This window comes from Streptomyces sp. HUAS MS02 (assembly GCF_055702265.1).
Window position 1 is genome coordinate 2,390,237 of record NZ_CM146747.1, and the last position, 57,671, is coordinate 2,447,907.

Consider the following 57,671-nt stretch of genomic DNA (forward strand, 5'->3'; position numbering starts at 1 on the left):
GCGGTGGCAGCGCAGCACGGTCATGCCGTTGTCCAGGGTGCCGCGCTCGGGCGCCGGGAACGCCCAGGGCCTGGCCTCGCCGGCCTGGGGCTGCGGGTGGAAGTCCATGGTCGCGAGCTCGGTCACTTCGCCGACTCCTCGGTCTCGTCGGTGGTTTCGGCGGCCTCGGCCGCGGCGGTCTCCTCTTCGGCGCCCTCGTCGCCCGCGACGGGCTCGTAGACGAGCACCGCGCGGTTGTCGGGCCGCAGGCGGGCCTTGGCGATCTCCTGGACCTCGTCGGCCGTCACCTCCAGGACCCGGTCGACGGCCGTCAGGGCGAGCTTCGGGTCGCCGAACAGGACCGCGTAGCGGCACAGTTCGTCGGCGCGGCCGGCGACCGTGCCGAGCCGGTCCAGCCACTCGCGCTCCAACTGGGCCTGGGCGCGCTCCATCTCCTCGGCCGTGGGGCCCTCGGCCGCGAACCTGGCCAGCTCCTCGTCGACGGCGGCCTCGATGACGGGCACCTCGACGTCGCCGGAGGTCTTCACGTCCATCCACGCCATGGACGGCGCACCGGCCAGCCGCAGCAGCCCGAAGCCGGCCGTCACGGCCGTACGGTCACGGCGTACCAGCCGGTTGTAGAGGCGGGAGGACTCGCCGCCGCCGAGGATGGTGAGGGCCAGGTCGGCCGCGTCGCACGCGCGCGTGCCGTCCTCCGGCAGCCGGTAGGCGGCCATCAACGCGCGCGCGGGCACGTTCTCCTCGACGACCTCGCGCCGCTGCTCGCCCATGACGTCGGGCAGCGCGCCGTCACGGGGCGCGGGCTTGCCGTCGTAGGACGGGATGGAGCCGAAGTACTTCTCGATCCACGCGAGCGTCTGCTCGGGGTCGATGTCGCCGACGACCGACAGGACCGCGTTGTTGGGCGCGTAGTAGGTCCGGAAGAACTGCTGGGCGTCCTCCAGGCTGGCCGCCTCCAGGTCCTCCATCGAACCGATCGGCGTGTGCCGGTAGGGGTGGCCCTCGGGGTAGGCCAGGCGGAAGATCTTCTCGAAGGCGGTGCCGTAGGGCACGTTGTCGTACCGCTGGCGGCGCTCGTTCTTGACGACGGCCCGCTGGTTGTCCAGGTTCTTCTGGTCGAGCGCGAGCAGCAGGCTGCCCATGCGGTCGGCCTCCAGCCACAGCGCGAGTTCCAGCTGGTGGGTGGGCATGGTCTCGAAGTAGTTGGTGCGCTCCCAGCTGGTGGTGCCGTTGAGCGAACCGCCCGCGCCCTGGACCAGCTCGAAGTGGCCGTTGTCCTTGACCTGGCCGGAGCCCTGGAACATCAGGTGCTCGAAGAGGTGGGCGAGGCCCGTGCGGCCCGCGACCTCGTGGCGCGACCCGACGTCGTACCAGAGGCACACCGCGGCGACCGGGGTCAGGTGGTCCTCGGAGAGCACCACGCGCAGGCCGTTGTCCAGGCGGTGCTCCCTCACTGTCAGGCCTTCGGAGCCGGCCTCGGCTGTGGCCGTGTGACCCATGGGCGGTACGTCCCTTCGATCGCTGTGCTGTGGTCGCGGAATCCGTGGTCTGTCCGTCGTGGAATCGTCGCGGAAACCGCTGTTCTCCTGCCGGTCGTGCCACTGTATGCAAGCGCGCGGACGCCTGGAGAAGTTCCCGGGGCCGGTACGCCGAGAGCGAGACGGGGGTTGCGGGCGACGGTCACTGGTTAAAGTCGGCGCACGCTGTTGACGCGGCGGCTCGGGAGGGCGTGCCCGGCGGTCGGCGCCGGGTCGTGTCGGGCTTGTCAGTGCGGCAGTCCACAATGGTGCGCGTCAGATCCCGTTCATCTCTCGGTGAGAGTGAGCTGGAGACGTGAGCGCCCCGTAGGTGAGCGACCAGAAAAAGAGGAGCCGGCAGCGATGGCCCGCCGCAGCACGAAGACCCCGCCGCCCGACGACGCGTTCGAGGAGAAGATCCTCGACATCGACGTCGTGGACGAGATGCAGGGCTCCTTCCTGGAGTACGCGTACTCGGTCATCTACTCCCGAGCCCTGCCCGACGCCCGCGACGGCCTGAAGCCGGTGCACCGCCGGATCGTCTACCAGATGAACGAGATGGGCCTGCGCCCCGACCGCGGCTATGTGAAGTGCGCCCGCGTCGTCGGCGAGGTCATGGGTAAGTTGCACCCGCACGGTGACTCCTCGATCTACGACGCCCTGGTGCGCCTCGCCCAGCCCTTCTCCATGCGGCTCCCCCTGGTCGACGGCCACGGGAACTTCGGCTCCCTGGGCAACGACGACCCGCCGGCCGCCATGCGGTACACCGAGTGCCGGATGGCCGACGCGACGAGCCTGATGACGGAGTCGATCGAGGAGAACACGGTCGACTTCGCGCCCAACTACGACGGCCAGGAGCAGGAGCCGGTGGCGCTGCCCGCCGCCTTCCCGAACCTGCTGGTCAACGGCGCGTCCGGGATCGCCGTCGGTATGGCCACCAACATGCCGCCGCACAACCTGGGCGAGGTCATCGCAGCCGCCCGCCACCTCATCCGGTACCCGAACGCCGACCTGGACACGCTGATGAAGCACGTCCCGGGCCCGGACCTGCCCACCGGCGGCCGGATCGTCGGTCTCTCCGGGATCAGGGACGCGTACGAGTCGGGCCGCGGCACCTTCAAGATCCGCGCCACGGTGGCGGTGGAGACCGTGACGGCCCGCCGCAAGGGCCTGGTCGTCACCGAACTGCCCTTCACGGTCGGCCCGGAGAAGGTGATCGCCAAGATCAAGGACCTGGTCGGCTCGAAGAAGCTGCAGGGCATCGCCGACGTCAAGGACCTCACCGACCGCGCACACGGCCTGCGTCTCGTCATCGAGATCAAGAACGGCTTCGTGCCGGAGGCCGTCCTGGAGCAGCTGTACAAGCTCACGCCGATGGAGGAGTCCTTCGGCATCAACAACGTGGCCCTGGTCGACGGCCAGCCCCTCACCCTGGGCCTCAAGGAGCTGCTGGAGGTCTACCTCGACCACCGTTTCGAGGTCGTGCGGCGCCGCTCGGAGTTCCGCCGCGGCAAGAAGCGCGACCGGCTGCACCTGGTCGAGGGCCTGCTCACCGCGCTGCTGGACATCGACGAGGTCATCCGGCTGATCCGCTCCAGCGACAACTCCGCGCAGGCCAAGGAGCGCCTGATGGAGCGCTTCTCCCTGTCGGACGTCCAGACGCAGTACATCCTCGACACGCCGCTGCGCCGCCTCACCCGCTTCGACCGCATCGAGCTGGAGTCCGAGAAGGACAAGCTCAACACCGAGATCGCCGAGCTGACCCGGATCCTGGAGTCGGACGCGGAGCTGCGCAAGCTGGTCTCCGGCGAACTGGCCGCGGTGGCGAAGAAGTTCGGCACCGAGCGCCGTACGGTCCTGCTGCAGTCCTCGGGCGCCTCGGTGGCCGCGGTTCCGCTCCAGGTCGCGGACGACCCGTGCCGGGTGCTGCTGTCGTCGACGGGGCTGCTGGCCCGTACGGCGGGCAGCGAGCCCTTCGCGGCGGACGCGGACGGCAAGCGCGTCAAGCACGACGTCATCGTCTCCGCGGTCCCCGCGACGGCCCGGGGCGAGGTGGGCGTGGTGACCTCCACCGGCCGCCTGCTGCGCCTGAACGTGGTGGACCTGCCGCAGCTGCCGGACACGGCGGCGGCCCCCAACCTCTCGGGGGGCGCCCCGATCGCGGAGTTCCTCTCCCTCCAGGACGGCGAGACGGTCATCTGTCTGATGACGCTCGACGAGTCCTCGCCCGGGCTGGCCATCGGCACCGAGCAGGGTGTCGTCAAGCGCGTGGTCCCCGACTACCCGTCCAACAAGGAGGAGCTTGAGGTCATCACCCTCAAGGAGGGTGACCGGATCGTCGGCGCGGTCGAACTGCGCACCGGCGAGGAGGACCTGGTCTTCATCACGGACGACGCCCAGTTGCTGCGCTACCAGGCCGCCCAGGTCCGCCCGCAGGGCCGCCCGGCCGGCGGTATGACGGGCATCAAGCTCACCGAGGGTGCGAAGGTCATCTCCTTCACGGCCGTCGACCCGGCCGTGGACGCGGTGGTGTTCACCGTCGCCGGTTCCCGGGGCACCCTGGACGACTCCGTCCAGACCACGGCCAAGCTGACCCCGTTCGACCAGTACCCCCGCAAGGGCCGCGCCACGGGCGGTGTCCGCTGCCAGCGGTTCCTCAAGGGCGAGGACTGCCTGTCCGTCGCCTGGGCGGGCCCGGCCCCGGCCCGTGCCGCGCAGAAGAACGGCACCCCGGCGGACCTCCCGGAGATGGACCCGCGCCGGGACGGCTCGGGTGTCTCCCTGGGCAAGACGGTGTCCTCGGTGGCGGGGCCGGTGTGACGCCGACGCCTCAGACGCCGTCGTAGGACGCGTCGGGTTCGTAGGAGGCCTCGGGATCGTCGGCCTCCGCCTCCCGGACGTAGCGAAGGACGCCCCACATGCCGTGCTCGTCGGCGTGCGGGGCGTCCTTCTCGCCTCTGCACGCCTCCAACTCCTTGGTCAGGGCCGAGGAGTCGATTCCGGCGCCGATGAGCACGAGCTGGCTGAGACGGCTCCGCTCACCGCTCGCCCACGGCTCGGGATAGAACCGCAGAAACCGCCCGACGGCGTGCACGGCGTAGCGGTTGCGCGGGTCGTGCGGCCCGAAGTCGACGTACCCCTTGATGCGGTAGAGCCCGTCGGTCCGTCCGTCCAGGAACTCCATGAGCCGCCGGGGATCGAGCGGCTCGTCGGAGACGAAGGAGACGCTGTCGTAGCCGGAGTGCAGGTGCCCGGTGTGGTCGGACCCGTCCTGGTGCTGCCCGTCGTGGTCGTGCCGGTGCAGGTCGTCGAAGGAGAGCTGGCCGATGCGCTCCTCGGAGGGCCTGCAGTCGAACAGGAACTCGGGATCGACGCGCCCGTAGGTGGCGGGCACGACCGCAGCACGTTCGCTGAGCGAACGGACGAGCGCCAGGGTCCCCTCCCCGTCCTCGGCCCGGTCGAGCTTGTTGACGACGACGAGGTCGGCGATGGCGAGATGGCGGTCGATCTCCGGATGCCGCTGCCGCGTCCGCGTGAACTCGGCCGCGTCGACGACCTCGACGAGCCCGCCGTACACCACGCGGGGGTTCTCGCTGGCCAGCACCATCCGCACGAGTTCCTGCGGCTCGGCGAGCCCGCTCGCCTCGATGACGATGACGTCGATCCCGGCGGAGGGACGAGCAAGCCGCTCCAGATAGACGTCCAGCTCACTGACATCGACGGCACAGCACAGACACCCGTTGCCCAGGGACACGGTGGAGTCCCCGAGCGCCCCGGCCACGGCCATCGCGTCGATCTCGATCGCGCCGAAGTCGTTGACCACGGCGCCGATACGGCTGCCTCCGCTGCGGTGGAGCAGGTGGTTCAGCAGGGTGGTCTTACCGGACCCGAGGAATCCGGCGAGGACGACCACGGGGATCTGCGGCGGAGGCTGTGACCTCGGCCCCTGAACCCGGCCCGACGACGGACTCAACACGCGCCCTCTCCCCCACCGTTGCCCTCATGGGTCGATCGAATGCCGCACCAGGATACGAGGGGGGCCGCGCACCCCGCCGAGCGAGCGATTGTCAGCGGCGCCCGTGGGGCACACGATGGGCATGGCGCCGGGTCGCGCGACCCACGCATCCTTCCGTGCGCCTCCTCTCCGCCTCCCGGTGGACGAGCACCTCTCGGCGACACTGGGAGACGGCAAGCGCCGCCCACCGCTCGCCGGTCCCCAACCTGTCGACCCACACCCGACGACCGGCGGACGGCCGCCTGAATCGGGGATTGACATGACCACACAGAATCATGGGGTGCGGGGACTCGGCCCTGCCGCGGCAGCGGGCCTCGCCTTCGCGGCGGGAGCGCTGAGCGCGTTCGTCGTGGAGCGGCGCCTCGGCACCCTGCTTCGGCGCCTGGAACGGCTGGAACGCGAGTCGGAACAGCGCGCGGCACTGATCGCCTACCAGCGGCACAACTTCGACCTGGTCATGAAGGCGGCCGCGGACCCGACCCTGCTACCCGTCCTGAACGCCTACGAGGAGGACCTGTCCACGGACCGACAACGGCAGTACCTCTTCGCCAACCTCCTTTACACCCACGTCCTCCAGGGCTACCGGGTGGGCGTCTTCAGCCGGGCCGAGCTGTACGGGCACCTCCGCGGCATCTTCCAGAGCACACTGATGCGCGACTACTGGGCCGCCACGCGCCACCACCGGTCGAGCCTGAAGGAGGGCTCGGAGGAGTCGGAGATCGGCAGGATGGTGGACACGCTGATCAACGACCTGGAGGAAGCGAGCACGGACGAGTGGTGGGTCGTGGGCGAACCTCCCGCCGAGTGAAGCCCTTCACCTCGCACGGCGCTCGCGTCACACAGCGCGACCCCCACCCCTGACTTCACTCCATCGCACCTTCGATGCATGCGCAACAACCGGGTTCTTGGGGCAGAGTTAACCCCGCTCGTATCACTACTAACGACCCAAGGATCGACCCGTTGAAAATCGTGCGCCGCATCGGTGCGTCGCCCCGCGAGAGGGGCAGTGCCGCGGGGCAGACGTGCCCAGACATCTTCGAACTGCAGGACGGTAACTTCGCAGTAATCGGGACAGATCGGACAGAGAAACTCGACCCCGAGCTACCTGCCGACGCCTCGCGCGCTGACTACGAGAGGATCGTGGTCATCAGCCGCGAGACTCTCATCCGGGCAAAGTCGGACATCCCCGACGCCTGATCCTGAACGGGGGCTCGCCTGCACTCCAGCGCGGGCCCCTCGGGCCGCCACCCCTCACGAACCCTTGCGGACGCCACGCGCCCCCCTTCGGCCCAGCCGGAGTTCGGCCGCGAGCAAGTCAGGTTAGGCTCACCTCTGTGAGTACGTGCACATCCGCGTCCCGACACCTCGACGAGCCTCTCGCGGGGACCGCCGCCACGGCGAGGACATGGCTGCTGCTGGAACAGCCGGGCCCCTGGGGCGTCAAGGCGCTCACCTCCAGCCATCTCGACCCCGTGCTCGGCCGCGCCCTCGAAGCCGCGGCGGAGGGCACCGGCGTACGCGTGGCGCTCATCCGGCGCCCCGGCCGCCACGCGGACCACCGCGAGGTCCGCGAGCGCCAGGTGTTCGTGGCCCACACCGCCCCCGGAAACGTCTGGCTGCACAGCGCCACGACGTCCGCCCCCGAGCGGCTGCTCGACCTCGATCTCGCCGCACTCGGCCGGGGAGACCACCACACCGTCGCGACGGTTCTGCGCGGCCGGCCCCACGCGGGCGACCCTCTCGCACTCGTCTGCACCAACGGCAAGCGCGACCGCTGCTGCGCGGTCCTCGGCCGACCGCTCGCCGCCGAACTGGCCGCCTCCGGGGTCGAGGGCACCTGGGAAGTCACTCATCTGGGTGGTCACCGCTTCTCCCCGACCCTGCTCGTACTGCCTTTCGGATACGTGTACGGCCGCGCCGAGGCCCCTCACGTCAAGGAGGTCCTCCAAGGCGTGCGGGAAGGCCGCGTCGTCACCCAGGGGTGCCGCGGCAGTTCCGCCTGGGAACGCCCCGGACAGGCCGCCGAGCTCGCGGTGCGCACGGAGGTCGGCGAGGAGGCCGCCGACGCCCTGACCGTGGTGCGCACGGACGGCACGGCTCCCCACTGGGACGTCGTGGTCGCCCACATCGACGGCCGCCGCTGGACCGTGACCGTCGCCCAGGGCACCGCCGAGCCGCCCCGCCAGGAGAGCTGCGGTTCCGCGCTGGGCTCCCCGGCGCGCATGGAGGTGCTGACCGTACGCGAGCTGACACCCGCGGGCGCCCTCCGCTAGCCGACCGGCGCGCGGGCCCGCCACAGCCCGCGGCACGGTCCATCCGCCGAACCGGGCCCCCTCGGCGAACCCGTCCAGGTCGCATCGCCGCGCAAACACCGGGCGGGTGAGATCCGCGCCACACCCCACTACGTCCGGCCCACCCCGTCCACGTACCGTCATGGGTATGAGCCCCACTCCACCCGCACGTCGTCTGCGCCTCGGTATGCCGCGGCGGGTGTTCTCGCAGGTCCTGCTGATGCAGGTGGCGATCGCCGCCGGTGTCGCCGTCCTCGCGACCGGGCTGTTCCTCGCACCGCTCAGCGACCAGCTGGACGACCAGGCGATGCGCCGGGCCCTCGCCATAGCCCAGACCACGGCGGCCCAGCCGCAGATCGCGGAGGACCTGGTCTCGACGAAACCGTCCGTGAACGGTCCCGTGCAGGTCGAGGCGGAGCGGATCCGCGAGGCCAGCGGCGCCGAGTACGTGGTCGTGATGGACCGCGACGGGGTGCGCTGGTCCCACCCCGACCCGGCGGAGATCGGCGGGCTGGTCTCCACCGACCCGCGCCGGGCCCTGGCCGGGAACGAGGTCATGGAGATCGACTCGGGGACCCTCGGGCGCTCGGCCCGGGGCAAGGTGCCGCTGCGCGACGCCGACGGGACGATCGTCGGCGCCGTCTCGGTGGGGATCGAGTACGACAGTGTGCGCGCCCGCCTGATCCACGCGATCCCCGGGCTCCTGGCGTACGCCGGCGGGGCCATGGCGGTCGGGGCGCTGGCTGCGTATCTGATCTCCCGGCGAGTTCACCGCCAGACCCGTGACCTGGCCTTCTCCGACATCGCGGGGCTGCTGGCGGAGCGCGAGGCGATGCTGCACGGCATCCGGGAGGGCGTGGTCGCGCTGGACCGCGCCGGGCATGTGCGCCTCCTCAACGACGAGGCTCGGCGGCTGCTCGGGATCGGTGACGAGGCGGTCGGCAGGTCGCTCGACGACGCGCTCGGCCCCGGCCGTACGACCGACGTGCTGGCGGGCCGGGTCACGGGCACCGATCTGCTGACCGTGCGCGGCCACCGCGTGCTGGTCGCCAACCGCATGCCCACGGACGACGGGGGCGCCGTCGCCACCCTGCGCGACCGCACCGAGTTGGAGCAGCTGGGCCGCGAACTCGACTCCACGCGCGGCCTGACGGACGCCCTGCGTGCCCAGGACCACGAACACGCCAACCGGATGCACACGCTGCTCGGCCTGCTCGAACTGGAGATGTACGACGAGGCGGTGGAGTTCGTCGGCGAGGTGGTCGGCGACCACCGTGCGACCGCCGAGCAGGTCACCGAGAAGATCCACGATCCGCTGCTGGCCGCGGTGCTGGTCGGCAAGGCGACCGTCGCGGCCGAGCGCGGGGTGGCCCTGTCGGTCGCGGGCGGCACGATGCTTCCGGACCGGCTGATCGACCCCCGAGGGCTGGTCACCGTCGTCGGCAACCTCGTCGACAACGCCCTGGACGCCGTCGCGGGCACACCGCACGCGCGCGTGGAGGTCGATCTGCGCGCCGAGGGCCGCACGGCGATCCTCCGGGTACGGGACACGGGTCCCGGGGTCCCGCCCGACAAACGGGAGTTGATCTTCGCGGACGGCTGGTCCACCAAGACCCGCCCGGCCCATCGCGAACGCGGCATCGGGCTCTCCCTGGTCCGCCGGCTCGCCGAGCGGCAGGGAGGCAGCGCCCGGGTCGGCGAGGCGGAGGGCGGGGGCGCCGAGTTCACCGTCGTCCTGCCGGACGCACTCGCCGAGCCGGGCCCGCAGCAGGAAACCGAAGCCTCCGTCACTGTCGCCGACAAGGAGTCGCGATGATCGAGGTCCTGATCGTGGACGACGACGTCAGGGTCGCCCGCGTCAACGCCGCCTACGTGGAGAAGGTCGCCGGATTCCACGTCGCCGGTGTGGCCCACAGCGCGGCGGAGGCGTTGCACCTGCTGGAGACGTCGCCGCACGTGGACCTGGTCCTCCTGGACCACTATCTGCCGGACGGCACGGGCCTCGTGGTCGTGCAGGAGATGCGCCGTCGGGGCCACGAGACCGACGTGATCATGGTGACGGCGGCCCGCGACGTCTCGACCGTCCAGGCCGCGATGCGCCAGGGCGCGCTGCAGTATCTGGTGAAACCGTTCGCGTTCGCCGGGCTGCGGGCGAAGCTGGAGGCGTACGCGGAGCTGCGGCGCACCCTGGACGGCGGCGGGGAGGCCGAGCAGGCCGAGGTCGACCGGATCTTCGGCGCGCTCTCGGCGGGCGGCGAACCGGACCTGCCCAAGGGGCACTCCCCCACCACCACCGAGCTCGTGCGCCGTGCCCTGATGGCCGCCGAGGGCGCGCTGTCCGCCCAGGAGATCGCCGAGCGGACGGGCCTGAGCCGGCAGACCGCCCAGCGCTATCTGAAGCTCCTGGAACGCACGGGCCGGGCCCGGCTGACCCTCAAGTACGGCGACGCCGGCCGCCCGGAACACCGCTACGAGTGGGCGACTCGCGCCTGAGGCACATACTCAGAACGAGCATGTGCCTCCGAGAGCCCTCCGGAGCGCTCACACCGCACCCGCGCCCGTGAGCGACCGCACCTCCGTCTCCGCGTGCTTCGCCTCGTCGGGCGGCTCGGCGGAGGTGACCGTGCCGAGCCAGCCGGCGAGGAAGCCCAGCGGGATGGAGACGATCCCGGGGTTCTGCAGGGGGAAGTACTGGAAGTCCAGACCGGGGAACAGCGAGTCGGCACTCCCGGAGACCACCGGCGACAGCAGCACGAGGACCACGGAGGGGACCAGTCCGCCGTAGACGGACCACTCCGCCCCCCGTGTGGTGAACCCCCGCCAGAACAGCGAGTACAGCAGGACGGGCAGGTTGGCGGAGGCGGCGACCGCGAAGGCCAGGCCGACGAGGAAGGCCACGTTGAGATCCTTGGCCAGCAGCCCCAGCCCGATCGCGACCACGCCGATACCGACGGCGGCCGTGCGCGCCACCGCGACCTCACTGCGCGGCTTCGAACGCCTGCGCCGCAGCGACGCGTACAGGTCATGGGCGACGGACGCCGACGACGCGAGCGTGATCCCGGCGACGACCGCGAGGATCGTGGCGAAGGCGATGGCCGCGACGATCGCGAACAGAACCGTTCCACCGGTGGAGTCGGCACCGCCGCCCAGGTCCAGGGCCAGCAGCGGAACCGCAGTGTTCCCGGCGGCGTTGGAGCCCCGCACGGCCTCCGGGCCGACGATGGCGGCCGCGCCGAAGCCCAGCACGATCGTCATCAGGTAGAAGCCGCCGATGAGACCGATCGACCAGACGACCGAGCGGCGTGCGGCTCGCGCGGTGGGCACCGTGTAGAAGCGCGACAGGATGTGCGGCAGCCCGGCGGTGCCCAGCACCAGGGCGAGCCCGAGGCTGATGAAGTCGAACCGCGCGGTCCAGTCCCCGCCGTACCGCAGCCCGGGTGCGAGGAACGCGTCACCGTGTCCACTGCGCTCGGCCGCCGTCCGCAGCAGCTGGTCGAAGTCGCCGTGGAACCGCACGAGTACGAGCACGGTCAGGGCGATCGCCCCGCCCATCAGCAGGACCGCTTTCACGATCTGGATCCAGGTGGTCGCCCGCATCCCTCCCAGCGAAACATAGACGACCATGAGCGCGCCGACCCCGATCACCGTCCAGGTCTGCGCCGCCTCGCCCTCTCCTCCCAGCAGCAGTGCGACGAGGGTGCCCGCGCCCACCATCTGCGCCACCAGGTACAGAACGGACACGGCCACCGAGGAGGTTCCCACGGCGATCCGCACCGGCCGCTCGTTCATCCGCGCCGCGACGACGTCGGCGAGTGTGAACCGCCCGCAGTTGCGCACCAGTTCGGCCACCAGGAACAGCACCACGAGCCAGGCCACCAGGAAGCCGACGGAGTAGAGCAGCCCGTCGTACCCGAAGAGCGCGATGAGCCCGGAGATACCGAGGAAGGAGGCGGCGGACATGTAGTCGCCCGCGATGGCAAAACCATTCTCCATGGGCGAGAAGAGCCGCCCGCCGGCGTAGAACTCCTCGGCGGAGCCATGCCGATGACGGCTCACCCACGTGGTGATCCCCAACGTGACCGCCACGAACGCGCTGAACAGCACCAGCGCCAGCGTCTGATGATCGGCGGTCACCGCGCACCCCCTCGGATACCGCGCGTCAACTCCTGGGTGTCCCAGCGCAGATCGAGCGCCGCCCGGTCCCGGCGCAGCCTCGCGTGGCGCGCGTAAGCCCAGGTGAACAGGAACGTCGTGAGGAACTGCCCGAGCCCCGCCAGCATCGCCACGTTCACCGCGCCCGCCACCGGACGTGCCATCAGCTCCGGGGCGGTGGTCGCCGCCACGACGTAGGCCACGTACCAGGTGAAGAAGAGGGCGACACCCGGGATCACGAACCTGCGGTAGCGGCTGCGGACCTCCTGGAAGGCCGCGCTCCGCTGGACCTCCAGATAGACGTCCGCCGCGCCCTCGCCGCGGCTCTCCCGCGCGTCGGCCGTGACCGGGGCCGGTCCGCCGGTGCCGTCCAACTCCCCCCAGCCGGAGGCCAGCGCGTCGTACCAGGGATCGTCGAACCGCACGTCCGCGCTGGCGAGGCCATGCCCCTCGTGCTGCTCAACCGGGCTCTCAGAACCACCCCCGCGTCGACGGGGACGGCCGGTGCTTGACTGCATGCCCAAGCATGGACAGAACGGAAAGACCCCTGACGTACCTCTTCCCGATTGTTCACCCCATCAGGTGAAACCCCGGCGGGCCTCCCGCACTTGCGACGCAGGAGGCCCACCGGGTTCACGTACGGGCCGAGGAAGCGCGCCCCCCGACGCGCCCGCCGGGTCGGAACGAGTGCCCCGGGTCCGGCGCGGCGCGGCGGCTACGCGTCGATGCGCGACCGGTCCAGCGTCGCCGCGGAGCTGGAGATGAACTCCTTGCGCGGTGCGACGTCGTTGCCCATCAGCAGGTCGAAGACCTGCTCCGCCGCCTCCAGGTCGGACAGGTTGATCCTCCGCAGCGTGCGGTGCCGCGGGTCCATCGTGGTCTCCGCCAGCTGGTCCGCGTCCATCTCGCCGAGACCCTTGTAGCGCTGGATGGAGTCCTTGTACCGGACGCCCTTGCTCTGGAACTCCAGCAGCTTGTCGCGCAGCTCACGGTCCGAGTACGTGTAGACGTACTTGTCCTGGCCCTTCTTGGGCTGGACCAGCTCGATCCGGTGCAGCGGGGGCACCGCCGCGAAGACGCGTCCCGCCTCGACCATCGGCCGCATGTACCGCTGGAAGAGCGTCAACAGCAGACACCGGATGTGCGACCCGTCGACATCGGCGTCGGTCATCATGATGATCTTGCCGTAGCGAGCGGCGTCGATGTCGAAGGTCCGCCCCGAGCCCGCCCCTATGACCTGGATGATCGCGCCGCACTCGGCGTTCTTGAGCATGTCGGTCACGGACGACTTCTGGACGTTGAGGATCTTGCCCCGGATCGGCAGCAGCGCCTGGAACTCGGAGTTCCGGGCGAGCTTGGCCGTACCGAGCGCCGAGTCACCCTCGACGATGAACAGCTCGCTGCGCTCCACGTCGTCGCTGCGGCAGTCGGCCAGCTTGGCCGGCAGCGAGGAGGACTCCAGCGCGGTCTTCCGACGCTGTGCGTCCTTGTGCTGACGTGCGGCGATGCGCGTCCGAGCGGCGGCGACGGCCTTCTCCATGACGACCCGCGCCTGGGCGGCGGCGTCCCGCTTGGCGGAGGTCAGGAACGCCTTGAGCTCCTTGGCGACCACCTGCGTCACGATGCGCCGGGCCGCCGAGGTACCGAGGACCTCCTTGGTCTGGCCCTCGAACTGCGGCTCGGCGAGCCGCACGGTGACGACGGCGGTGAGGCCTTCGAGGGCGTCGTCCTTGACGATGTCGTCCTCGGCCACGCGCAGCATCTTCTTGGCGCGCAGCACCTCGTTCATCGTGGCGGCCACGGCCTGCTCGAAGCCCGCGACATGGGTGCCGCCCTTGGGGGTGGCGATGATGTTCACGAACGACTTGAGGGTGGTGTCGTAGCCGGTGCCCCAGCGCATGGCGACATCGACGCCGAGCTCGCGGGTGACCTGCGTGGGCGTCATCTGACCGTGCTCGTCCAGGACGGGCACGGTCTCCTTGAAGGTGCCCTGCCCGGAGAAGCGGAGGACGTCGCAGACCGGCTTGTCGGAGGCCAGGTACTCGCAGAACTCGCTGATGCCGCCGTCGAAGCGGAACGACTCCTCGCCCTTGCTGCCGCCCTCGCCGAGGCCGAACTCGTCCCGGACGACGATCGTCAGACCGGGCACGAGGAAGGCGGTCTGACGGGCGCGCTGGTGGAGGTTCTCCAGGGAGAGCTTGGCGTCCTTGAGGAAGATCTGGCGATCGGCCCAGTAGCGCACGCGCGTGCCGGTGCGCGTCTTCGGGATCCGTTTGCCCTTGCGCAGACCTCCGGTCGCCTCGAACTTGGCGTCCGGTCCGTTGCCCGCGAAGGCGCCGGGCACGCCGCGCCGGAAGCTGATGGCGTGGGTGCCGCCGTTGCGGTCGACCTCGACGTCCAGGCGGGCGGAGAGCGCGTTCACCACGGAGGCGCCCACGCCGTGCAGACCTCCGGAGGCCGCGTACGAGCCGCCGCCGAACTTGCCGCCGGCGTGCAGCTTGGTCATGACGACCTCGACACCGGAAAGGCCGGTCTTGGGCTCGACGTCGACCGGGATGCCACGGCCGTTGTCCCGCACCTCCACGGAGGCGTCGTCGTGGAGGATCACTTCGATGTGGTCGCAGTAGCCCCCGAGGGCCTCGTCCACGGAGTTGTCGATGATCTCCCACAGGCAGTGCATCAGGCCTCGACTGTCGGTCGAGCCGATGTACATACCGGGGCGCTTCCGCACGGCCTCGAGCCCCTCGAGGACGAGCAGGTGCCGCGCGGTGTAGTTGGAACCGTCCCGGTCTGCTCCGGTCAGCAGCGCTGTGGACGGCACGGACGTATCGGCGGTCACGCGGTTCGCTCCTCGCTGAATTTCAGGTGAGGCCCTTTTGGGTAAGGGGCCGGGCTCTGTTGCCGGTCCGAGGGTACCGAGGCCTGGTAGAGCCGTTGTACCGCCACCCTCGTCCGAAACTCAGAGTAGTCCAGAGTCGCATACACGTTCGATCCCTCGATGGGGTGAAGTACATATCACGTTCCCTTCCAGGCATGAACCATTTAGGCTCCGGGCACGTCCTCATGAACAACCGGCAACCCAGCCGGGAGGACCGTACAACCGAAAGAACAACCGCCAGAACCACCGAAGAACGACTGACAGACAGCGCGAACCCGTACGACACGAAGACACGCACTACGGCTCATTCGCCGCCAACCGGCAGCAGACAGCCGGCCCGGAAAGATTTTTTCGAGTTAAAGCCGCGAGCGGGAACGTTTTCGGCCTGGTTGGATGTTGACCCTGGTACGACAGCTCGTCGAGCTAGAGAAGAGGCGACGTGACTACTGTTCTGACCCCCGCGACCCCGCTGACGGCCGCTGACCGATGCGACCGCTGCGGCGCCCAGGCCTATCTGCGCGTCGTCCTGCTGAGCGGTGGAGAGCTGCTGTTCTGCGCCCACCACGGCCGCAAGTTCGAGCCGGAGCTCAAGAAGATCGCCGCGGAGATACAGGACGAGACGGAGCGGCTCACGGCCGTTCCCGTGACCGCAGAAGAGGACGAGCGCTGACGCTTCGCACCTGACGACGAGCCGCCACCGGCTCGAGGCCGGTGACCGGGCGGCCACTCCCGTACCCACGGGGTGGCCGCCCGCTCTCGTCCCGCCCCCGCGGGGGCGCCTGGCCGCGTACGGCGCCTCAGCGCCGCCTCAGCGGCCTTCCGCCAGCACCCGGGCCACGTACGAGCCCCTGGTGTAGACGCCGGGATTCCCGGCGAGCCCGCAGCCGCTGCCCCACGACACGAGGCCGATCAGCTTCCCACGGGCGACCAGCGGCCCTCCACTGTCCCCCTGGCAGGCGTCCCGGCCGCCGTTCTGCTCCCCGGCGCACACCATGGAGTCGGACTGGTACCGGCCCTCCGCGCTGCCGGGATAGGCCCGCTCACAGACGGCGTCGGCCAGTACCTGCACCGAGGCGGCCCGCAGGCCCTGCGTGTAGTCCCCGGCGCCCGTGGTGTCCCCCCAGCCGTAGACCGCGGCCGGCGTGCCCGGCGCGTACGCCGCGTCCCCCGCGTCCGCCAGTGCGATGACGGAGCTCTCGGGCAGCGGTGCGGCGAGGGTGACCACCGCGAAGTCCCCCGCGTTCGTATAGGGGTCGTACTCGGGGTTGACCCAGGCGCCGCTCACCGGAATCTCCTCACCCTCGGCCGACTGCAGCTCGGCGCGACCGGAGATGATCCGCAGATCGGGGACGCGTTCCGGCGGTCCTCCCAGGACGCCCTCGCTGAGGCAGTGCGCGGCCGTCAGCACCGTCGTGGGACCCACCACGACACCGCCGCAGAACTGTCCGGCCCGCGTACCTCCGAACCGGTCACGGCTGGAGAGCGCCACCGTCCAGGGCGCCTGGGAGATCTCGACCGGATGACCGCCGATGACGACCTCGGCCGTCGCCGGTGGCGGTGACACCAGCGGTATGACGGCCGTGGTGGCCGCGACGGCCAGCAGTCGGGCGAACGATCGACGCATGCGCGCTCCTCACTCCGGGTCTTTGGGTGGCACACCCAGAGTGATCCACAGGACCGGCTTTCGCATGCCGCACACACGCCGAAGACCCGGCCCCTTCGAGGGAACCGGGCCTTCGGACCGACCGCGCGAGCCGGTGGCGCACGCCTAGTCGAGGTAGTCGCGCAGCACCTGCGAGCGGGACGGGTGACGCAGCTTCGACATCGTCTTGGACTCGATCTGGCGGATCCGCTCACGCGTCACGCCGTAGACCTTGCCGATCTCGTCGAGAGTCTTCGGCTGACCGTCGGTGAGGCCGAAGCGCATGGAGACGACGCCGGCCTCGCGCTCGGACAGGGTGTCCAGCACCGAGTGGAGCTGCTCCTGCAGAAGCGTGAAGCTGACCGCGTCGGCCGGGACGACGGCCTCGGAGTCCTCGATGAGGTCACCGAACTCGCTGTCGCCGTCCTCGCCCAGCGGGGTGTGCAGGGAGATGGGCTCGCGGCCGTACTTCTGGACCTCGATGACCTTCTCCGGGGTCATGTCGAGTTCCTTGGCCAGCTCCTCCGGGGTGGGCTCGCGACCCAGGTCCTGGAGCATCTGACGCTGCACACGCGCCAGCTTGTTGATGACCTCGACCATGTGCACCGGGATACGGATGGTGCGGGCCTGGTCGGCCATGGCGCGGGTGATCGCCTGACGGATCCACCAGGTGGCGTACGTGGAGAACTTGTAGCCCTTGGTGTAGTCGAACTTCTCGACCGCGCGGATCAGACCGAGGTTGCCCTCCTGGATCAGGTCCAGGAAGAGCATGCCGCGGCCGGTGTAGCGCTTGGCCAGGGAGACCACCAGACGGAGGTTGGCCTCCAGGAGGTGGTTCTTGGCGCGGCGGCCGTCCTCGGCGATGATCTCCAGCTCACGCTTGAGCTTGGGGGCGAGCTTGTCGGCGTTGGCCAGCTTGTCCTCGGCGAACAGACCGGCCTCGATGCGCTTGGCGAGCTCGACCTCCTGCTCGGCGTTGAGCAGGGGGACCTTGCCGATCTGCTTGAGGTAGTCCTTGACCGGGTCGGCGGTGGCACCGGCGGCTGCGACCTGCTGGGCGGGCGCGTCGTCCTCGTCCTCGTCGGACAGGACGAAGCCGGCGCTCTCGGTGCCTTCGGGCTCCTCGCCCGGCTTGCCGCCCGGGGTCTCTTCCAGGACCTCTTCGTCGATCAGCTCGACGTCGTCCTTCTTGGCGGTGGTCTTCTTGGCCGCCGTCTTCTTGGCGGCGACGGTCTTCTTGGCGGGGGCCGCCTTCTTGGCGACCGCCTTCTTGGCGGCGGCCTTCTTCGCGGGTGCGGCGTCCTCGGCGGAGACGTCGGCCGCGGGCACCGCGGGGGCGGCTGTCGCGGTGGCCTTCTTCGTGGTCACCGTCTTCGCCGCGACCGTCTTGGTGGCGGTGCGCTTGGCCGGACTCTTCGCAGCGACGCTCTTTCGGGTGCGCTTGGGCTCCGCGGCACTGACCATCAGCGTCACACCCTCTTCCTCGAGGATCTGGTTGAGGCTGCGCAGTACGTTCTTCCACTGAGTGGCCGGAATCTGGTCAGCTTCGAAGGCCCGACGCACATCGTCGCCGGCGATCTGCCCCTCAGCCTTTCCCCGCTCAATGAGCGCCATGACAGAGACGGACTCGGCGATCTCCGGCGGGAGCGTACGGGATGTGCTGGCCGACACGAACAACCTCTCGGAACGTTGGAAAACGGCTTCCGGCCCCGTCCACTGCGGACAGGAGCCGACCACCGGCTTGGGAGTGGGCCGACGGTGCGGGCGGGGGCCGGGAAGAGGCACAGCGCCGTGAACGGCGTCCGTATTCCCTCCGCGGCTGTCACCTCTTAGGTCATCGCGCTGTTCCCACTAGCGTTACGCCCAATCTGCGTGGCCCGAGTCACACCCCGTAAGCACTCAAAAGCGGTCAGACACTGCCAGAGGTAGTCGATCAAGGCCACAATCGGTTCTCTTCAGACAGGTACCCGAACGATTCCCGAATGAACTCCTCGATGTGGATCACCGTCCTCGGCGGGATCCAGCGCCGCATTCGGGAACACGCGTCACGCCGGGCCGCACCGCTCCCGGCCGACCCACCGACCGGCCACGACGAGACGAGGCGTCCCGGCACGACGGGCCGCGGCGTCGCGCCGCCGGACCCCGCCGAATCCCAGGGGGATCCGATGGGGCCCGGCGGCACGGTCCGCCGGTCGAACGACGCCACGGAGGGGGCCTGCACCCCGGCCGCGGCGCCCTTGTCCCGCTCCGGGCGCCGTCAGTGCTCGCGCGGCGCGGGCACCACACGCTCCACCTCGGGGTGGACGGTGAACAATTGACGCATGGCCGCCTCGGCCGCCGCCCCGTCGCCCGCGGCGAGCGCGTCGACGATGCGGCTGTGGTGCACCAGGGTCGACTCGGTCGGCCGGTCGCACCCGGTGGTCGGCCCGCCGGAGACCTGGAGAGCGGCGGACACGATCCCGGAGAGGTGCTCCAGCATGCGGTTGCCCGCGACCTGGATGAGCAGCGAGTGGAACTCGGCGTCCGCGCGCGAGAAGGTCAGCGGGTCGCCCTGGGCCATGGCATGGCCCATGAGCTCGACCATGTCACCGAGGCGCTGCTGGACGTCGTCACGGCCGTGCCCGGCGGCGAGGCGCGCGGCGAGCGGCTCGATCGTCCAGCGCAGTTCACTGAGCTCGCGCCGCTGGTCGTCACGCTGCGGACCGAAGGCCCGCCACTCGATGATGTCCGGGTCGAGCAGGTTCCAGTCGCTGACGGGGCGGACGCGCGTGCCGACGTTCGGCCGGGCGCTGACCAGGCCCTTGGCCTCCAGGACGCGCAGGGATTCACGGACGACGGTACGGGAGACCTCGAACCGCTGGCCGATCTCCTCGGGCACGAGCGGGCGATCCGCGCCCAGGTCCCCGGAGACGATCATCTGGCCGAGCTGCTGGACGAGTTGGCCGTGCAGTCCACGGCCGCGGCTCCCGGCGGCGCGTCGGCCCACGCGCCCCAGCTCGGGATCCGCGCCGTCCCAGGCGGGGAGGCCCACGCGGTCGACACCGGGGTGCTCGGCGTAGGGGTAGCGGTCGAGTTCGCCCGGTCCGGCGAGGCCGGAGTCGGCGGAGCGGGCGGCGGTCATCATGGTGTGCGCAAGGGTACTCACGCATCCTTTGTCGGCTGCGTTCTCAACTCCCTTGAGGTCTTTGGTGAAAAGCACACGAAAGGGTGATCGCTCACCCCGTCGCAATTGACGCCTTATCGGAAAGAAATGGGCGTTCTACGAGGAGTTGTGCGCATTGCGTCGGCGGAAGAGCACGGACGGTGAGCACGAAAGGATGACGACGATCATCCGCGGACCCGCGCACGCAGGTTGGTGAGGACGTAGGCGCCCAGCAACGCGGTCAGCGACAACAGCAGCGCCCCGCCCACGGGTTGGACGACGGCCCGCGCCACCGCCTCCAGATAGCGCTCACCCCCGAACGGCCACTGCACCAGCACGAGCTCGCGCAGCCGCATCGGAAACCCGATCGCACTGCGCACGGACGACCCCTCCAGCACCTTCTGCACCAGGGGTACGACGAGGAGGGGCACGGCGACCACGGCGGCGAGCCCCGCGGACGTGGAGCGGAAGACCCCCGCGGCGAGCACCCCCGCCCAGGCGCATCCCACGACGAGCCCGACCCAACTCGCGCCGAGCGGCATCCAGTCGGCGGGGACGGAGATGAGCTCCGGCCCGTAGACGAGGTAGAGCACTTCCAGGTCGCAGCCCACGGCGAGGACCGCCAGGAGAACTGCGGTGCCCGCCGCGACGAGGAGTTTCGCGACCAGCAGTCCGAGGCGGCGGGGCACGGTGCCACGGTCCGCGGCCAGGGCGGGGTGGCGGAACTCGTCACCGAAGGCGATGGCCCCGAGCAGCCCCGCGCCGATGGCGGCGGGCGGCAGCGGCAGCTCCCGCGGCCATGCGGCCAGCAGCCGTGGCTGCGGGGTGTGCCCGATCCTGGCCAGGATCACCGCCATGAGGGCGGAGGTGACGAGCACGGCCGCGGCGGTGACGTACGTGGTGCCGACGCCCCCCGCCCGCCGCAGCTCGTACCTCAGTGGACGCAGCGGGCTCGGCGCCGGCCGGACGGTGATGGGCGGCGGAAGCGCCGGCAGGGGCGGCGACGGCGGCAGCGGGCCCGTCTCGGACAGGTGGTCGGGGGAGAGCGACGCCGGGTCGGCATCGGAGTCGGACGGGTGGGCCGAGGAGAACTGTGCCGAGTCGACCTCGGACGTGTGGGCCTCGGACGGCTGCGCCGAGGGCGGCGGCACGGTGTCGGAGGCATCGGCATCGGTCGCGAGGGAGGTGCGGACGACTCCGGGCTCGGCGTCGCCCTCCGCCGCGCCGTAGGCCGACGCCGGGGCTCGCGGCTCGGTCACGGTCGGGGTCGCGAACGCGCTCGTCCGAGGCTCCTCGGCGACCGTCCGGTGCGCCGCGAACCACCGGGCCTCCTCCGAGTCGATCGCACCGTCTGCCCACTCCTGATCATCCTCGACCGCCACCGGTGGCATCGCCGGTACAGGACCCATGTCCCCCACCTCGTCCGCGAGTTGGTGCACGAGGATGCCGTGCCGGAACGCGGCCTCACCGACCTCGGCGCACGTACTGCCGTACACCGACAGCCGGTTGCCCCCTTCCGGCACGATCTCCACGGAACGCCGTGCGCTGCGGGCCTCCTTGGTGAGCAGAGCCTCGAGGCGGGCTGCGTACGGGGTGCGGACCGCGACCCTGGGCCGCAGCCGGGTCCGGGAGAAGTCGGCGACCTCCTGGTCGGCGATGAGCCTCCCCTGTTCGAGGGTGAGGACCCGGTCGGCGGTCCGTGCGGCCTCTTTGGGGTCGCCGGTGGTGAACAGGACCGTGCCGCCCTGCTCCGCGTGCGCCCGCATGATCCCGTGCAGCCACCGGCCTTCACGGACGGCCAGCCCGTCGGCCGGCTCGTCCAGCACGAGGGTGTGCGGGTCGGACAGCAACGCACAGGCCAGACCGAGGCGGCGGTCCATGCCCCGTGAGAGGGTGCCGAGCCGCGCCTCGCACAGACTGACCAGACCCACGACCTCCAGGACCTCGTCGGCCCGCCGCGCGGGCAGTCCCGCGGCCGCGCACAGCATGCGCAGATGCCCTCGGACCGTGCGGGCCGGGTGGCCAGGCAGATCGCCGAGGAGCACCCCCACCTCGCGCGAGGGGTGGGAGATGCGGTGCAGGGGGCGCCCCCTGAAGTAGGCGATGCCACGGCCCTGTTGGAGTTCGAGCATGAGTCTCAGCGCTGTCGACTTGCCCGCTCCGGAAGCCCCGAGGAGTGCGGTGACGCGACCGGAGTGCGCCTCGAAGGACACATCGTCGACGGCGGGCGGAAGCTCCTTGCGAGGATTGCTGGTCAATCCGATGGCCTGGATCACCCTAGGCAAGATAGCGCGGTATGTCCGTTTTTTCGGGCATCTTGCGGCTCACCGCACGGCCAAGACAGCCGAACGCGGCGGAGAGGACTCCGGTCGCGCGCTTGCTCAGACCTCGGGGCGCAGCATCGGCGGGTTGAGGAGGGTGGCGCCGCCGGCCCGGAAGAGCTGGGCGGGACGGCCGCCCTGCCGCGTGGTGGTACCGCCGGTGGGCACCAGGAACCCCGGCGTCCCCGTCACCTTGCGATGGAAGTTGCGCGGATCGAGGGCCACTCCCCACACCGCCTCGTAGACACGCCGCAGCTCACCGACCGTGAACTCCGGCGGGCAGAAGGCCGTGGCCAGCGAGGAGTACTCGATCTTGGAGCGGGCTCGCTCCACCCCGTCCGCGAGGATCTGCGCGTGATCGAAGGCCAAGGGCGCCACCGGCTCGCCGTCACGTCCGTTACCGCCCTGCTCCAACAGCTCCTCCACGGGTGCCCAGCGCGCACTGTTGGCGTCTCCACCCGGCCGGGGGGCGGGCAGGTCCGGGGCGAGGGCGAGATGGGCGACACTGACCACCCTCATCCTCGGGTCGCGCTTCGGGTCTCCGTAGGTCGCCAACTGCTCCAGGTGCGCGCCGTTGTCCTGCGCGGGCTCGGACGGTTCGTGGGCGGTCAGCCCGGTCTCCTCCGCGAGTTCCCTCGCCGCCGCCTGCGACAGATCCTCGTCCGGCCGGACGAAGCCACCGGGCAACGCCCACCGCCCCTGGAACGGCTGTTCGCCCCGCCGTACCGTCAGCGCGCAGAGCGCATGGCGACGGACGGTCAGCACGACCAGGTCCACGGTGACGGCGAAGGGCGGGTAGTCCGACGGGTCGTAGGGCATGCCGCGATCATAGTCGTCTGCCTGACGATAAACACTCCCTTCGCTGGCCGCTTCCCCACTTGATCCACTTCTGTCCGTCACTTGTCCGCGCTGATCGGCCGCCGACCCCGTGCACCGCGCTCCGCCGGCCGTTCCCGGCTCGTCACAGGAGGTCACACTCCCAACTGCAGCCCGTCCGCCGCCTCCTCGACCATCGCGAGCCCCAGCCTGCTGACGCGTACGGCGAAGGGTGCGCCCGCGACGCGCAGTCCCGTCATACCGATCTCTCCCAGGGGTGCGCTGCGCACCGGCCGCAGGGTCACCGTCCCCGCCGGAGCGTCGGGGCGGATTCCGACGAGGGTGGTGAGCAGCAGCACGCCTGCGGCCGCCGCCGTCGCGGCCGGTCTGCAGGCGGCAGGGTGGGGCAGCGGGGCACTCCCCGCCGTCCGCTGCTCCCCCGCGAACATCTCGGGCAGCCGACGGCCGAAGCTCTCCGCCGCCGCCAGCACCCCCCGCAGAAGCGCGCTCGCCTCCTTCTCGTACCCGGCGGCCGCGAGCCCCGCGACCGCGATCGCCGTCTCCTGCACGCGCACGGCACCGCTGCGATGGCCGAAGGGGTTGTACCCCGCCTCTTTCGCCCCCAGGCTCCGCAGTCCCCACCCCGAGTCCATGGCCGGCCCTCCGAGCAGCCGCGCGAGCTGTTCGGTCCGCACCTTGTCGAGAAGTCCCGGGGCCTGCTCCCCGGCACCGAGCAGCCCGGTGTCGAGGAGGTGGGCCGCAGCGGCTCCCAGGTGCGGCACGACCCGCCCGTCCGGGGTGCGGGCGGCCGCGGGTCTTCCACCGCCCCGGTCCTCGACCCAGAAATCCGTCGCGAACCGAGCCCGCAGGTCTGCGGCCCAGTCCCGCAGCTCAGCCCCGCCCGGCCGGCCGTAGGCGTCGAGGAGATCGGCGCCCAGCAGCGCGGCGCGGTGGCCGTGCGCCTGGGTCTCGCAACGCAGCGGTCCCCCGGGGCGCGGGTCGGGCAGATAGGCACCGCTTCCGACGGCCCTCCTCAGCCACCGCAGGCAGCGCTCGGCCGCCGGCAGCAGTTCCTCCGTCTCCTGCTCGGGGAGTCCCCATCTCCTGGCCTCCGCGAGGAGCACGGGGAACAGGAGGGTCGCCTCGGTGCCGGTGCAGCCCGGCGGCAGATGCGGGCCCGCGTCCCGCCGCGGGCCCGGGATCATGCCGGAGTGTGCCTCCCGGCCCACAAGTTGCGTGCGGGCGAGGGTGCGCAGTGTGCCTGCGGCGAGGCGGGTACCGAGCGGCAGGGTCATCCGGGCCGCGACCAGCGCGTCGGCCGGGGCCATGCCGCAGCGCCAGGGTGCGCCGGCCGCCAGGTGGGTGTCCGAGGGGTTCTTCGGGTCGCGCAGCAGCAGGGCTTCGAGGTCCTCCAGGCAGGTGTGCAGCAAGGGCTGCGCCGTCGGGTCGTCGCCCGCCGCCCCGGCCTGGGAAAGAGGGCTCGTGGCACCCCGGCCCACCGGCCTGATGGGGCCCGCGCCGTCCGGTCGTACCCGCAGCTCCACGCTCCGGGTGCCGCCGGGCGGCAGCTCCAGCTCCCAGCGCAGCAGACCGGCGGAGGCCAGGGCGTCGGCCGGCGGCGGATGCGCGGTCACCGTGGAGTGCCCGTGCGCGCTCGACCAGCGGAGGCCGGAGTCGTACACACTCGCCGGCAGTTCCGGGCCGGCTCTGCCGGAGGCGACGGCGCCCAGTTCAGCGAGATCCGTTCCCAGCGACACCTCGACGGGCAGGCGCAGTGGGCGGCGGGCCGTGCTGTGCAGGGTGATCCGCTCGGTGCCGTCCGCATGGCGCGTGCGCTCGACCATGACGTCCGGGTCCGGTCCGGCCTCGGCCGATATGCGCAGGGTCGCCATGAACCGGGCTCGGTCGGCGGAGAGCATCCGCGCCTGCACGGCGAGCGGTTCCCGTCCGGCCACCCTCACCTGGCAGCGGGAGAGCATGCGCCGTCCGGCACGGTAGAAGCCCTCCAGCCCTCGGCCGTTCAGCTGGCCCTGCTCCGACGAGATCGCGAGGCCCGGCAGGGCGACACAGATCAGGGTTGTGTGGGCCGGTGGCAACTCCGCGGGACGGTGGGGACCGGGGGGCGGCGTCTGCGGGGGCGACGGGCTTCCGGAGGCCGGGCGCGGCAGCCCGGTCCAGGCGCCGGCGCCGGGCACGGCGGGCGCCGGGCCGCTTCCGACCGCAGGACGCGAGCCTGCGACGCGGGGCAGCGGACTGCGTGTGTCCGTATGTGAAGCGCCGGTTCTCTCGCCACGGGCCCGGGCGGAGGTCTGGGCCGGCATGAGGAAGGACGGGACATCGTCGGCATCGGACATGGAGGGCAGGGGCATGGGGTGGCTTCTTCTGTCTTCGGCGCGCGTGGGGTGCGCTCGGCACCCGGTGGGGAGCCGGAGGGGGACGGGGTGCGACGGCGGCGGGGCCAGGCCGCGGGTACCGCCACTCAGGTGAACGGAGCGGCTCCGCTCCGGGTCACGCCCCCGGCCCGGGAAGCCGGGCGACCAGCGGGGCGGCGAGGTGGCCGCGGCATACCTGAAGGGCATCAGCGCGCTCAGGCACACTCCGAACCAGAACAGCACCACGCACCGCGCCCAGTGCCGGATCGGCGTGCTCACGTCTCCCCCTCCGTGGGCTGCCCACCACCACGGCGGGCCCGCGCACGAGCGTTTACTCCGTCGGCCGTGCTGCCCGGTCGACGACCTGCTGGTGCGTTGCCGGTGGCGGAGCGCGATCGGCGGGCTGGAGTGGCGCCGGGTGATCGTCGAACGGTGCGGCCGTCAGCGTTCCCTCCCGGATGCGACCTGCGTCGGCGTCGGGGGCCGGTCGCGGTGCAGGGTTCGGTCGAGGCCGACTGCGGGACCGGACGCTGCTCGGAAGGACCCTCCTCACCGTCGGCACCGGGACCGACGCTGGCACTGGCACTGGCACTGGCAGGGTCCGGTGTCAGGTCGCGGCCCCTGCGTTCGGCGCGCAGGCAGCGGCGAACGGACTCGGGATCGAGGCCTTCGTTGCAGGCCTGGTGCAAGAGACGGGCGAAGAGGTAGTCGGGGTCTGCGGCGAGGGCCATGGCCAAGGCCTCGCGGGCCTCCAGTTCGTCCCCCGACGACCAGGCGACCCAGCCCGCGAGCGTGAGCGGAGCGGCGGCGTGCTCGCCGTAGGGACCGACGCAGCGGCGGGCGAGGGCCCGCCAGAGCCGTAGAGCCGGGCCGGCTTCGTCGCCTTCCATCCATTCGGCGGCGCGGTCGCGGGTGGCGCGGTCCTGGAGTCCGAGGATCAGTGTGGCCGCGTCTTCGTGGCCGACGAGTTCGTCGTCGTGGAGGTCCGCGTCCAGCGTGCCGGGCACGGGCGGAGCGGCGGCCAGCCGCCCGATGGCGCGCTGTGCCACGGCGAGGGTCTCCTCGGCCACGTCCGCGCGGCTCTCCGCGTGCAGGATGCGAGGGAGGAGCGCGGACTGCGCGGTGTCGAGGGCGGCCTCCTGCTGGAGCGCGGCAGCGGTCTCCCAGGGCAGCAGCCTGGCCCGCATCTCCTTCAGCGTGCCGCGCACCTGGAGGCCCGCGTAGGTCGCGGCGGCGGCCAGCACGGAGGTACCCGGCAGCCCCATGGGCTCTCCGTCGGAAGAACAGCATCCGCTGCCGGGGCAGCAGTAGGACCAGAAGCGGCCGTCCGAGATGCACAGGGCCTCGACCACCGGGACGTCCAGGGCGCCGCAGGCCCTGCGCAGCAGTTGGGCGAGGGGCCGCAGGCGCTCCATGACGTCGCGTGGCGACTCACCGCTCGCCGGGTCCTGGCAGAGGAAGGCGACCATGCTCTCCGGCCTGGCTCCTCGACGCTCGCTTCCGGTCACCAGTCCATGGGCCAGTTGCTGGGCCACGGACGGCCAGTCGTCGGTCTGGGCCGGAATGCCCAGCCGTGCGCGTCCGCCGAAGCGTCCCCGTGCGTCCCGGTCGTGCAGAGCGACGAGGACGATGCTGTCCTCGGGCCGATATCCGAGGAGGTAGGGCAGGGCGTCGGCGAGTTCGGCCGGGGTGCGGAGGGTGACCTGCTGTCCGTCGGCGGGTCCGGTGGTCTGGCCGTGCCCCAGGTAGGCGGAGGGCTCGCCCCTGCGCCCGCATCCGTTCTGCCCGCCGATGCCACTGTTGCCGGAGGTCCCGGCCGCTTCGCTGTGATTCGTCATGCGGTGACCATCTCGCGGATCTTGAGATTCCGCTTTGCCCTGTGGATAAGTCCGACCATGATCACGTCAGAAGCTGTCCACAGTTCGCCCCGCTCGTTCGCGCGATGTCCGAGGCATCGGGTTGCATGGGGCCATGAGCGACGAAGACCTGCCCTCCACGGACCGCCAAGATCTGCGCACGGCCGCCGACACCGTGCTCGCCCGCCTCGTCGGCGCCCCCGCGGGCGCCGCGCGGCTGCGCGAGGACCAGTGGCACGCCATCGAGGCGCTCGTCGCGGAGCAGCGCAGAGCCCTGGTGGTGCAGCGCACGGGCTGGGGGAAGTCCGCGGTGTACTTCGTCGCGACCGCGCTTCTGCGCGAGCGGGGCGCGGGCCCCACCGTCATCGTCTCCCCGCTTCTCGCCCTCATGCGCAACCAGGTGGAGGCGGCCGCCCGTGCCGGCATCCACGCCCGGACCATCAACTCGTCGAACACGGAGGAGTGGGACACCATCCGCCAGGAGGTCACGGCGGGCGCGGTCGACGTGCTCTTGGTCAGCCCGGAGCGGCTCAACAACCCGGACTTCCGTGACCAGGTCCTGCCCGAGCTGGCAGCCGCGACCGGGCTGCTCGTGGTCGACGAGGCGCACTGCATCTCGGACTGGGGTCATGACTTCCGCCCCGACTACCGCCGACTGCGCACCATGCTGGCCGATCTGCCGCCAGGTGTCCCCGTGCTCGCCACGACCGCGACGGCCAACGCGCGCGTGACGGCAGACGTCGCGGAGCAGCTGGGCACAGGCGGCGGCACGGACGCCCTGGTCCTGCGCGGGCCGCTGGACCGCGAGAGCCTGAGCCTCGGCGTGCTCGAACTGCCGGACGCCGCCCACCGGATGGCCTGGCTCGCCGACCACCTGGACGAGTTGCCGGGCTCCGGGATCATCTACACGCTCACCGTGGCCGCCGCCGAGGAGGTCACCGCGTTCCTCCGCCAGTGTGGGCACATCGTGACGTCGTACACCGGCAAGACGGAGAACGCCGACCGGCAGCAGGCCGAGGAGGACCTGCTCGCCAACCGGGTCAAGGCGCTGGTCGCCACCTCCGCCCTGGGGATGGGCTTCGACAAGCCCGACCTCGGGTTCGTGGTGCACCTCGGCTCACCGTCCTCCCCCATCGCCTACTACCAGCAGGTGGGCCGCGCGGGCCGGGGCGTCGAGCACGCCGAGGTACTGCTGCTGCCCGGCAAGGAGGACCAGGCGATCTGGGAGTACTTCGCCTCGGTCGCCTTCCCTCCGGAGGAGCAGGTGCGGCGGACCCTGGACGTCCTGGCACACGCGGAGCGACCGCTCTCCCTGCCCGCTCTCGAACCTCTGGTGGAACTGCGTCGCTCCCGGTTGGAGACGATGCTGAAGGTCCTCGACGTGGACGGCGCGGTCCGCCGCGTCCAGGGCGGCTGGGTCTCCACCGGCGTCCCTTGGACCTACGACACCGAGCGCTACGCCTGGGTCGCCAAGCAGCGCGCGGCCGAGCAGCAGGCCATGCGTGACTACGTGACGACCACGGGCTGCCGGATGGAGTTCCTGCGGCGGCAGTTGGACGACGAGGAGGCCGCGCCGTGCGGGCGTTGCGACACCTGCGCGAAGCCCCGGTTCGCGGAGACCGTCTCCCCGGCCGCGCTGGACGCGGCGCGCGGGGAGTTGGGGCGGGCCGGGGTCGAGGTGGAGCCCCGCAAGATGTGGCCGACCGGGCTGCCGGCGGTCGGCGTCAATCTGAAAGGACGCATTCCGGCCGGTGAACAGGCCGCTCCGGGACGAGCGTTGGGGCGTCTGTCCGACATCGGCTGGGGCAACCGACTGCGGCCGATGCTCGCCCCCCAGGCGCCGGACGGGCCGGTGCCGGACGATGTGGCTAAGGCGGTGGTGGCCGTGCTGGCCGACTGGGCGAAGGGTCCCGGCGGCTGGGCCTCCGGCCAGGCAGACGCACAGCCCCGTCCGGTGGGTGTCGTCACCATGGCGTCCCGTACGCGGCCGCAGTTGATCGGTTCCCTCGGCGCGCGGATCGCCGAGATCGGCCGCCTGCCCCTGCTCGGCTCGGTGGCGTACACCGGCGCGGTCTCCCAGGTCACCCGGAGCAACAGCGCACAACGCCTCAAGGCGCTCGACGGGGCACTGACCGTGCCCCCTGAACTGGCCGCCGCTCTCGCGGAGGCGGACGGGCCCGTGCTGCTGGTCGACGACGCCACGGAGACCGGCTGGACACTCGCGGTCGCCACGCGCGTGCTCCGGCGCGCGGGCGCGAAGGGGGTGCTGCCGCTCGTTCTCGCCGTCCGGGGGTGACCGACCGTCAACCGCGCGTGAGCCCCGTGCCGCTTGGGCGTTGCGAACGCGTCCCATGCGCAGGGATATAAGCGGTGGATCACCACAAAACTGTCAGTGGCCCCAATTGCTCGTTGCCGCAACCAACTTCGCCAGGAAGAATTGAAGTCCGCTCCCCGCACGGCCCACTCGTGAATCGGTAGGGCTTCTGCTGCGGCGTGCGCTCCCCCAAGTCCGACCCCCGCCCCGCTGTGTGGGCGCGTAGCCGAAGGGAGGATCGTGACCTTCGGATTCGCTCCGTCCTCGGCGGCCTCCGTGTCGACCTCAGCCGACCTCTCCGCCACTTCCGCCAACCGGTTGCTCGAGCCCGCGGAATGGGCCGCCGCCGGGATTCCGCTGCTGCGCAATCCCCGGGAGGTCGTCAGCGGGCTGCACGCGCGGCATCAGCCCCGGCCCGCGACGGCGGTCATCGCCGTCCTGGATCCGGACGAGCGGTTGCTGGCGAGCGCCTCGTTCGTCCGGCGCCCGACCCCGGCCGACGGATGGATGTTCCGCAACGCCCTCCTCGCGCAGCTGCGCCGGGTCATTCCGCATGATCTGCGCCGGCGTACCCCGGTGCGTACGGCCGTGCTGCTCTACTGCCGTGACGGCGACGCGCGTTGGACGGAGGAGGACGGGGCGTGGATGTGGGGGCTGCGGGACGCCTGCACCCTGCACGGGCTGCGCTGCGGGGCGTACATCACGCTGACACGTGACGGCTGGCAGGTCCTCGGCGAGGGCCGGGGCGGCCGTCGGCCGCACGCGGACTCACCGGCCGAGCCCTTCGCCACGGCCGTCGCGCCGCCGCCCATGCCACGCACCGGCGGGGTCGCGTCGGAGGTACTGCGCCGAGCCGCGGCGCGCTGAGCCGCAGCCACTCCGGGCCGCTTCGGCACGCCAGGCCCGGACACCGCGCACGCCCGCCCACCCCCGCAAAGCCACGGGGGTGGGGCAGCCCCGCCCTCGCCGCACGGCACGGCAACAGCGCCGCCGCACCCACGTCACCGCACGATGCGCCACCGCGTAGTCGCACAGCTCAGCACCGCCCAGCCTCACAGCACGTCACGCACCGCACCGCACCGCACCGCACCGCACCGACGAGCAGAGCCGCTGCAGCGCGGGAACCGGCCGACGACGCCCGACGCAGCGCCCACCGGACACGCCGAAACACCCCGCAGGCACGCCGAAGCGCCCCGTCACGGGGTGTGGCCGCAATGCCGCCCGGATCGTTCGCGGGCATGCGCGGCTCCCCGGCGGGCCCTCGCGGGCCGACCGGGGCCGGGTCCGCAGTCGCTCAGACTCCGGCGCCCAGCACCGAGTTGATCGTCTGCGAGTCGCCGCACACGATCAGCAGGGCCCGGGCCCGGCCGAGGGCCTTGGGCAGCGCCTGGGCGGTGACGGCATCGGTTCCGCCGTTGACGGCGACCACGACGACGGGACGCGGCGCGGCCCGGTCGGTGGCCGAGGCATCGGCGTAGAAGACGTCGTCGCCCGCGTCGTGCTGCGCCCAGTAGGCGGCCTCGCCGAAGGAGAGCTCATGGTCGGCCCACGGGTGCGACTCGCCGGTGGTGATCACCAGCACGTCACCGGGGGCACGGCCCGACTCCAACAGCAGGTCGACGGCTTCCTCGGCGGCGTCCAGCGCGCCCTCGGCCGAGGCCGGGATCAGCTGGATCTGCGGGGTTGCGGCAGGGGCGGACGGCCCGGGCTTGGCCGCGGCGTGAGCCGCGCGCTGAGCCGGCACCGGCCGGGCAGGACCCGGACGACCAGGACGCGGCGGGGCCGCGGGACGGGGACCGGGTACGGGACGGGGGGTCGGCGCGACCCGGCCGCTGGCCGGAGTGGCACGCGGGCCCTGGGCACTCTCGTGAATCTGAGGCTCCTCGGGAATGAGAGGCATGAGCTGATATTTATCAAACGCCGGTGCGACTCGCGTCGGCGGGTGGCACATGAGCGCGAACGAATCCGTCAGAAATCGAAGCCGAGCTGACCCTCGATCTCCGGAACGCTTCCGTCCGCCCAGTTGCGGGCCTTCTTGAGGTGCCGCCACTGGGGCAGCGCATCAAGATACGCCCACGACAACCGGTGGTACGGGGTGGGGCCCCGCTCCGCCAGCGCGGCCTTGTGAACAGGCGACGGATACCCGGCGTTGGCCGCGAAACCGAAGTCTGCATGGTCGACACCCAGTTCGGCCATCATTTTGTCGCGCTGAACCTTGGCGATCACCGAGGCGGCCGCGACGGCGACACAGGACTGATCACCCTTGATCACTGTCCGAACCCGCCAGGGTGACCCCAGGTAGTCGTGCTTGCCGTCGAGGATGACCGCGTCGGGCCGCACCGGAAGGGCCTCCAGGGCCCGCACGGCGGCCAGCCGCAGCGCGGCCGTCATACCCAGGTCGTCGATCTCCTCCGGAGAGGCGTGACCGAGGGCGTGCGAGGTGACCCACTTCAGCAGTTCCCCGGCGAGCGACTCGCGTCGCTTGATCGTCAGGAGCTTGGAGTCGGTGAGGCCCTCGGGCGGTCGACGCAGTCCAGTGACCGCCGCGCAGACGGTGACGGGACCGGCCCAGGCTCCCCGCCCCACCTCGTCGACACCGGCGATGACCTTCGCTCCGGTCGTGGCACGCAGAGAGCGCTCGACGGTGTGGGTAGGTGGTTCGTACGGCATGGCGCCCTTAGCCTACGCCGCCCGCGTCCCCGCGCGACACCCAGGTTTCCCGGGGCAACCTGACCCCCCTGGGCGACCCCGCCCGAGCGCCTCACCGACAGAGCAACGGAACCATCAACTGGTCGATCATCTCCTCGATGTCCCGCTCGCTCCATTCGCTTCCGCACACCTTCGAGCGATACATCATCATGGCCGGAATCGCGTCGAAGACATAGCCGTTGGCCGCGTCGGAGCGCACCTCACCCCTCCTGATTCCACGCTCGACGACCTCGCGCAGCAGCTTGACCGTCGGCTCCACGACACCCTCGATGATCACACCATGAAAGCGTTCGGCCTGGATGGTGTCGCATTCGTGAATCACCGACCGCAGAGCGAACCCAGGACGCGAGAACATCGCCTCACGGGCCTGACGGCACAGCGCCAAGAGATCCTCGCGCACGTTCCCGAGGTCGGGCGCCTCCTCGAAACGCGGCAGCCCGGCCTGCAGGGCGTCGGCGACGAGGTCCTCCTTGGAGGGCCAGCGGCGATAGACCGCAGCCTTGCCCGTCTGGGCGCCCGCGGCGACCCCCTCCATGGTGAGGCCGCTCCAGCCGACCGTGCTGAGCTGCTCCAGCGCCGCGTCGAGGATGGCGCGCTCGAGCACGGCGCCGCGCCGGCGCGGGGAGACCGTCGGGGCGGGAGCGGCCGTCCAGCGCGAAGTGACCATCTGTGTTTCTCCGTTGAGCCAGGGGGCGGGGATGCCGAAAGCGGAAGTGGACGGACGACGCACACCACGGCAGCGACTTCAATGAACGCTTGCGTTCACTAAGGGGGACTCACTACCGTGGACGCGTCAGTGAACGCGAGCGTTCACTAAGGCACTTGTGGGGGACCCATAGTGACAACCTCTCCGTTGACTCAGGATCAGAAGCCGGGAGCCGCCCGCCGGGAGGGGCGTCCCGGCATCGCGCTCACCGTCATCGCGGCCTGCCAACTCATGGTGGTACTCGACGCGACGATTGTGAACATCGCGCTCCCGCACATTCAAGACGCGCTCAAGTTCAGCACCACCGATCTGACATGGGTGGTCAGCGCCTACACGCTGACCTTCGGCGGTCTGCTCCTCCTGGGCGGCCGGGCCGGTGACATCCTCGGCCGCCGCCGGGTGTTCATGACCGGAATCCTCGTCTTCACCCTCGCCTCGCTGCTCGGCGGCCTCGCCCAGGAACCCTGGCAGCTGCTCGCGGCCCGCGCGCTGCAGGGCGTCGGTGGGGCGATCGCCTCGCCGACGTCGTTGGCGCTCATCACCACGACGTTCCCCGAAGGACCCGAGCGGAACCGGGCGTTCGGCGTCTTCGCCGCGGTCTCCGCCGGTGGCGGCGCCATCGGCCTGCTCGCGGGCGGCATGCTCACCGAGTGGCTCGACTGGAGGTGGGTGCTGTTCGTCAACGTGCCCATCGGTGTGCTGATCGCCGTCCTCACCCCGATGTACATCAGCGAGTCCGAGCGGCACCCGGGACGGTTCGACATCGCGGGCGCGCTCACCTCGACCGCCGGTATGGCCTCGCTGGTCTACGGGTTCATCCGCGCGGCGGAGGACGGCTGGCGCGACGGCCTGACCATCGGTTCCTTCACGGCCGCGGTGGTCCTGCTGCTGCTGTTCGGCCTGATCGAGAGGCGCGCCAGGGAGCCCATCACCCCGCTGCGGATGTTCACCGACCGCAATCGCTCGGGCACGTACGTGATCATGCTGAGCCTCGCGGCGGCGATGTTCGGGATGTTCTTCTTCATCGTGCTGTTCGTGCAGAACGTGCTGCGCTACACCCCGATCGAGGCCGGTCTGGCCTTCCTCCCGGTGACCGTCGCGATCGTCACCGGTGCCGGTCTGTCCCAGCGGTTCCTGCCGGTGCTCGGCCCCAAGCCCTTCATGGTGGTCGGCTCCACGCTCGTGGTGCTCGGTCTGACCTGGCAGACCTTCATCAGCCCCGACAGTTCCTACGTCGGTGGCGTGCTCGGTCCGATGGTGACGTTCGGCTTCGGCATGGGCCTGAACTTCGTGACCCTCACCCTGACCGCGGTCTCGGGGGTAGCCCCGCACGAGGCGGGCGCGGCGTCCGGGCTGCTCAACGTCACGCAGCAGGTGGGCGGCTCGCTCGGCCTGTCCATCCTCACGACGGTCTTCGGTACGGCCAGCCGTGACGAGGCGGAGAAACAGGTCCAACTCTTCATGGCCCAGGCCACGGACGCGCAGAAGGCCGAGTTCGCCAAGACCCAGCAGCTGCCGGCTCCCTGGAGCCACGAGGTGCTCTCCCAGGGCATCTCGACGGCTTTCATACCCGCTGTCGCGATGGCCGTCCTCGCCCTGGCCACCGCCCTCGTGGTGATCAGGGTCCGCAAGAGCGACCTGGAAGCCCTCTCCGGCGCGGCCGCACCCACCGCCGCAGGCTGACGGGGCGGTCACGGGAGCGACCACCCACCGGCCGGATACGTACGGGAGAGCGCAGAGCCGACCGCGCACCGGCCGGATCACGCCCGGGGGATCGCTGCCCCGGAAGCCCACCAGCCGGACCACGCCCGGGTCCACGGTCCCCGGGCGTGGTCCGGCCGTGTGCGGGCCCGCGACGACTGTCAGCGGTAGTACTCCGGTCCCAGCTCACCGCACGCCGGTCCGCTCGCACCCCCCGTCGGCGGACGCTCCTCCAGGATGCGCCTGGCCTCGGCCTCGCCCCAGCTCGTGGCGTACCAGGGAACGTGGCGCCGCTCGTCCAGTTCCTCCTTGATGTTCCACAGCGCGCACGACCGCATGGGCTCCTCCAGCCGGTCCAGGGCGGGCACCGCGTCGGCGGACAGGCCTATGGCGTAGGGGAGGTCGAAGCGACCCGTGGTCTCGTACCGCTCGACGTTGCGCTCGGCGATCAGCCCGTCCGGCGACGCCAGCCCGAACGCGAGCACCACGGCGACCGCACTGGCCGCGACGGCGCGCGGCAGCCATCGGGCGCCCCACACACCGGCGGCCATGATGAGCACGATGACCAGGCCGAGCCAGAGCTCCATGGTCAGTACCGAGATCCTCAGTCGCGTCAGCCCATAGGCATCCACGTACATGTCCATGCGTCGCACCGCGGACGCCACGACGACGAGGGCCAGCGCGCACAGCGTGCCCAGGACCCCACGCACGAGCGTCCGGTCGCTCGGGCGGGTGCGCGGGGCCCAGCGCAGGGCGATCACGATGACCAGCAGGGTGAGCAGCGTGGCCATGAGCAGCTGCCAGAAGCCCTGGCGCGCGTACTGCGCGTAGGTCTGGCCGGTCTCCTTCAGGACGGCGTCGTAGCCGCCGAAGAGCACGGCGAGCTGAACGGAGTTGAAGACGGCGAAGAGCCCGACCAGTCCGACCAGGGGCAGCGCCCACTCGACACGGCCGCGGGCGCGTCCGGCCGGCACCTGGAGGCGGTCCCAACGAGCGGGTGCGGCCGCCGTACGGGCCGCCGCGAGGGTGCCGAACAGGCCCAGCGCGAGAAGCAGGAACCTCCAAGGGCCGTCGGTCACGGAGACGTCGGGCACCAGAGCGCCGAGCAGATCGGCGAAGGCCGCGTCGGCCCCGGCGAACAGCGCGCCGAAGACGAAGAGGAGGACCGCGGCGACGACGAACGCCCTCAGCAGAGGCGCCAGCCGGCCGCGATTGCCGCCCATCCGCTCGCGCAGACCCTGCCAGGCCCAGGCCGGACCGGTGACCAGCGAGGTGAAGACTCCGACGGGTCCGAGCAGGACGGCCGGCCAGGTGCGGCCGCCGTGCAGGGCCAGTGAACCCGCCGCGAACGCGGTGACGACGGCGAGGAACGAGGGCCACTCCGCGGCGCGCAGTGCGGGCACGGCCAGCAGGGCGAGTCCTCCGGCGCCCCAGACGAGGGCCCAGGGACGCGGACGTCGCCCCGCCCGACGGCCCGCGGCGTACACGGCGAGCGTGGCGGGCACGGCGACGAAGACCAGGTTGATCGCCAGCCCGTCGCCCAGCAGCACCATGCTGAGCAGGCCGGTGGCCAGGGCCGCCCACAGGGTCGCGGTGCGGATCGGCGCGGGATCACCGGGGCCGAAGTCGATCAGTGGCGATGGGTGCGGTGGTCCGGGCGGTGAGGGCACTGGTCGGGACGGTGTGCGCGCTGGTCCGCCCGGTATGGGTTCCGGCCGGTCCGCCTTGCCCTCCGGGGTGGCGTCCGCAGAGGTCGTCGGCCGACTCCGGCCCTTCTCGGTTCCCGCGCGGGCCCTCGGCGGCGGGCCTTCGGGTTCTGGCGTGGCTGGTGCTGACGGTGTCTCGGACATGGGACCCCCTCCCCCGACCGGCCCTCGTCGCCACCGTACGCAGCGCGCGGCTGCGGCAGAAGGCTCGTGACCGGTACCTCGTCGCCGCGTCTCGTCATGATCAACAGGCAGCGTGGCGGACAGGGTATGCCGCAGGCGAGCGCACGGGGTCGGCCTGGGAGCACACTGTGTCACCCCTGTGACAGTTGAGGTGCTTGGGATCGAAGAGACCGGGGAAGCGCAACCGCTACCCCAACGCCTCTCATGCCCAGGTCGGCCCAGGTCGGCCCGGTCGGTCGGTCATCCCACCTGGAGCCAGTCCGGGAACGCCTCGGTCTGCCGCGTCCAGGTCTCGGGGGGTGCCCCGGCCTTACCGGAGGCGACCACTCCGCCGACGATGGCACAGGTCGTGTCGACGTCTCCGCCCACCTGGGCCGTCGTCCAGAAGCCTCGCTCGTAGTCGCCGAGGGCGCGTGCCGCCGACCAGAGCGCGAACGGCACGGTGTCGTGCGCCGTCGTACGCCGTCCGCAGCCAAGGACGGCTGCGACGGTGTCCGCGTCGGCGTAGTCGAGCATGTCCCGCGCGCGCCGCAGGCCCGCGCCGACGGCGCTCTTCGGGACGAGGGCGATGACCCCGTCGAGTAGATCGCCGGGGCTAGGCGGTCCGGCGGGATCGGCCGCGAGGGCGGCGGCAGCGGCGACGGCCATGGCGCCGACGACGGCCTCACGGTGCTGGTGCGTGGGGTAGGCCGAGATCTCGGCCTGGTGGGTGGCCTGCTCGGGGTCGTTGGCGTACCAGGCGCCCAGCGGGGCGATCCGCATGGCCGCGCCGTTGCCCCAGGATCCCTGCCCGTTGAAGAGCGCGGAGGCCAGCTCACGCCAGTCGCCGCCTTCGCGGACCAGTCGCAGCAGGCGGTTGACCGCAGGCCCGTAGCCCCGGTCGAAGTCATGGTGCACAGCGAAGGAGCGGGCGAGTTCGTCCTGGTCGATCCGGTGGTGGGCCGCGAGGACGGCCACGACGGAGCAGGCCATCTCGGTGTCGTCGGTCCACTGCCAGGGGCCGGGCGGGATCTCGCGGCGCTTGAGCAGCGGGTAGTTCACGGGCACGAAGTACTGCGAGCCCAGCGCGTCCCCCACCGCGAGTCCGCGCAGGCTGCAGAGGGCCCGTTCGAGGGGGCCGGGAAGAGTGGAGTCAGCGGTCATCGCTCTGCCACTCTAACTGGTGGCTCCGTACGATTCCGGGTCCCGCCAGCGGTCGAACGGCCGGTCGAGCGTGTACTTGCCGTCCTCCCCGAGAACGAGCATCCGCATCTCCGCGTTCCCGGGGTTCGACAGCGACTCGAACTCCGCGACCGTCCAGTGGAACCAGCGCATGCAGAACAGACGCATGGCGAGTCCGTGGGTGACCAGCAGGACGTTCGGCGGGTGGTCGGGGTCCTCGAAACTGCGGAAGAGGCTCTCCAGGAAGCCGCCGACCCGGTCGTAGACGTCGGCGCCGGACTCCCCCTGCGCGAAGCGGTAGAAGAAGTGGCCGTAGGCGTCCCGGTATGCCTTCTGGAGGCGTACGTCGGCCGGGTCCTGCCAGTTGCCCCAGTCCTGCTCGCGCAGCCGTGGCTCCTCGCGCACCCGCACCTGCTCGGGGCTCAGGTGAAACGCCTGGAACGTCTCGTGCGTCCGGCGATAGGGGGAGACGTAGACGCTGACGCGCTCGCGGCCGACGACGTCGCGGATGTGTTTGCCGGTCTCCTCCGCCTGCTGCCAGCCGAGGTCGGTGAGCGCGAGGGCATGGTCGGGCTCGCGCTCGTACACGGTGTCATCAACATTGCCCGTTGACTCGCCGTGTCGGACAAGGATGATGCGCCGTGGTCGTGCCATGCCAAAACCCTAAAGGGGACGAGGGCGGATCGAGCACTCGTCCGGGTGCCATACGGCGTAGGTCACACCGGTCGCGCCCGCCGACCTTCATAGTTCGAAGATCAAACTCACGGGAGTTGGAATCTCAAACCGTCCAGCTCGGCTCCAGCTCCACGATGTCGCCGGTCATGGCGGCGACATCGGCCTCGATCTGCGCCCGCAGGGCGAGGCGTTCGATACGTTCGACGCGGTACTTGCCGTGCTCGGCCGCCGACTGCCACATGGAGAGGATCACGAACTCGTGACCGGGTGCCTCACCGAAGAGGCCGCGCACCATGCCCGGGGAACCGGCCATCGCGGGGTTCCAGACCTTCTCCTGCATCAGCGCGAAGTGCTCGGCCCGCTCCTCGTGGACACGGCAGTGCGCCACCCGCACCAGATCGGCGTCCGTGAAGCGCGGCTCGAATCCGGTCTTCACGTCGAACCGGTGGTCGAAGAGCTTCGCCTGCATGTCCTTGAAGGTGCCCGACTGCGACGCGGCGAGCCGGTCGTGGGAGCGCGCCATGAAGGAGTCGTAGAAGGCACGGCTCTCCCAGAAGGAGAAGATGTGCGCCACACCGGCCCGCCCCCGGCTCCAACCCCCGCCCTGTCCACGGAATCCCGGCTCCCCCAGTAGCCCCGCCCACTTTCGCTGCCCCCGTTCGAAACCGCGGCGGTCCACCACGGTGCAGCGAATCCACTTGACCAGCACCGCGCCATGGTAAGGCCACGGAACGTGGCGGCGGTCACTCTCCGGCCGGTTGCACCCGGGCGAGCGCCCCGGCGCGCATGCGAGGATGGACAACTGGCCTGGACCGCCAGGCAGTTCGGCCCGCACGCACAGATGAGGGGGAGGGAGTTCTGTTGAACGGCCTCAACAAGGGCATCCGCAAGGTAGAGGTGTCGCTCAAGTGGGACCCGAGTCCTGCCGGACAGCCGCCGACGGATCTCGACATCGTCGCGGCCCCTTACCCGGCGACCGATCCGACCGGCAGCCCCGCTTACGTCGTGCACTTCGACAGCCGCTCACCCGACGGCACCATCACCCTCAACCGTGACAGCAAGACCGGCCAGGGCTTCGGCTGGGACGAGGTCCTGACGGTCGAACTGAACCGCCTCGACAGCCGGTACGGCCGGGTCGTGATCGGTGTCGCCATACAGCAGGGATCGGGCCGGAGGACCTTCGCCGACGTCACCAAGCCCGCCCTGCGCATCCGTGAGGACTACACCGTCCTGGCGGAGGACGACTTCGGCGGCGTCCTCGGCTCGACGGCCGCGACCGTCGCCGAGTTCGTCCGTGACACCACCGGCGAATGGACCTTCCACCCGGGCATCACCGGCTTCGACGAGGACCCGGCGACCTTCGCCCGCGTCATGGGCGGCCCGCGCGCGGCCTGACCCTCACCCCCACTCGGGCACCGGGGGCGACATGTCAGCTTGATCGCCACGACAGCGGAAGGGGGGAGCCGGCCTGTCGCCGACTCCCCCCTTCCGGCAGTCACTTCACGCCCGGAAGGCGCTCACGTTCAGCTACAGCCGCTCGTCGAACCGCAGCCCTCGCAGATGTAGCAGGAGCCGGCCCGCTGCATCTTCGTACCGCAGGAGAAGCACAGCGGGGCGTCCGCATGGATGCCCAGCTGCATCTCCACCAGTTCGGCACTGGTGTGGGCCTGCTTCGGGGCGGGCACGGCCACCTCGGCTCCGGCCTTCGGGGTGGCGACGGCCTTCAGGTCCGTCTGCCGCGGGGCCGACTGCGCCAGACCCTCGACGTCGACGTCCTCCTCGGTGGGCTCGTACGAGCCGGTCTCCAGGTGGCGCTGGCGCTCCTCGGCGGAGTGGATGCCGAGCGCGGACCGCGTCTCGAAGGGCAGGAAATCGAGCGCCAGGCGGCGGAAGATGTAGTCGACGATCGACTGCGCCATCCGCACGTCCGGGTCGTCCGTCATGCCGGCCGGCTCGAAGCGCATATTGGTGAATTTCGAGACGTACGTCTCCAGCGGAACGCCGTACTGGAGGCCGACGGAGACCGCGATGGAGAAGGCGTCCATCATGCCCGCGAGGGTCGACCCCTGCTTCGACATCTTCAGGAAGACCTCGCCGAGACCGTCGTCAGGGTAGGAGTTGGCGGTCATGTAGCCCTCGGCGCCGCCGACCGTGAAGGAGGTCGTGATGCCGGGACGGCCCTTCGGGAGGCGCTTACGGACCGGGCGGTACTCGACGACCTTCTCGACCGCGGTACGGATCGTGTCCTCGGCCTTCGCCGTGATCTCGGCCTTCTCCGAGTCCTTGGTCTTCGCGGAGAGCGGCTGGCCTACCTTGCAGTTGTCGCGGTAGATCGCGAGCGCCTTGACGCCCAGCTTCCAGGCCTCGAAGTAGATCTCCTCGACCTCCTCGACGGTCGCCGTCTCCGGCATGTTGACCGTCTTGGAGATGGCGCCGGAGATCCACGGCTGGATCGCGGCCATCATGCGGACGTGACCCATCGGGGAGATGGCACGCTCGCCCATGGCGCAGTCGAAGACCTCGTAGTGCTCCTGCTTGAGGCTCGGGGCGTCGATCACATTGCCGTGGTCGGCGATGTGGGCGACGATCGCCTCGATCTGCTCCTCCTGGTAGCCCAGGCGGCGCAGGGCCTGCGGGACCGTGCCGTTGACGATCTGCATCGAGCCGCCGCCGACCAGCTTCTTGAACTTGACCAGCGCGAGGTCCGGCTCGACACCGGTGGTGTCGCAGGACATGGCGAGGCCGATGGTGCCGGTCGGCGCGAGCACGGACGCCTGCGAGTTGCGGAAGCCGTTCTTCTCGCCGAGGCGGAGCACGTCCTGCCATGCCTCGGTGGCGGCGGCCCACACCGGGGTGTCCAGGTCGTCCATGCGGACGGCCGTGCCGTTGGCGTCGGAGTGCTGCTTCATCACGCGGTTGTGGGCGTCCGCGTTGCGGGCGTAGCCGTCGTACGGGCCGACGATCGCGGCCAGTTCGGCGGAGCGCTTGTACGCAGTGCCGGTCATCAGCGAGGTGATGGCGCCGGCGAGGGCACGACCACCGTCGGAGTCGTACGCGTGACCGGTCGCCATCAGCAGGGCGCCGAGGTTGGCGTAGCCGATGCCGAGCTGGCGGAAGGCGCGGGTGTTCTCGCCGATCTTCTGGGTCGGGAAGTCGGCGAAGCAGATGGAGATGTCCATCGCCGTGATGACCAGTTCGACGACCTTGGCGAAGCGCTCGACCTCGAAGGACTGGTGGCCGAGGCCGTCGTCCTTGAGGAACTTCATCAGGTTCAGCGAGGCGAGGTTGCAGGACGTGTTGTCCAGGTGCATGTACTCGCTGCACGGGTTGGAGGCGGTGATACGACCGGACTCGGGGCAGGTGTGCCAGTTGTTGATCACACCGTCGTACTGGATGCCCGGGTCGGCGCAGGCCCACGCGGCCTCGGCGAGCTTGCGGAACAGCGCCTTGGCGTCGACCTTCTCGATGACCTCGCCGGTCATACGGGCGCGGAGACCGAACTCGGTGCCGTTCTCCACGGCCGTCATGAACTCGTCGTTCACGCGGACCGAGTTGTTGGCGTTCTGGTACTGGACGGACGTGATGTCGTCGCCGCCCAGGTCCATGTCGAAGCCCGCGTCGCGCAGGGCGCGGATCTTCTCCTCCTCCTTCACCTTGGTGGCGATGAAGTCCTCGACGTCCGGGTGGTCCACGTCCAGGACGACCATCTTGGCGGCGCGACGGGTGGCACCGCCCGACTTGATCGTTCCTGCGGAGGCGTCGGCACCGCGCATGAAGGAGACCGGACCGGAGGCGTTGCCGCCGGAGGAGAGCAGTTCCTTGGAGGAACGGATGCGGGAGAGGTTCAGGCCGGCGCCGGAGCCGCCCTTGAAGATCATGCCCTCTTCCTTGTACCAGTCGAGGATCGACTCCATGGAGTCGTCGACGGCCAGGATGAAACAGGCGGAGACCTGCTGGGGCTGCGGCGTGCCCACGTTGAACCACACGGGGCTGTTGAAGCTGAAGATCTGGTGCAGGAGGGCGTACGCCAGTTCGTGCTCGAAGATCTCGGCATCGGCGGGCGAGGCGAAGTACTTGTTCTCCTCGCCGGCCTTCGTGTACGTCTTCACGATGCGGTCGATCAGCTGCTTCAGGCCGGTCTCACGCTGCGGGGTGCCCACGGCACCCCGGAAGTACTTGCTGGTGACGATGTTGACCGCGTTCACCGACCAGAAGTCGGGGAACTCCACGCCGCGCTGCTCGAAGTTGACCGAGCCGTCGCGCCAGTTGGTCATGACGACGTCACGCCGCTCCCAGACCACCTCGTCGTACGGGTGCACGCCGGGGGTGGTGTGGATGCGCTCGATACGCAGGCCCTTGCTCGCCTTGGTGCCCTTGGCGCGGGAACTCCGTGCCGGACCGCTCGCCGTCTCTGTCATGCCGCCTCCCTGTACGGGCGAAAACGCCCTGAAGTGCCACGATGTTCCCGTGACACGGTGTTCTGTCTTGTGTCACGACCCGGCTGACACAGCCGTTCGCGACAGGTCTGGATCGCCGCCGGTCGTCCGGACCACCCACTGGTCCGGCGGTGCGGCCCGCCGTCAGTCGGCGGCGTTGGCGGGCACTGGGACCTGAACAGTCCCTCCGGACCCGCGGTCGCTCTCCACGCGCCCCCCGGCCGCGCTCTCGACGTCCTCGTCGTGCGCGTCGGGACGCTTCTCCTGCTCCCTGAGTTCCGCGATCGCGGCCTCGAAGTCCTCCAGCGAGTCGAACGCCCGGTAGACGCTCGCGAACCGCAGGTAGGCGACAAGGTCGAGTTCCTGCAACGGGCCGAGTATGGCCAGCCCCACGTCATGGGTGGTCAGCTCGGCGCTTCCGGTCGCACGCACCGCCTCCTCGACCCGCTGGCCGAGCTGGGCGAGCGCGTCCTCGGTGACAGGCCTGCCCTGGCATGCCTTGCGGACGCCATTGATGACCTTGGTACGACTGAAGGGCTCGGTCACGCCGGACCTCTTGACCACCATCAGCGAGCACGTCTCCACCGTCGTGAAACGACGGGAGCAGTCGGGACACTGGCGGCGCCTGCGGATCGACGTGCCGTCGTCCGTCGTACGACTGTCGACGACGCGGCTGTCGGGGTGCCTGCAGAAGGGACAGTGCATAACTCCAACCCTCCTCACAGCACGACTCAATAGGCCCCACGGGGCACTCGGGCCCCGCGGAAGCAGCCCCAAGCATAGGGGATGACCATGAGCCCGAGGACCCGGGGGACCACAACTTCTGGGCCGCTACGGCAATCCAAGCACTAGATGTAGGGCTTGGCACGTAAATCCCCCCACGGCGCGCGTGTCGCGCACGTATGGGCATGTGCCGGACGAGCAGTCCGTCGCGGAGCGCGTTCGCGCCGTCGCGGAGCGGACGGGGGCACGGCGGGGGCACCACGAGAAAGGGGTCGGTACCCGGTCGACGGAGGACCGGATGGCAGACTGGGCCACGCGGCGACAGCGGCCCACAAGGCCCCCTCGCCCCGGCGGTGAAGAGTACAGCAATCAACGCTTTTGTCCGTCGGAGCCGCCCGCTCTACACCCGGACACATGGTCACGTCAGGTAATCCACGGTTTTTCACTCGAACGTGTGTTTGGCGCAACCTTTCGAAAGCAACTACCGTTGTGCTGCACGGGAGACCATCGAGAGGGGCCGACGTGACCACCACCGCTGACAGTGCCACCATCACTGCCCAGGACCGCTCCCAGAGCCGACTCGAGCCGGTGCATGCGATGAACGAAGCCACGAACCATGAAGGGCCCAAGCGTGCCCTGCCCGGCCGACCTCCAGGCATCAGGGCAGACAGCTCCGGGCTCACCGACCGGCAGCGCCGGGTCATCGAGGTGATCAGGGACTCGGTGCAGCGGCGCGGATACCCGCCGTCGATGCGGGAGATCGGCCAGGCGGTCGGCCTGTCCAGCACGTCCTCCGTGGCGCACCAGCTGATGGCCCTGGAGCGCAAGGGCTTCCTGCGCCGCGACCCGCACCGTCCGCGTGCGTACGAGGTCCGGGGTTCCGACCAGGCCTCGGCGCAGCCGACGGACACGGCGGGCAAGCCGGCCGCCTCGTACGTGCCGCTCGTCGGCCGGATCGCCGCCGGTGGCCCGATCCTCGCCGAGGAGTCCGTCGAGGACGTGTTCCCCCTCCCCCGCCAGCTGGTGGGTGACGGCGAGCTCTTCGTCCTGAAGGTCGTCGGCGACTCCATGATCGAGGCGGCGATCTGCGACGGCGACTGGGTGACGGTCCGCCGCCAGCCCGTCGCGGAGAACGGGGACATCGTGGCCGCCATGCTGGACGGTGAGGCCACCGTCAAGCGCTTCAAGCGCGAGGACGGCCATGTCTGGCTGCTCCCGCACAACGCCGCCTACGAGCCCATCCCGGGTGACGACGCGACCATCCTCGGCAAGGTGGTGGCCGTTCTGCGCCGCGTCTGACACCCAGCGGCGGACGGTTGCCCGTGCCCGTCCCCGCCCCTGATCCGGGCCCCGGAATCCACTGCGCCGGTTCCGGGGCCCTGGGCTGTCCAGGGCCCGCCCGGACTCCACGGCCCGAGGGCTGAGCCCACGCGCGACGGCCGGTGGCCTGTTCCCTCGTCATGGGGACAGGCCACCGGCCGTTCGTCACGCCTCCGCCTTCACCGCTTCCTCCCGCTGCTCCGCCGCTTCCCCGTCCTTCGCGGCGCTGTCGATCGCGGCGAGCGACCTGCGGACCTGGTTGCGGTCCGTCGTGTACCAGAAGTCGGGCAGTGAGGCCTTCAGATAGCTGCCGTACCGCGCGGTCGCGAGCCGTTGGTCCAGTACCGCGACCACACCACGGTCCCCCTGCGCCCGTACGAGACGGCCGGCGCCCTGCGCCATCAGCAGAGCCGCGTGCGTGGCGGCGACCGCCATGAAGCCGTTGCCGCCCGCCTCCTCGACGGCCTTCTGGCGAGCGCTCATCAGCGGGTCGTCGGGCCGGGGGAACGGGATCTTGTCCATCACGACCAGCTGGCAGCTGGGACCCGGCACGTCCACGCCCTGCCAGAGCGAGAGGGTGCCGAAGAGACAGGTCTTCGGGTCGGCCGCGAAGCCCTTGATCAGCTCCCCGAGCGTCTCCTCCCCCTGGAGCAGGATCGGGTACTCGGGGATGCGGACGCGCAGTTCCTCCGCCGCCAGTTGGGCGGCCCGCATCGACGAGAACAGCCCGAGCGTCCGGCCGCCGGCCGCCTGGATCAACTCTGTGAGCTCGTCCAGCATGTCCCCCCGGTCGCCGTCCCTCGCGGGACGTGAAAGGTGCTTGGCGACATAGAGGATGCCCTGCCTCGGGTAGTCGAACGGCGATCCGACATCCACCCCCTTCCACTGTGGAAGGTCGTCGCCCTGGGTGCCCTCGGGAGCCAGTCCCAGCGAGGCCCCGACGCCGTTGAAATCGCCGCCCAGCTTGAGCGTGGCCGAGGTCAGGGTGACGGAGCGGTCCGCGAAGAGCTTCTCCCGGAGCAGACCCGACACGGACATCGGCGCGACGCGCAGAGACGCGCCGAAACGGTCATGGCGTTCGTACCAGACGACGTCCCACTCCGAACCGTTGCTGATCCGCTCCGCCACGTCGTGCACGCTCTCCACGGCCGCCAGAGCCTGCTTGCGGACGGCGTCCTCGTCCTGGACGGACTTGTCGCGGGTGCTGCCGATCGCCGAGATCACCGCGCGAGCGGCATCGCGCAGCGCCATCAGGACGTACGCCAGATCCTCGGGGATCTCTTCCAGGCGGCCCGGCAGAGCCAACTCCATGATCCGCTCGAACCCCTCGGCGGCGGTCTGGAGCTGGTCCGCGACCTTCTCGTTCACGAGCTTCGCCGCCCGCTTCACGGCACGGTTGACCTGGCCCGGGGTGAGCTCGCCGGTCGCCACGCCGGTCACCCGGGAGACGAGTTCGTGCGCCTCGTCCACGATCAACACCTCGTGCGGCGGGAGAACCGGAGCGCCCTCGATGGCGTCGATCGCGAGCAGCGCGTGGTTGGTGACGACGACCTCGGAGAGCTTGGCCCGCTCCCGGGCCATCTCGGCGAAGCATTCGGCGCCGTACGCGCATTTCGTGGCGCCCAGGCATTCCCTGGACGACACGGAGATCTGCGCCCAGGCGCGGTCGGACACTCCTGGGGTGAGGTCGTCCCGGTCGCCGGTCTCGGTCTCCTGCGACCAGTCCCGCAGCCTCAGCAGGTCCTGGCCCAGCTTGCTGCTGGGGGCGGCCGCCTCGAACTGGTCGAAGAGGCCCTCCTCCTCGTCCTGCGGCACGCCTTCGTTCAGCCGGTGCAGACACAGATAGTTCGACCGGCCCTTGAGCATCGCGAACTCCGGGCGGCGGCGCAGGAGGGGGTGCAGCGCGTCGACCGTTCTCGGCAGGTCCCGCTCCACGAGCTGCCGCTGGAGCGCGAGGGTCGCCGTCGCGACGACGACGCGCTCTCCCTGGGCGAGCGCGGGCACCAGGTACCCGAGGGACTTGCCGGTGCCGGTGCCTGCCTGGACCAGCAGATGGGAGCCGTCGTCGATCGCCTCCGCGACGGCTTCGGCCATGGTCACCTGGCCGGGGCGCTCCGTGCCGCCGACAGCGGTGACGGCTGCGTGCAGGAGTTCGTGGAGTGAGGGCTTCGTCATAGCGCGACCACCCTACGGGGCACCACTGACAAACGGGTGATCGCGGCGGACGCGTGGGGCCTGGGAGGCGGGATCAAGTCGTCTTCTCTTCGACGGGACGGGATGGTCTAGGAGCCCGGACATCGAGTCGGGTCGAGTCGGGGCGGGGCGATTGGACCGGGAACCGGATCGGCGCGAGCGGTGTACCAGAAATGACGGCGTCACAGCAGATCCACATCGGATCTACATCAGATCGCGCAGCAGCCGGTCCCTGCACATGAGGGCGGCCCGCTTGTCGGGCAGGTCGACCTCGGTGGAGTACCGGAAGCCCGCGCTGAGGAAAGCGGAGACGGAGGGAAAGTTGCGCAGGTCGGGTTCCGCGACGACGCGGGCACAGGAAGGTCTTCTGTCGAGGATGAGATCGGCGACGGCGCGGAGCAAGGTGGAGCCGAGACCGCGCCCCCGCTGGGCCACGGGTCCGATGAGCAGATGGATCCCGGTGTCGTGGGGACGGGCCGGGTAATGGCGGGCAAGGGGGTCGAGATCCGCCCGGTAGATCTCCCAATAGCTCACCGGGGTTCCGTTCAGCAGTCCGAGACAGGGCATGCTGCGGCCGTCTCCGTCGAGCTGGGCACGTAGGTGGTGCGCGGTGACGTCCTCGGTTCCGCCGAGCTTCCAGTAGGAGTCCACGGCCGAGTCGTTCATCCAGCGGGAGATCAGCGGAACGTCCCGCCCGAGGCGCACGGGGACGAGGTGCAGGGTGCCTGCAGGGGTGGCGACCGGCCCCCAGTCCGCGAGGTGGTCGAGCAACTCTCCGTTGGCCGGGCGTCCCCCCTGCCCCGCGTCGGTACCCCCGTCGTACGGATCGGAGTCCTCGGAGCCGGTGTCGTCGGACAGGAGCGCGAGGAAGTCGTCGGTCAGGCGCAGTTCGAGGGTGTCCTCGTTGCCGGGGGCCGAGGCGGTGCCGGTGTCGGTGGTCGCATGGGTGCTCGCGTCGGTGGGAGGCACGGCGACGCTCCTCTCAGGAGATCGGGTGGGTCATGTTCCTCGGAACTGAAGGGAGTCGGACTGCACGGACGAGCGGGCTGGACCGCAGTAGGGGGATGAGTGGCCGGTCACGGATGGAGGGGGTTGGTGAGGGTGACGTAGACGGACTGGGTGTCGACGGGACCGACGAGTTCGTCGAGGCCGTGGAGGCGGGTCAGCAGGTTGGCCTTGCAGCGCAGGACGGGTGAGTCGAGCAGTCGGGCGGGCAAGGTGGTGTTCAGCCGGGCGGGGCCGGTGGCCACATCCGTGAGGAAGCGGCGGAAGGCGGCGAGAAGAAGCCGCTCGTCGGCCAGGCGCTGGGAGCCGAAAGCGCCGATGAGACCGAGCACGTTGTTGATGCCGAGGTAGTAGGCGAACCGTTCGTCGGTGACCTCGTCGGAGACGAACGTGTCGCTGCGCTCGCCGATGCCGGGCAGTCGGGACCGGAGGTCCGCGCGGCGGGACTCACGGAAGTAGTAGCCCTGGTTGTCGCGGAACCTTCCGCCGATGGGCCAGCCGTCGGGGTCCAGTAGGACGAGCGTGTTCTGCTGGTGCGCTTCGAGGGCGATCCCGGCCTCACTGTCGAGCCACAGCACGGGCCGCACGACGTGTTCCAGGTAGCGCAGGAACCACTCGACGGCCACGGCTCCCCGGGGACGGCCGGTCCGCTCGGCGAGGCGGGTGACGACCTGCTCGAGCCGCGACCGCATGAGGAGGCGCTCGTCGGGATGGCGCTCCCCGAAGGGGTACGGCCGGGGTGACACGAGGCCGGCGACGCAGGACGCGTCGTCCGCCGGGCCGAACGGGTTGTGTCGGATGACCACGTCCAGGCCCACCAGGGGGTCGCCGTCCGGTGCGGTGACCGCCAGCCAGGCCGGGTCGCGGACGATGTCGAACCCGGGATGGGCCTCGTGCCACCGCTCGGCCAGGCCGGTGCGCAGCAAGCGGTGCACCTCGACACCGCGATGGAGTTCCTTGCGGAGGTTCTCACGGCGGGAGTTGGTGATGCGCAGCCCCAGCGAGAGTTTCAGCATCGCGGGGGCGCCGGTGCGGTGAACGGTGCGGACGGAGGAGGTGGGGTGCCAGGGAGCGCCGTGCGGGCCCAGGTCGCGCAGCAGGCCGGCGTCGAGCAGCGCGGCGACGGCCGGGCGGTGGCGGACCTCGCGGAGCTGCCAGGGGTGCAGGGGCAGGGCGGTGAAGCCGTTGGGGAGTGGCAGGTCCGGCCCGGCCAGCCGAGCGGTCAGACGGCCGGCGGGGACGACACGGCCGCGCTCGGTCCACGCCGAGTCGGTCGACAGGACGGAGGGCGCGATCGCCATCCAGTGCAGGGGGAAGGAGCCACGCAGTTCAGGTGAGTACGGGCGCGCTTCGGCCTCGGAGAGCCCTTCCCGGCTCTTCGGGGTGGGGTGGAGGGGATGGCCGAGGAGGAGGGCCTGCTCGGCGGCCAGGAACCGGTCGGGGGCGTCGGAGGGTCGAGCTCGGCGCTCGGTGATGAACAGGGCGACCTGACGGACGGAGTCGGCGACCCGCCCCACCAGGTCCAGTTGGTCGCGCTCGACGGGCGGGGTGGGCTGGATGTGCTGGGTGGGCGCAGCCGTGGGTTGGGGTCGGGGCCGGGTGGTTGTGCCCTGCGTGCCTCGTGCGGTCGCCTCGCGGGTCAGCAGGGCCGCGAGCGTGACCGCGTCGACGGAGGGTGCGGTGTCGGGGGCGCCGGCGAGGTGGGGTCGGCCGAAGCGGTGCCAGCCGGTGGGAGACCAGTAGCGCACCGGGGCGAGGAGGGTCGTGCCGGTGGCGGGGAGAGGGATGTGGAGGATGCCGCCGTGGTCTTGGAGAGGGGTGAGGTCGTGTTCGCGTACCCAGCAGCGCAAGAGGTTCTCGACCGCTGCCGCCTGTGCGGCGGTGTGCGGGTCGGGGTGGTTCAGGAGGTCGGCGTCGGTCCCGAGGTCGGGGTTGGGGTTGGGCGAGGGCCTAGGGGCCCAGCTGCCGTCGGTGTCCTGGCGTGGGGCCGGCCAGCAGTGCTCGTGGCTCGGCCCCGTCGGGTGGCCGGGAAGCGCGGGTCCGCATCGGACTGGCTGGGCGGGGCACGGCGCCTGCGCGGGCACGCCGGGGTGGGGGGCGGCTTGGCGCCGCGTTGGGTCCAGCAGGTTCAACCCCGGTTCCGTCAGGTAGCTGTCCCGCTCGACTTGGCTGGGACCGAACTCTCCCCGCTCGGCTTGGCTGGGCCTGTGCTGCCTCGGCTCGACCTGGCTGGGCTCGTGCTGCCTCGGTTCGGCCTGGGTGGGCCCGGGCTCTCCCGGCTCGACCCGCGCGGGTCGCCGCTGTCCCGGCTCGGTCTGGCCGGGCGATGGTTCGGGACGGCCTGGCAGCGGTGGTTCAGCGCTCAAAAGGCCGGAGGGCTGAGGGACGTGGGTTTCCGGGGAGTGGTGGTGGGTGCGGGCCCCGGGGGCGGGCGGCGGGTTCACGGCGGTTCCTGGGGTTGCTCGTGCGGGAGGGCAGTCGCGGGTTCGTACTGGCGAGCGGAGGTGGGGCTGGTCTTGAAAGGGAGCAGGCGTGCGGGGCAGTGGTGGGGCGGTGCCATGGGTGGGTGGCTGGTCGGGGTGTGGCGGGGTGGGCGGTTGTGGGGGTGGTGTTCAGCAGCCCGGCGTGCGGGCGGGGGCTCCGGCTCGCGCGGGGGCCGGGTGCGACGGGAGTCGTGTCGCTGCGGTGGCCGCCACCGAGGCGATCGCGTCCGTCAGGCGGTCGAGCACGGCGTTCGTCTGATCGTCGGTGATCGTGAGGGGCGGCAGGAGGCGTACGACGCCGGCGTGGCGGCCGCCGAGATCGACGATCAGCCCACGGCGGAGGCACTCGCGCTGTACCGCGGTGGCGAGGGAAGGGGCGGGTGGGCGCGGACCGGTCTCGTCGGATCCAGGGTTCGCGTCCGGGGTGACCATTTCGATGCCGATCATCAGCCCTCTTCCTCGTACGTCACCGACGCAGGCGAACCGCTCGGTGAGGGGGCGGAGTTGGGCGAGGATGCGGGTGCCCAGGGTGGCGGCGCGTTCGGCGAGGCCGTTCTCGCGGACGTGGGCGAGGGTGGCGGCGCCCGCGGCCATGGCGAGCTGGTTGCCGCGGAAGGGGGTCGCGTGGGTGCCGGGCCGCCAGACGTCGAGGTCGTCGCGGTGGACCACGACGGCCAGCGGGAGGCTGCCGCCGATGGCCTGGGAGAGGACCATGACGTCGGGGACGACGCCGCTGTGCTCGACGGCCCAGAAGCGGCCGGTGCGGCCCACGCCCGTCCGGACCTCGTCGGCGATCAGCGGGATCGAGTGTGCGGCGGTGATCTCCCGCATGCGGCGCAGCCAGCCGTCCGGGGCGGGGAGGACTCCTCCCTCGCTCTGGACGGGTTCGAGGAGCATGCCGGCGGGCAACGGTGCTCCGGGCTCGGCGTCGTCGAGGACGGACTCGGTCCAGCGGGCGGCGAGTTCGGCGCCGCGTGCGCCGCCGATACCGAACGGGCAGCGGTAGTCCTGCGGGTAGGGCAGGCGTGCCGCCCGGATATGGCGGGCGGCCGCGGGGGCTTCGAGGGCCCCGGTGTTCAGGTCGGCGTGGGCGCCGGTGAACGTGAGCAGGCCGGAGCGCCCGGTGGCGGCCCGGACCAGTCTGCAGGCGGCCTCGACCGCGTCGGTGCCGGAGGGGCCGCAGAACCGGACGCGGGCGCGGTCCGCGAGCTCTGGGGGCAGGGTGCGGAGAAGTTCGGTGGTGAAGGCGTCCTTGGCGGGGGTGGGCAGGTCGAGGACGTGCAGCGGAGCACCCGAGACGACCGCCTTGCGGATGGCTTCGAGGACGACCGGGTGGTTGTGGCCGAGGGCGAGGGTGCCGGCGCCGGACAGACAGTCGAGGTAGCGGCGGCCGTCGGCGTCCTCGACGGTCAGCCCGCGCGCGCGTACGGGAACGACGGGCAGGGAGCGCGCGTAGGTGCGTGCCGCCGAGTCTCGCGCGGCCTGCGGCCACGGAATCCCTCCGTGCCCCGACCGCACGGCACGTGCCCCGTCGTGCTCCCGTCGTGGGCGGCCCGGTTCGCCCGCGGGTCTCGGACTAGCTCGCTCGGGCTCACGTCCCACCGGCGCCACCGCGGACTCGGTCACCGCCACTGCTGCACTTCCTCCCACGGTTCATCAGAGGCGAGTCGGCAGGGGTCACCGAACACCGGCGGGTCCCCCGCACGTACCAACGACGAGACAGGTACGGGGAAGCGGGTCGGACGAAAATATGTGCCGCGGCGGAGGCTTGGCCGGCCCGGTCCGATCCGCCTGGGTCCCGCCGACCGGGCCACCGGCCCGTGTCCCTGCGGTCGGGCCCGGACGGCCGGAGCGGTGCGACCGGGTTCCGGTGGTGGGTTACCGCTTCAGTCCGACGCCGCCGAAGTGGGTGACGTGGATGTCCTCGTCGTCGGCTCCGGGGCGCCGGCGGGAACAGGAGACGATGACCGGGGGAAGGAGTTCGATGCCATGGAAGAGGCGTACGAGGTCGGCATGGCTGCGCAGTGTCATCGGCGCCGAACCCTGTCCGTTCCAGTACTCCCCGGCCTGTGTCATCGCTTCGCCGTGGACCTCGGTGGTGGGATCGGAGATCACGTGGTGGCTGTCGGGCGGTACTGCATCCGCCAACCGTCTTACAACAGCGGCCGCTTCGTCGGCGTCCATGACGAGGTTCAGGACACCCAGCATGGTGATCGCGATCGGCTGCCGGAAGTCCAGGGTGCCCGCGGCACGGCGAGGGGCCAGGAGGTGGCGGTCGGCGACGGCGGAGCGTTGGAAGCTCGGGCACGAAACCGAGGATCTGGTCGCCGACCTGCTCGTCGACCTCGTAGTGGTCCTTGCCGCCCAACCAGTAGTTCCAGATCCGCGCCTGGATTCACTCGCTCAACCACCTCCGCGGAAAAGGCATTTGGTCAGGGCAGTTGGTCGGCTGCGCCTGGTCGATCGCCTGGTCGGGGGGCTCGTAGCCAAACCGTTGCCGTTCCATCGGATGTCCCCCACACCGACCGCATAGTGTGTGGTGCCGTTCCGAAGGACGCGGCTCGGTGGATGTCGCCAAGCCGCGCGGACGAGGACTACGTACGTAGTAGGTACGAAGAAACAAGGGTGCGGAGCCGCGCGAATGACGTGTCGGCCCCGTACGAGGAGGCGGCCGACGCGCGGAGGAGTCGTGCGCTGTCTGTCTCGGCACCACAGATTCTCAACGCCCCAGGGGGAGTTCAGACCATGCGACCCATACGACCGCTCTTCACCGCTCGTCGTGGGAGGAGCACGCGCCGCAGAACCTCCCCCGTTCTGGCCGTGGTCGGCCTCGCCACGGTTCTGTCGTTGACGGCCACCGCGTGCGGCTCGGGGGACACCACGGCGAACGCCGAGGCGTCGGCGTCCGCGCAGGACAGCGGCAGCGGGGGCGACGGGAAGATCCGGATCCCGGACGACATCAAGGACAAGCTGAAGGAACACGGAATCGACCTCGACAAGTGGCGGGGCGGGGCCTGGAAGAACTGGGACAAGGACGACTGGCTGCGCGAGGCCGAGGACTACGTCAACCCGATCATCAAGGACCTGTGGGACCCGGACCGGATGCGGGACGCCGAGGAGCCGGGGAAGGAGGTCGACGAGGGCGACCTCACCGGTGACCAGGGCGTGACCGACCCGACGCCGGAGTCCGTCGACGCGAAGGCGGTGGCGGCTCAGTACCACGCGAACGTGCCTGAGGCGGGCAAGGTCTTCTTCGACGCGCCCGAGGGCACGATGGTCTGCTCGGCGACCGTGGTACAGGACCCGGCCAACCCGGGGAAGTCCAACCTCGTATGGACGGCCGGTCACTGTGTGCACGCCGGCAAGGCGGGCGGCTGGTACCGGAACATCGCCTTCGTGCCCTCGTACAACGACAGTGCCTTGGCAGCCTCGGAACTGAAGACGGCGACGAGGGAGGAGGTCGCTCCGTACGGCGTCTGGTGGGGCGACTGGGCGCAGACCTCGGACCAGTGGATCGAGCAGGGCGGTCAGACGGGCGGTGACGGGGCGCCGTACGACTTCGCGGTGATCCATGTGACGCCGGAGGAGGGCAGCGGGGGCAAGTCGCTGGAGGAGGTGGTCGGTTCGGCGCTGCCGGTGGACTTCGACGCGCCTGCCGTGCCGCAGGTGCAGAGCATCACCGCGACCGGCTACCCGGCGGGGGCTCCGTACGACGGCGAGACGATGTACCAGTGCACGGACAAGCCGGGGCGACTCTCGCTCGTCGAGGCCGACCCGACGATGTACCGCATCGGCTGCTCGATGACCGGCGGTTCGTCCGGTGGTGGCTGGGTGGCGGCCGGTTCGGACGGTGAGACCGCGTTGGTGTCCAACACCTCCATCGGTCCGGTGAGCGCCGGCTGGCTGGCGGGGCCGCGGTTGGGCAAGGAGGCCGAGGGCATGTACAAGGCGGTGAGCGACAAGTTCGCTTCGCAGTGACGCCGGGCCGGCCATAGGACGTCCGGCTGGGCTACGGAGCCCGGCCGACCAAGTGGTGCTCGGCGCGCTGGATCGCCGCGTCAAGAGGCAGGGCTGACCAGGTGGTGCCGCCCCAAGGAGGGGCGGAGGTGGGGCGGCGCACGGGAATCTCGGTCGCGCGCCCTCCGCCCGTCCCCCAGCGCCCCCGCATAGTGGGCGTGACACACGGATAGTTCCGACGGGGGTCGAGAACCATGCGTTTCTCATCTGGGCGGTACCACCTGCGCGCCGTGACCGGTTTCGTCGCGGCTCTCGCGCTGGCCGCGACCGCCTGCGGGTCGGGCGAGGGCGGCGCGGACGCCGAACCCGGCGCCGCCGCGTCCCGCACCGCCGACAGGGACGGTGACGGTATCCCCGACGTCCTCGCCGACAAGCTCGCAGAGCATGGTGTGGATGTCGACGACTGGAAGGGCGGGGGCTGGAAGGACTGGGGCCGGGACAAGTGGCTCGGTGAGGCGCAGGACTTCCTCAATCCCGTGATCGAGGACCTCTGGGACGCGGAGCGGATGCGCGAGGCCGGGGATCCGGGCAAGACCGTCGCGGCGCCGGACGCCTCCGCCGAACAGGGCGTCAGCGATCCGGTCCCGGCCCCTGTCGAGGCCAGGGCGGAGAAGACGCCGTACCACGAGAACGCCGGTCCGGTCGGGAAGATCTTTTTCGACTCCCCCGAGGGCGCGATGGTCTGTTCGGGGACGGTCGTCTCGGATGTGAACCATCCCGGCGAGTCCAACCTCGTGTGGACCGCCGGCCACTGTGTCCACGCCGGGAGCGGGGGCGGCTGGTACCGGAACATCGTCTTCGTCCCGGCCTACAACGACCTCGGCAGGTCCGAGGAGGAGCTCGCCGGGGGCGCGGCCGCCGAGGAGATCGCCCCGTTCGGACAGTGGTGGGCGGACTGGGCCGCGACCTCGGACGAGTGGATCGCGGGTGGGTCCGAGGAGGGCGGTGCCGGTGCCCCGTACGACTACGCGGTGCTGCATGTGCGGCCCGAGGCGGGCGGCACGTCCTTGGAGGAGACGGTCGGGGCGGCCCTGGATGTGGACTTCTCCGCGCCGTCCGCGTCCGAGGCCGCGACGGTGGGCGCCTGGGGGTACCCGGCCGCACCGCCCTACAACGGTCTGACCATGTTCCGGTGCGTCGACAGGCCGGGGCGGTTGTCCCTGGATCCGTCGCTGCCGACGATGTACCGGATCGGCTGCACCATGACCGGGGGTTCGTCCGGCGGCGGCTGGTTCCGGATGGTCGGCGGCGAGCCCCGGCTCGTGTCGAACACGTCGATCGGTCCGTCCGACAACACCTGGCTCGCGGGACCCCGACTGGGCGAGGGGGCACGGGCGTTGTACGACGAGATGAGTGACACGTACGGCGGCCGGTGAGCGCGTGCGGGGCAGCGATTGCGGTCCGGGAGGGCCGTCAGGCTGCCGTCGTGGTCGGTCCGGCGGCCCAGTCGCGCAGTCGACCCGCGTGGCGGGCCGGCCGGTCGAGCGCCAGGGGCAGGTACTCCTCGGCGCCGGGGCGGAGGTCCACATCCACGAGGACGGGGACTGCGTTGGTGTCCAGGACCGCGCCCGCCGTCCCCGGCCGGGTGAGTCCGGGGACGATGACCTCGTCGCCGGGGCCCAGTCCCAGGGCCTCGCAGGCGAGTTGCAGGGCGACGGTGCCATTGCTGACGGTCAGGACGTGGCCCAGGTCCCTCAGCGCGGCGAAGCGTGACTCGAAGCGGGCGCAACGGGTGCCGCCGTGCAGCCTCGTTCGGCTGAACCGGGCACGCGCCGGGCACCCCGCCTACGGCCCCGGTGAGCTGATCGCCGCCTACTACGGCGGACGGCGCCCGCTCGATGGCCGAGAGCGAGCTGGAGACCTCCCCCGGTCACGAGGTCAAGGAGGAGACCGTGTGGCGCGGGGGACGGACGGGGGATGTGCGGGGGATGTGCGGGGGCACCAAGCGGCCGGTGCCCCCGCGTACACCGAAGGCCCGCCCCTCGGCGGAGGGGGCGGGCCTTCGGGCATGCCTGGACGGGCGGGCGCTGCCGGACGGTCAGGCCGTGGTGGCCGACGGGACGTACGGTGCCAGGTCGGACGCCAGTTCCTCGTGCACCCGGGCCTTGAGCAGGGTGCCCTCCGGGGTGTGCTCCTCGGAGATCACCTCGCCCTCGGTGTGGGCGCGGGCGACGAGCTTGCCGTGGGTGTACGGCACGAGCGCCTCGATCTCGACCGAGGGGCGCGGCAGTTCGTCGTCGATGAGCGCGAGCAGTTCCTCGATGCCCTGGCCGGAGCGGGCCGAGACCGCGATGGAGCGCTTCTCGATCCGCAGCAGCCGCTGGAGCGTCAGCGGGTCGGCCGCGTCCGCCTTGTTGATCACCACGATCTCGGGGACGTTCGTCGCGCCCACGTCACGGATGACCTCGCGCACGGCGGCCAGCTGCTCCTCCGGGTCGGGGTGCGAACCGTCGACCACGTGCAGGATCAGGTCGGAGTCGCCGACCTCCTCCATCGTGGAGCGGAACGCCTCGACCAGGTGGTGCGGCAGGTGGCGTACGAAGCCGACGGTGTCCGCCAGCGTGTACAGCCGCCCGCTCGGGGTCTCGGCCCGGCGCACGGTCGGGTCGAGGGTCGCGAACAGGGCGTTCTCGACCAGGACGCCCGCGCCCGTGAGCCGGTTGAGCAGGGAGGACTTGCCCGCGTTGGTGTAGCCGGCGATGGCGACCGAGGGCACCTTGTTCCTGCGGCGCTCCTGGCGCTTGATCTCGCGGCCGGTCTTCATCTCCGCGATCTCCCGGCGCATCTTCGCCATCTTCTCGCGGATCCGGCGCCGGTCCGTCTCGATCTTGGTCTCACCGGGACCACGGGTGGCGAGGCCGCCGCCCTTGCCGCCGCCCATCTGACGGGACAGCGACTGACCCCAGCCTCGCAGCCTCGGCAGCATGTACTGCATCTGCGCGAGCGCGACCTGCGCCTTGCCCTCTCGGGACTTGGCGTGCTGGGCGAAGATGTCGAGGATCAGGGCCGTACGGTCGATGACCTTGACCTTGACGACGTCTTCGAGGTGGATGAGCTGCCCCGGGCTCAGCTCACCGTCGCAGATGACCGTGTCGGCGCCCGAGTCGAGGACGATGTCCCGCAGCTCGTTGGCCTTGCCGGAGCCGATGTAGGTGGCCGCGTCCGGCTTGTCGCGGCGCTGGATCACTCCGTCGAGCACGAGCGCGCCCGCGGTCTCCGCGAGGGCGGCCAGCTCGGCCAGGGAGTTCTCCGCGTCCCGCGAGGTTCCCGTGGTCCAGACACCGACGAGTACGACGCGCTCCAGGCGGAGCTGTCGGTACTCGACCTCGGTGACGTC

Annotated in this window: 41 protein-coding genes and 2 pseudogenes (2 of these 43 running past the window's edge); 14 read left to right on the forward strand and 29 right to left on the reverse strand. The window is 71.0% G+C overall.

The window, feature by feature from the left end:
* Window positions 1–126, reverse strand: the start of a protein-coding gene (locus ACZ9QC_RS10190) for a M16 family metallopeptidase (RefSeq protein ID WP_467300690.1). 1,263 nt of this gene lie to the left of the window's left edge; the window shows 126 of its 1,389 coding nt (coding positions 1–126); the start codon lies at window positions 124–126; its stop codon lies off the left edge, out of view.
* Window positions 123–1,499, reverse strand: a complete 1,377-nt coding sequence (locus ACZ9QC_RS10195) for a M16 family metallopeptidase (RefSeq protein WP_472919874.1) — start codon at window positions 1,497–1,499, stop codon at window positions 123–125. Before ACZ9QC_RS10195 ends, ACZ9QC_RS10190 begins: the two co-directional genes overlap by 4 nt.
* 381 nt (window positions 1,500–1,880) lie before the next feature.
* Here ACZ9QC_RS10195 and ACZ9QC_RS10200 point away from each other — a divergent pair, with 381 nt between their 5' ends.
* Complete coding sequence (locus ACZ9QC_RS10200) at window positions 1,881–4,337, forward strand: DNA gyrase/topoisomerase IV subunit A (protein ID WP_472919875.1); 2,457 nt, start codon at window positions 1,881–1,883, stop codon at window positions 4,335–4,337.
* Between the two features lie 10 nt (window positions 4,338–4,347).
* On the opposite strand, the gene ACZ9QC_RS10205 is transcribed toward ACZ9QC_RS10200, so the two are convergent.
* A complete protein-coding gene (locus ACZ9QC_RS10205; protein ID WP_472919876.1) occupies window positions 4,348–5,493 on the reverse strand; it encodes a CobW family GTP-binding protein in 1,146 nt (381 codons plus the stop codon).
* A 298-nt stretch (window positions 5,494–5,791) separates the two neighbouring features.
* Here ACZ9QC_RS10205 and ACZ9QC_RS10210 point away from each other — a divergent pair, with 298 nt between their 5' ends.
* The 5 genes from ACZ9QC_RS10210 (at window position 5,792) to ACZ9QC_RS10230 (ending at window position 10,316) form a co-directional block, all read left to right on the forward strand.
* A complete protein-coding gene (locus ACZ9QC_RS10210) occupies window positions 5,792–6,340 on the forward strand; it encodes a DUF6082 family protein (RefSeq protein WP_472919877.1) in 549 nt (182 codons plus the stop codon).
* Between the two features lie 152 nt (window positions 6,341–6,492).
* Window positions 6,493–6,729, forward strand: a complete 237-nt coding sequence (locus ACZ9QC_RS10215; RefSeq protein WP_033525166.1) for a hypothetical protein — start codon at window positions 6,493–6,495, stop codon at window positions 6,727–6,729.
* Between the two features lie 137 nt (window positions 6,730–6,866).
* Entirely contained in the window at window positions 6,867–7,805 is a 939-nt protein-coding gene (locus ACZ9QC_RS10220) for a sucrase ferredoxin (RefSeq protein ID WP_472919878.1), read from the forward strand.
* Between the two features lie 166 nt (window positions 7,806–7,971).
* Window positions 7,972–9,639: an ATP-binding protein gene (locus ACZ9QC_RS10225; RefSeq protein ID WP_472919879.1), complete on the forward strand. Its 1,668-nt coding sequence runs from the start codon at window positions 7,972–7,974 to the stop codon at window positions 9,637–9,639.
* Window positions 9,636–10,316, forward strand: a complete 681-nt coding sequence (locus ACZ9QC_RS10230) for a response regulator (RefSeq protein ID WP_472919880.1) — start codon at window positions 9,636–9,638, stop codon at window positions 10,314–10,316. The genes ACZ9QC_RS10225 and ACZ9QC_RS10230 overlap by 4 nt, the downstream gene beginning before the upstream one ends.
* A 48-nt stretch (window positions 10,317–10,364) precedes the next feature.
* Here ACZ9QC_RS10230 and ACZ9QC_RS10235 read toward each other — a convergent pair whose 3' ends face one another.
* The 3 genes from ACZ9QC_RS10235 to ACZ9QC_RS10245 all read right to left on the reverse strand — a co-directional run bounded on the left by ACZ9QC_RS10235 (window position 10,365) and on the right by ACZ9QC_RS10245 (window position 14,814).
* Complete coding sequence (locus ACZ9QC_RS10235; RefSeq protein ID WP_472919881.1) at window positions 10,365–11,957, reverse strand: solute symporter family protein; 1,593 nt, start codon at window positions 11,955–11,957, stop codon at window positions 10,365–10,367.
* Complete coding sequence (locus tag ACZ9QC_RS10240; RefSeq protein ID WP_472919882.1) at window positions 11,954–12,493, reverse strand: DUF485 domain-containing protein; 540 nt, start codon at window positions 12,491–12,493, stop codon at window positions 11,954–11,956. Before ACZ9QC_RS10240 ends, ACZ9QC_RS10235 begins: the two co-directional genes overlap by 4 nt.
* Window positions 12,494–12,690: 197 nt before the next feature.
* Window positions 12,691–14,814, reverse strand: a complete 2,124-nt coding sequence (locus ACZ9QC_RS10245) for a DNA gyrase/topoisomerase IV subunit B (RefSeq protein WP_472919883.1) — start codon at window positions 14,812–14,814, stop codon at window positions 12,691–12,693.
* Between the two features lie 478 nt (window positions 14,815–15,292).
* Here ACZ9QC_RS10245 and ACZ9QC_RS10250 point away from each other — a divergent pair, with 478 nt between their 5' ends.
* Entirely contained in the window at window positions 15,293–15,523 is a 231-nt protein-coding gene (locus tag ACZ9QC_RS10250; RefSeq protein WP_189780645.1) for a DUF7455 domain-containing protein, read from the forward strand.
* A 138-nt stretch (window positions 15,524–15,661) separates the two neighbouring features.
* Here ACZ9QC_RS10250 and ACZ9QC_RS10255 read toward each other — a convergent pair whose 3' ends face one another.
* The 7 genes from ACZ9QC_RS10255 to ACZ9QC_RS10285 form a co-directional block, all read right to left on the reverse strand.
* Complete coding sequence (locus ACZ9QC_RS10255) at window positions 15,662–16,477, reverse strand: S1 family peptidase (protein WP_472919884.1); 816 nt, start codon at window positions 16,475–16,477, stop codon at window positions 15,662–15,664.
* A 144-nt stretch (window positions 16,478–16,621) separates the two neighbouring features.
* Entirely contained in the window at window positions 16,622–18,166 is a 1,545-nt protein-coding gene (locus ACZ9QC_RS10260) for an RNA polymerase sigma factor (protein WP_472919885.1), read from the reverse strand.
* Between the two features lie 586 nt (window positions 18,167–18,752).
* Entirely contained in the window at window positions 18,753–19,640 is an 888-nt protein-coding gene (locus ACZ9QC_RS10265; RefSeq protein WP_472919886.1) for a FadR/GntR family transcriptional regulator, read from the reverse strand.
* Between the two features lie 182 nt (window positions 19,641–19,822).
* The gene (locus ACZ9QC_RS10270) at window positions 19,823–21,913 is read right to left on the reverse strand and encodes an ABC transporter ATP-binding protein (protein WP_472919887.1); all 2,091 of its coding nucleotides are present in this window, start codon (window positions 21,911–21,913) and stop codon (window positions 19,823–19,825) included.
* A 105-nt stretch (window positions 21,914–22,018) separates the two neighbouring features.
* The gene (locus ACZ9QC_RS10275) at window positions 22,019–22,777 is read right to left on the reverse strand and encodes an NUDIX hydrolase (protein WP_472919888.1); all 759 of its coding nucleotides are present in this window, start codon (window positions 22,775–22,777) and stop codon (window positions 22,019–22,021) included.
* A gap of 152 nt (window positions 22,778–22,929) precedes the next feature.
* Complete coding sequence (locus ACZ9QC_RS10280) at window positions 22,930–24,870, reverse strand: glycogen debranching N-terminal domain-containing protein (RefSeq protein WP_472919889.1); 1,941 nt, start codon at window positions 24,868–24,870, stop codon at window positions 22,930–22,932.
* 551 nt (window positions 24,871–25,421) lie between these two features.
* Window positions 25,422–26,984, reverse strand: a complete 1,563-nt coding sequence (locus ACZ9QC_RS10285; RefSeq protein WP_472919890.1) for a DUF4192 domain-containing protein — start codon at window positions 26,982–26,984, stop codon at window positions 25,422–25,424.
* Between the two features lie 133 nt (window positions 26,985–27,117).
* Between ACZ9QC_RS10285 and ACZ9QC_RS10290 the strand changes: the two genes are divergently transcribed.
* Both ACZ9QC_RS10290 and ACZ9QC_RS10295 read left to right on the forward strand, forming a co-directional pair.
* Window positions 27,118–29,298, forward strand: coding sequence for a RecQ family ATP-dependent DNA helicase (locus tag ACZ9QC_RS10290; RefSeq protein ID WP_472919891.1), 2,181 nt, complete (start codon window positions 27,118–27,120; stop codon window positions 29,296–29,298).
* A 258-nt stretch (window positions 29,299–29,556) separates the two neighbouring features.
* Window positions 29,557–30,183, forward strand: coding sequence for a hypothetical protein (locus tag ACZ9QC_RS10295; protein WP_472919892.1), 627 nt, complete (start codon window positions 29,557–29,559; stop codon window positions 30,181–30,183).
* A 427-nt stretch (window positions 30,184–30,610) separates the two neighbouring features.
* Here the strand turns inward: ACZ9QC_RS10295 and ACZ9QC_RS10300 are convergent, their stop codons facing one another.
* The 3 genes from ACZ9QC_RS10300 to ACZ9QC_RS10310 all read right to left on the reverse strand — a co-directional run bounded on the left by ACZ9QC_RS10300 (window position 30,611) and on the right by ACZ9QC_RS10310 (window position 32,692).
* Window positions 30,611–31,216, reverse strand: coding sequence for a hypothetical protein (locus ACZ9QC_RS10300; protein ID WP_472919893.1), 606 nt, complete (start codon window positions 31,214–31,216; stop codon window positions 30,611–30,613).
* A gap of 68 nt (window positions 31,217–31,284) precedes the next feature.
* Window positions 31,285–31,986 (reverse strand): ribonuclease HII, encoded by a 702-nt coding sequence (locus ACZ9QC_RS10305; protein WP_472919894.1) that lies wholly within the window; start codon window positions 31,984–31,986, stop codon window positions 31,285–31,287.
* 91 nt (window positions 31,987–32,077) lie between these two features.
* Window positions 32,078–32,692, reverse strand: coding sequence for a TetR/AcrR family transcriptional regulator (locus ACZ9QC_RS10310; RefSeq protein WP_472919895.1), 615 nt, complete (start codon window positions 32,690–32,692; stop codon window positions 32,078–32,080).
* Window positions 32,693–32,863: 171 nt separating this feature from the next.
* Here ACZ9QC_RS10310 and ACZ9QC_RS10315 point away from each other — a divergent pair, with 171 nt between their 5' ends.
* Complete coding sequence (locus ACZ9QC_RS10315; protein ID WP_472919896.1) at window positions 32,864–34,414, forward strand: MFS transporter; 1,551 nt, start codon at window positions 32,864–32,866, stop codon at window positions 34,412–34,414.
* A 179-nt stretch (window positions 34,415–34,593) separates the two neighbouring features.
* Here the strand turns inward: ACZ9QC_RS10315 and ACZ9QC_RS10320 are convergent, their stop codons facing one another.
* The 4 genes from ACZ9QC_RS10320 to ACZ9QC_RS10335 all read right to left on the reverse strand — a co-directional run bounded on the left by ACZ9QC_RS10320 (window position 34,594) and on the right by ACZ9QC_RS10335 (window position 38,866).
* On the reverse strand, window positions 34,594–36,282 hold the full coding sequence (locus tag ACZ9QC_RS10320; protein WP_472919897.1) for a DUF4153 domain-containing protein: 1,689 nt from the start codon (window positions 36,280–36,282) through the stop codon (window positions 34,594–34,596).
* A gap of 279 nt (window positions 36,283–36,561) precedes the next feature.
* Window positions 36,562–37,464: an ADP-ribosylglycohydrolase family protein gene (locus ACZ9QC_RS10325; protein ID WP_472919898.1), complete on the reverse strand. Its 903-nt coding sequence runs from the start codon at window positions 37,462–37,464 to the stop codon at window positions 36,562–36,564.
* A 12-nt stretch (window positions 37,465–37,476) separates the two neighbouring features.
* Entirely contained in the window at window positions 37,477–38,136 is a 660-nt protein-coding gene (locus ACZ9QC_RS10330) for a histidine phosphatase family protein (RefSeq protein WP_472919899.1), read from the reverse strand.
* A 124-nt stretch (window positions 38,137–38,260) separates the two neighbouring features.
* Window positions 38,261–38,866, reverse strand: a complete 606-nt coding sequence (locus tag ACZ9QC_RS10335) for a YdbC family protein (protein ID WP_472919900.1) — start codon at window positions 38,864–38,866, stop codon at window positions 38,261–38,263.
* A 152-nt stretch (window positions 38,867–39,018) separates the two neighbouring features.
* On the opposite strand from ACZ9QC_RS10335, the gene ACZ9QC_RS10340 reads away from it, so the two are divergent.
* A complete protein-coding gene (locus ACZ9QC_RS10340) occupies window positions 39,019–39,552 on the forward strand; it encodes a TerD family protein (protein ID WP_472919901.1) in 534 nt (177 codons plus the stop codon).
* A 128-nt stretch (window positions 39,553–39,680) separates the two neighbouring features.
* On the opposite strand, the gene ACZ9QC_RS10345 is transcribed toward ACZ9QC_RS10340, so the two are convergent.
* A complete protein-coding gene (locus ACZ9QC_RS10345) occupies window positions 39,681–42,575 on the reverse strand; it encodes a vitamin B12-dependent ribonucleotide reductase (protein ID WP_472919902.1) in 2,895 nt (964 codons plus the stop codon).
* A gap of 162 nt (window positions 42,576–42,737) precedes the next feature.
* Window positions 42,738–43,298 carry a transcriptional regulator NrdR gene (nrdR, locus tag ACZ9QC_RS10350; protein WP_472919903.1) on the reverse strand — a complete coding sequence of 187 codons (561 nt, stop codon included), beginning with the start codon at window positions 43,296–43,298 and terminating at the stop codon, window positions 42,738–42,740.
* Window positions 43,299–43,838: 540 nt separating this feature from the next.
* Between nrdR and lexA the strand changes: the two genes are divergently transcribed.
* On the forward strand, window positions 43,839–44,615 hold the full coding sequence (lexA, locus tag ACZ9QC_RS10355; protein ID WP_045561107.1) for a transcriptional repressor LexA: 777 nt from the start codon (window positions 43,839–43,841) through the stop codon (window positions 44,613–44,615).
* Window positions 44,616–44,801: 186 nt separating this feature from the next.
* On the opposite strand, the gene ACZ9QC_RS10360 is transcribed toward lexA, so the two are convergent.
* The 5 genes and pseudogenes from ACZ9QC_RS10360 to ACZ9QC_RS10380 form a co-directional block, all read right to left on the reverse strand.
* A complete protein-coding gene (locus ACZ9QC_RS10360) occupies window positions 44,802–46,811 on the reverse strand; it encodes an ATP-dependent DNA helicase (protein ID WP_472919904.1) in 2,010 nt (669 codons plus the stop codon).
* A gap of 222 nt (window positions 46,812–47,033) precedes the next feature.
* The gene (locus tag ACZ9QC_RS10365; protein ID WP_472919905.1) at window positions 47,034–47,798 is read right to left on the reverse strand and encodes a GNAT family N-acetyltransferase; all 765 of its coding nucleotides are present in this window, start codon (window positions 47,796–47,798) and stop codon (window positions 47,034–47,036) included.
* Between the two features lie 107 nt (window positions 47,799–47,905).
* Window positions 47,906–49,966, reverse strand: coding sequence for an IucA/IucC family protein (locus tag ACZ9QC_RS10370; RefSeq protein ID WP_472919906.1), 2,061 nt, complete (start codon window positions 49,964–49,966; stop codon window positions 47,906–47,908).
* A gap of 480 nt (window positions 49,967–50,446) precedes the next feature.
* Entirely contained in the window at window positions 50,447–51,949 is a 1,503-nt protein-coding gene (locus ACZ9QC_RS10375; RefSeq protein ID WP_472919907.1) for a diaminobutyrate--2-oxoglutarate transaminase family protein, read from the reverse strand.
* Window positions 51,950–52,195: 246 nt separating this feature from the next.
* Window positions 52,196–52,712, reverse strand: a pseudogene (locus ACZ9QC_RS10380) (SAM-dependent methyltransferase).
* Between the two features lie 350 nt (window positions 52,713–53,062).
* Between ACZ9QC_RS10380 and ACZ9QC_RS10385 the strand changes: the two are divergent.
* Together ACZ9QC_RS10385 and ACZ9QC_RS10390 are read left to right on the forward strand one after the other, a co-directional pair.
* On the forward strand, window positions 53,063–54,295 hold the full coding sequence (locus tag ACZ9QC_RS10385; RefSeq protein WP_472919908.1) for a trypsin-like serine peptidase: 1,233 nt from the start codon (window positions 53,063–53,065) through the stop codon (window positions 54,293–54,295).
* A gap of 233 nt (window positions 54,296–54,528) precedes the next feature.
* Entirely contained in the window at window positions 54,529–55,710 is a 1,182-nt protein-coding gene (locus ACZ9QC_RS10390; protein WP_472919909.1) for a trypsin-like serine peptidase, read from the forward strand.
* 205 nt (window positions 55,711–55,915) lie between these two features.
* Here ACZ9QC_RS10390 and ACZ9QC_RS10395 read toward each other — a convergent pair.
* Together ACZ9QC_RS10395 and hflX are read right to left on the reverse strand one after the other, a co-directional pair.
* A pseudogene (locus ACZ9QC_RS10395) lies at window positions 55,916–56,080 on the reverse strand (DegT/DnrJ/EryC1/StrS family aminotransferase); the annotation flags it as partial.
* 292 nt (window positions 56,081–56,372) lie between these two features.
* Window positions 56,373–57,671 carry the 3' portion of a GTPase HflX gene (hflX, locus tag ACZ9QC_RS10400; RefSeq protein ID WP_184900107.1) on the reverse strand. The gene runs 201 nt beyond the window's last position, so 1,299 of the gene's 1,500 nt are visible here — the last part of the coding sequence; its start codon lies beyond the right edge, outside the window; it ends in the stop codon at window positions 56,373–56,375.

Excerpts from the sequence above, each read along its gene's own strand:
- ACZ9QC_RS10305 (WP_472919894.1), bottom strand. The coding sequence starts at position 31,986 with ATGCCGTACGAACCACCTACCCACACCGTCGAGCGCTCTCTGCGTGCC.
- ACZ9QC_RS10325 (WP_472919898.1), bottom strand. The coding sequence starts at position 37,464 with ATGACCGCTGACTCCACTCTTCCCGGCCCCCTCGAACGGGCCCTCTGC.
- ACZ9QC_RS10330 (WP_472919899.1), bottom strand. The coding sequence starts at position 38,136 with ATGGCACGACCACGGCGCATCATCCTTGTCCGACACGGCGAGTCAACG.
- nrdR (WP_472919903.1), bottom strand. The coding sequence starts at position 43,298 with ATGCACTGTCCCTTCTGCAGGCACCCCGACAGCCGCGTCGTCGACAGT.
- ACZ9QC_RS10385 (WP_472919908.1), top strand. The coding sequence starts at position 53,063 with ATGCGACCCATACGACCGCTCTTCACCGCTCGTCGTGGGAGGAGCACG.
- ACZ9QC_RS10345 (WP_472919902.1), bottom strand. The coding sequence starts at position 42,575 with ATGACAGAGACGGCGAGCGGTCCGGCACGGAGTTCCCGCGCCAAGGGC.
- ACZ9QC_RS10275 (WP_472919888.1), bottom strand. The coding sequence starts at position 22,777 with ATGCCCTACGACCCGTCGGACTACCCGCCCTTCGCCGTCACCGTGGAC.
- ACZ9QC_RS10310 (WP_472919895.1), bottom strand. The coding sequence starts at position 32,692 with ATGGTCACTTCGCGCTGGACGGCCGCTCCCGCCCCGACGGTCTCCCCG.
- ACZ9QC_RS10240 (WP_472919882.1), bottom strand. The coding sequence starts at position 12,493 with ATGCAGTCAAGCACCGGCCGTCCCCGTCGACGCGGGGGTGGTTCTGAG.
- ACZ9QC_RS10290 (WP_472919891.1), top strand. The coding sequence starts at position 27,118 with ATGAGCGACGAAGACCTGCCCTCCACGGACCGCCAAGATCTGCGCACG.
- ACZ9QC_RS10320 (WP_472919897.1), bottom strand. The coding sequence starts at position 36,282 with ATGTCCGAGACACCGTCAGCACCAGCCACGCCAGAACCCGAAGGCCCG.
- ACZ9QC_RS10255 (WP_472919884.1), bottom strand. The coding sequence starts at position 16,477 with ATGCGTCGATCGTTCGCCCGACTGCTGGCCGTCGCGGCCACCACGGCC.
- ACZ9QC_RS10300 (WP_472919893.1), bottom strand. The coding sequence starts at position 31,216 with ATGCCTCTCATTCCCGAGGAGCCTCAGATTCACGAGAGTGCCCAGGGC.
- ACZ9QC_RS10230 (WP_472919880.1), top strand. The coding sequence starts at position 9,636 with ATGATCGAGGTCCTGATCGTGGACGACGACGTCAGGGTCGCCCGCGTC.
- ACZ9QC_RS10225 (WP_472919879.1), top strand. The coding sequence starts at position 7,972 with ATGAGCCCCACTCCACCCGCACGTCGTCTGCGCCTCGGTATGCCGCGG.
- ACZ9QC_RS10360 (WP_472919904.1), bottom strand. The coding sequence starts at position 46,811 with ATGACGAAGCCCTCACTCCACGAACTCCTGCACGCAGCCGTCACCGCT.
- ACZ9QC_RS10285 (WP_472919890.1), bottom strand. The coding sequence starts at position 26,984 with ATGACGAATCACAGCGAAGCGGCCGGGACCTCCGGCAACAGTGGCATC.
- ACZ9QC_RS10210 (WP_472919877.1), top strand. The coding sequence starts at position 5,792 with ATGACCACACAGAATCATGGGGTGCGGGGACTCGGCCCTGCCGCGGCA.
- ACZ9QC_RS10390 (WP_472919909.1), top strand. The coding sequence starts at position 54,529 with ATGCGTTTCTCATCTGGGCGGTACCACCTGCGCGCCGTGACCGGTTTC.
- ACZ9QC_RS10195 (WP_472919874.1), bottom strand. The coding sequence starts at position 1,499 with ATGGGTCACACGGCCACAGCCGAGGCCGGCTCCGAAGGCCTGACAGTG.
- ACZ9QC_RS10200 (WP_472919875.1), top strand. The coding sequence starts at position 1,881 with ATGGCCCGCCGCAGCACGAAGACCCCGCCGCCCGACGACGCGTTCGAG.